The 45,651-nt window shown below is 54.5% G+C and carries 33 protein-coding genes; 24 read left to right on the top strand and 9 right to left on the bottom strand.

Going from position 1 to position 45,651, the window contains the following annotated elements:
- Nucleotides 1-296 precede the first annotated feature (296 nt).
- Genes Q4G72_RS17680 through Q4G72_RS17660 form a run of 5 tightly spaced genes read left to right on the top strand, consistent with a single transcriptional unit; the run spans nucleotide 297 to nucleotide 5,669 of the window.
- Nucleotides 297-2,363 (top strand): BatA domain-containing protein, encoded by a 2,067-nt coding sequence (locus Q4G72_RS17680; protein WP_303312762.1) that lies wholly within the window; start codon nucleotides 297-299, stop codon nucleotides 2,361-2,363.
- A gap of 50 nt (nucleotides 2,364-2,413) precedes the next feature.
- A complete protein-coding gene (locus Q4G72_RS17675) occupies nucleotides 2,414-2,947 on the top strand; it encodes a DUF4199 domain-containing protein (protein WP_368409017.1) in 534 nt (177 codons plus the stop codon).
- A 41-nt stretch (nucleotides 2,948-2,988) separates the two neighbouring features.
- Nucleotides 2,989-3,516: a DUF4199 domain-containing protein gene (locus tag Q4G72_RS17670; protein WP_303312760.1), complete on the top strand. Its 528-nt coding sequence runs from the start codon at nucleotides 2,989-2,991 to the stop codon at nucleotides 3,514-3,516.
- Between the two features lie 4 nt (nucleotides 3,517-3,520).
- Entirely contained in the window at nucleotides 3,521-4,495 is a 975-nt protein-coding gene (locus tag Q4G72_RS17665) for a glycosyltransferase family 2 protein (RefSeq protein ID WP_303312759.1), read from the top strand.
- Nucleotides 4,496-4,538: 43 nt separating this feature from the next.
- Nucleotides 4,539-5,669, top strand: coding sequence for a glycosyltransferase (locus tag Q4G72_RS17660; protein WP_303312758.1), 1,131 nt, complete (start codon nucleotides 4,539-4,541; stop codon nucleotides 5,667-5,669).
- 20 nt (nucleotides 5,670-5,689) lie between these two features.
- Here Q4G72_RS17660 and Q4G72_RS17655 read toward each other — a convergent pair whose 3' ends face one another.
- Nucleotides 5,690-6,778, bottom strand: a complete 1,089-nt coding sequence (locus Q4G72_RS17655; protein WP_303312757.1) for a glycosyltransferase family 9 protein — start codon at nucleotides 6,776-6,778, stop codon at nucleotides 5,690-5,692.
- A 71-nt stretch (nucleotides 6,779-6,849) separates the two neighbouring features.
- Nucleotides 6,850-8,214 carry an adenylosuccinate lyase gene (gene purB / locus Q4G72_RS17650; RefSeq protein WP_303312756.1) on the bottom strand — a complete coding sequence of 455 codons (1,365 nt, stop codon included), beginning with the start codon at nucleotides 8,212-8,214 and terminating at the stop codon, nucleotides 6,850-6,852.
- A 157-nt stretch (nucleotides 8,215-8,371) separates the two neighbouring features.
- On the opposite strand from purB, the gene Q4G72_RS17645 reads away from it, so the two are divergent.
- Nucleotides 8,372-10,501, top strand: coding sequence for a transglycosylase domain-containing protein (locus Q4G72_RS17645; protein WP_303312755.1), 2,130 nt, complete (start codon nucleotides 8,372-8,374; stop codon nucleotides 10,499-10,501).
- A 73-nt stretch (nucleotides 10,502-10,574) separates the two neighbouring features.
- Here Q4G72_RS17645 and Q4G72_RS17640 read toward each other — a convergent pair whose 3' ends face one another.
- From Q4G72_RS17640 to hemG, 3 genes are read right to left on the bottom strand one after another with little or no spacing between them, the layout of a single operon-like run.
- Nucleotides 10,575-11,543 carry a TerC family protein gene (locus tag Q4G72_RS17640; protein WP_303312754.1) on the bottom strand — a complete coding sequence of 323 codons (969 nt, stop codon included), beginning with the start codon at nucleotides 11,541-11,543 and terminating at the stop codon, nucleotides 10,575-10,577.
- A gap of 56 nt (nucleotides 11,544-11,599) precedes the next feature.
- Nucleotides 11,600-12,394 (bottom strand): polyprenol monophosphomannose synthase, encoded by a 795-nt coding sequence (locus Q4G72_RS17635; protein ID WP_303312753.1) that lies wholly within the window; start codon nucleotides 12,392-12,394, stop codon nucleotides 11,600-11,602.
- A gap of 19 nt (nucleotides 12,395-12,413) precedes the next feature.
- Nucleotides 12,414-13,751 carry a protoporphyrinogen oxidase gene (gene hemG, locus Q4G72_RS17630; protein ID WP_303312752.1) on the bottom strand — a complete coding sequence of 446 codons (1,338 nt, stop codon included), beginning with the start codon at nucleotides 13,749-13,751 and terminating at the stop codon, nucleotides 12,414-12,416.
- Nucleotides 13,752-13,824: 73 nt separating this feature from the next.
- On the opposite strand from hemG, the gene Q4G72_RS17625 reads away from it, so the two are divergent.
- Nucleotides 13,825-14,361, top strand: coding sequence for a D-glycero-alpha-D-manno-heptose-1,7-bisphosphate 7-phosphatase (locus Q4G72_RS17625; protein WP_303312751.1), 537 nt, complete (start codon nucleotides 13,825-13,827; stop codon nucleotides 14,359-14,361).
- Nucleotides 14,362-14,794: 433 nt separating this feature from the next.
- Here the strand turns inward: Q4G72_RS17625 and Q4G72_RS17620 are convergent, their stop codons facing one another.
- Both Q4G72_RS17620 and Q4G72_RS17615 read right to left on the bottom strand, forming a co-directional pair.
- Nucleotides 14,795-14,947 (bottom strand): hypothetical protein, encoded by a 153-nt coding sequence (locus Q4G72_RS17620; RefSeq protein WP_303312750.1) that lies wholly within the window; start codon nucleotides 14,945-14,947, stop codon nucleotides 14,795-14,797.
- A 90-nt stretch (nucleotides 14,948-15,037) separates the two neighbouring features.
- Nucleotides 15,038-16,438: a type III PLP-dependent enzyme domain-containing protein gene (locus tag Q4G72_RS17615; RefSeq protein WP_303312749.1), complete on the bottom strand. Its 1,401-nt coding sequence runs from the start codon at nucleotides 16,436-16,438 to the stop codon at nucleotides 15,038-15,040.
- 303 nt (nucleotides 16,439-16,741) lie between these two features.
- On the opposite strand from Q4G72_RS17615, the gene Q4G72_RS17610 reads away from it, so the two are divergent.
- Nucleotides 16,742-17,716 (top strand): arginase, encoded by a 975-nt coding sequence (locus Q4G72_RS17610; protein ID WP_303312748.1) that lies wholly within the window; start codon nucleotides 16,742-16,744, stop codon nucleotides 17,714-17,716.
- Between the two features lie 102 nt (nucleotides 17,717-17,818).
- On the opposite strand, the gene Q4G72_RS17605 is transcribed toward Q4G72_RS17610, so the two are convergent.
- Nucleotides 17,819-18,670 carry a hypothetical protein gene (locus Q4G72_RS17605; protein ID WP_303312747.1) on the bottom strand — a complete coding sequence of 284 codons (852 nt, stop codon included), beginning with the start codon at nucleotides 18,668-18,670 and terminating at the stop codon, nucleotides 17,819-17,821.
- Between the two features lie 409 nt (nucleotides 18,671-19,079).
- On the opposite strand from Q4G72_RS17605, the gene argS reads away from it, so the two are divergent.
- The 14 genes from argS (at nucleotide 19,080) to Q4G72_RS17535 (ending at nucleotide 40,470) form a co-directional block, all read left to right on the top strand.
- Nucleotides 19,080-20,873 (top strand): arginine--tRNA ligase, encoded by a 1,794-nt coding sequence (gene argS / locus Q4G72_RS17600; protein ID WP_303312746.1) that lies wholly within the window; start codon nucleotides 19,080-19,082, stop codon nucleotides 20,871-20,873.
- A gap of 71 nt (nucleotides 20,874-20,944) precedes the next feature.
- Nucleotides 20,945-21,526, top strand: a complete 582-nt coding sequence (locus Q4G72_RS17595; RefSeq protein WP_303312745.1) for an LOG family protein — start codon at nucleotides 20,945-20,947, stop codon at nucleotides 21,524-21,526.
- Between the two features lie 120 nt (nucleotides 21,527-21,646).
- A complete protein-coding gene (locus Q4G72_RS17590) occupies nucleotides 21,647-22,237 on the top strand; it encodes a glutathione peroxidase (protein WP_303312744.1) in 591 nt (196 codons plus the stop codon).
- A 108-nt stretch (nucleotides 22,238-22,345) separates the two neighbouring features.
- Nucleotides 22,346-23,266, top strand: coding sequence for a 1,4-dihydroxy-2-naphthoate polyprenyltransferase (locus tag Q4G72_RS17585; RefSeq protein WP_303312743.1), 921 nt, complete (start codon nucleotides 22,346-22,348; stop codon nucleotides 23,264-23,266).
- A gap of 434 nt (nucleotides 23,267-23,700) precedes the next feature.
- Nucleotides 23,701-25,566, top strand: coding sequence for a cellulase family glycosylhydrolase (locus Q4G72_RS17580; protein WP_303312742.1), 1,866 nt, complete (start codon nucleotides 23,701-23,703; stop codon nucleotides 25,564-25,566).
- A 70-nt stretch (nucleotides 25,567-25,636) separates the two neighbouring features.
- Nucleotides 25,637-27,577, top strand: coding sequence for a 7TM diverse intracellular signaling domain-containing protein (locus Q4G72_RS17575; RefSeq protein ID WP_303312741.1), 1,941 nt, complete (start codon nucleotides 25,637-25,639; stop codon nucleotides 27,575-27,577).
- A gap of 286 nt (nucleotides 27,578-27,863) precedes the next feature.
- Nucleotides 27,864-30,335 (top strand): beta-glucosidase family protein, encoded by a 2,472-nt coding sequence (locus Q4G72_RS17570; protein WP_303312740.1) that lies wholly within the window; start codon nucleotides 27,864-27,866, stop codon nucleotides 30,333-30,335.
- Between the two features lie 73 nt (nucleotides 30,336-30,408).
- Nucleotides 30,409-33,543 (top strand): SusC/RagA family TonB-linked outer membrane protein, encoded by a 3,135-nt coding sequence (locus tag Q4G72_RS17565; protein ID WP_303312739.1) that lies wholly within the window; start codon nucleotides 30,409-30,411, stop codon nucleotides 33,541-33,543.
- A gap of 59 nt (nucleotides 33,544-33,602) precedes the next feature.
- The gene (locus tag Q4G72_RS17560) at nucleotides 33,603-35,096 is read left to right on the top strand and encodes a RagB/SusD family nutrient uptake outer membrane protein (RefSeq protein WP_303312738.1); all 1,494 of its coding nucleotides are present in this window, start codon (nucleotides 33,603-33,605) and stop codon (nucleotides 35,094-35,096) included.
- A 19-nt stretch (nucleotides 35,097-35,115) separates the two neighbouring features.
- A complete protein-coding gene (locus tag Q4G72_RS17555; RefSeq protein ID WP_303312737.1) occupies nucleotides 35,116-36,387 on the top strand; it encodes a PKD domain-containing protein in 1,272 nt (423 codons plus the stop codon).
- Nucleotides 36,388-36,413: 26 nt separating this feature from the next.
- Nucleotides 36,414-37,289, top strand: coding sequence for a glycoside hydrolase family 16 protein (locus Q4G72_RS17550; RefSeq protein WP_303312736.1), 876 nt, complete (start codon nucleotides 36,414-36,416; stop codon nucleotides 37,287-37,289).
- Nucleotides 37,290-37,302: 13 nt separating this feature from the next.
- Entirely contained in the window at nucleotides 37,303-38,115 is an 813-nt protein-coding gene (locus tag Q4G72_RS17545) for a sugar-binding protein (RefSeq protein WP_303312735.1), read from the top strand.
- 8 nt (nucleotides 38,116-38,123) lie between these two features.
- Nucleotides 38,124-39,017, top strand: a complete 894-nt coding sequence (locus Q4G72_RS17540) for a glycoside hydrolase family 16 protein (RefSeq protein WP_303312734.1) — start codon at nucleotides 38,124-38,126, stop codon at nucleotides 39,015-39,017.
- A gap of 196 nt (nucleotides 39,018-39,213) precedes the next feature.
- Entirely contained in the window at nucleotides 39,214-40,470 is a 1,257-nt protein-coding gene (locus Q4G72_RS17535) for a sugar MFS transporter (protein WP_303312733.1), read from the top strand.
- A gap of 806 nt (nucleotides 40,471-41,276) precedes the next feature.
- Here the strand turns inward: Q4G72_RS17535 and Q4G72_RS17530 are convergent.
- Nucleotides 41,277-42,854, bottom strand: a complete 1,578-nt coding sequence (locus Q4G72_RS17530; protein ID WP_303312763.1) for a DEAD/DEAH box helicase — start codon at nucleotides 42,852-42,854, stop codon at nucleotides 41,277-41,279.
- Between the two features lie 256 nt (nucleotides 42,855-43,110).
- Here Q4G72_RS17530 and Q4G72_RS17525 point away from each other — a divergent pair, with 256 nt between their 5' ends.
- Nucleotides 43,111-43,851: a class I SAM-dependent methyltransferase gene (locus Q4G72_RS17525; RefSeq protein WP_303312732.1), complete on the top strand. Its 741-nt coding sequence runs from the start codon at nucleotides 43,111-43,113 to the stop codon at nucleotides 43,849-43,851.
- Nucleotides 43,852-43,921: 70 nt separating this feature from the next.
- On the top strand, nucleotides 43,922-45,073 hold the full coding sequence (locus Q4G72_RS17520; RefSeq protein WP_303312731.1) for a CaiB/BaiF CoA transferase family protein: 1,152 nt from the start codon (nucleotides 43,922-43,924) through the stop codon (nucleotides 45,071-45,073).
- The last annotated feature ends 578 nt before the right edge of the window (nucleotides 45,074-45,651 follow it).

Genomic DNA, 45,651 nt, shown 5'->3' with positions numbered 1-45,651 from the left:
CGCCGCCAACCCTATCTTGTAAGGCCTCCCGCGACTTCGTGCTGCGGGAGGCCTTCTTGCTTGTACACAAAGTTGAAAAGGGTAAGCTGCTTCTGAGGAAATTATCTTGACTGATTTATAGAATATGCGCATAAATCCTCATGTAGTATTTGTTACTATATGAGGATTTATGCTTATAGTATCTTTTGTTGACTATTATTATAGAAGAATGAGGATGCTGTTTTGTATACCCTGAAGCTCCTCTTGCAGCAGTAGACTTATTTTTGTGTCTATCTTCCCAACTAATTACTTTCTACATGGCATTTGTGTATCCTTGGTTTTTAGTGGGGATGCTTTCATTAGCAATACCAGTTGCGATTCATCTATTTGAGTTGCGGCGAGTTCAGCGTATTGCTTTCACAAATGTCAGCTTTATAAGAGAAGTAAAGCTTATATCTGCTCGGCAACGTAAAGTGAGGCATTTGCTAGTCCTGCTTACTCGCCTTGGCTTCTTATTCTTTCTAGTATTATTATTCTGTCAACCATTCCTGCCAGCGGCCAACAGACAAACCAAGGATAACAACTCTATTGCTGTTTTAGTGGATACTTCACCTAGTATGCAAGGTCATACAGAGCGTGATATATCGTTATTAGATAGAGCTGTAGACCTTAGCAGTGATCTGTCCTTAGTTGTGCCTCGTGGTACCCAATTTTATTTACCTTCTCTTCAATCTCAACTCTTAGATGCAGTAGCTTTTAGGAAGCAGTTAGAGAGCCTCTCCATTTCGGGGCATAATACAGGATTAACATCTGCTATAAGTAAATCCCGAAGCAATGTATTACCAGCTAAGCAACTTTTCCTATTCTCTGATTTTCAAAAGTCAGCTTTCCCAGCTAATTTTCTTTCTACTATAGATTCAACTAAAGAGGCGTTTTTGGTGCCAATCCACCGTTCAGCTTCTGCTAATGTTTATGTAGATAGTGTTGTATTAGATGATCCTTTCATTCGTACAGGCGTTGATATTCCACTGAAAATACGGTTACGAAATGGAGGCAATGCAACAGCGAACAATGCCCAGGTAAAAGTCTTTGTTGGGCAACAATTGGTTAGTACGTATCAAGCGGATTTGCCGGCGGGTGGGATATCCACGAGTTTGGTGAGAGTTCGGCTGGCTTTAAATAGCATTCATTTATGCCGGATTGAAGTAGAAGATGAGCCTATTACATTCGACAATACATATTACTTCACTTTACAGCCTTCAGCCAAGATTCATATTACTGATATTGTGGCGGGTACCTCTCCAACCCAACAAGTGTATGGAAATGAGCCTTTATTTGATTATTCTCTAAATACTCCTGATAGAGTTAATTACTCTGGCATTGCTGAGAGTAATTTAGTAGTGGTGCAGGAGTTAAAGCAGGTTTCAAGTGGACTTATAGAGGCCTTAAAACGCCACGTTTCGCAAGGGGGAAGTGTATTGGTTGTACCCTCAGCAGAAAGTAATACAAGAGAGGCTTATAGCCGATTATTACGTGAGTTAGGTGTAGGAGCGGTGCAATGGAATCCTGTGCCTGTTGGGGTGCCCGTATTACGGGAGGTGGCGCCGCCTAACCAGCACAACCCATTTTTCCGGGAAGTATTTGCAAAGCAAAACAAGGTAGGGAGTATGCCCAAGGCGGCACCGGTGTTGCGCTGGGCTCGCTCGGGCCAGGATATATTGAAAATGCGGGATGGAGATGGGTATCTGGGGGAGTTTCCGAGCGGGCCAGGCAAAGTATATCTGCTGGCAGCACCCTTACGTGGTGGCTTTTCTGATTTTAGCAGCCATGCTTTGTTTGTGCCTGTAATGTATCGGTTGGCGATGGAAAGTTACCGAACTGGTCAGCTTCCAGCTTATCAGCTCACGCAGGGGAGCGTGGCACTCTCTGTGCCAGTAAACTCTACTAAAAACCTGGCAGATAAAGCCGTATTTAAACTGCAGCAAGACAGTAATATTTTCATTCCAGTCCAACGGATACAAGCTGGTAAGATAGTTTTAACTGTTCCTACAGGGTTAACTACTCCAGGTTTTTATGTGCTTACTCAGAAGGAGAAACCTATTACCACTCTAGCATTTAATCAGGCTAAGCGCGAGTCGGAACTGGCGAGCTATTCTGTGGAGGAATTGCGCCAGCTTATTGGTGCAACGCATCCTAACGTGCATTTATACGAGGTAAGGGAAGGGGACTCGGTAGCAGCTCAGTATAAAGCGGAACGTATAGGCAAGCCCTTGTGGCAGTATTGCCTGGTAGCGGCGTTGGCTTGCCTTTTAGCCGAAGTTGTGTTACTGCGCTTCCGGCGCAAAGTAAAAGTGGCTACTGCTGTTGCAGTCCCAGTGGCATAAGGACTGGTTTTGCGGAAAAGCCTCTATCTTTCCGCTTTTAGTTTTTGCCCGTGTCAACTACGCATTCTTTTTCCCAGCGCATTCTACGTACGGCCCTGCTTTTTGGCATTGGGGTGGGGGTGCTTTCCTTGCTTTGGCTGGTGTTCCTCTATCTGGGTGGGGATAACCCATACGGCCCTAAACGCCTGATGTCGACGGTGCTGCTTCCTTTTGCCGCCGTTTTATGTCAATGGTATATCCGGCGCTATTTTATGCCTACAGGTCCTGGTTTAGGGCGCTCTGTGCTCACCGGTCTTCTCACAGTCATATTTGCTTCTGTTATTTCCGCTGGTGGGCTTTATGGTTTCGCCCGCGCTGCTGACCCGGAGCTGATTGAAAAGAATGGCAATGAATTGCGCGCCATATTACAAGCAGGAAAAGGTACTTACCTGAAGCAGCGAGATGGTGCCAAGCGCTTTCAGCTGGAAGAAGCTGCCTTGCGGCATACCCCGCAAGCGGATGAGCTGGCAATGGATGAGTTTTATAAAAAATTGATTCTAGGAGTATTGTTTGTATTGCCGGGAGCTATTTTCTTCCGGAAATAAGTGCGCATTCCTGTCTTTCTCCCTTCACCCCCAATCATCTTATGGAAAACACTGCTACTTCTGTTACACCTTCCTCAGTTGGTATCCGCTATGGCGTATTAACGGGCTTGGTGTCCATTATTTACTCCTTTATTCTGCTGGCTACCCAACAGGAAGGAAATACCACCTTAAGCCTGTTGGCCTTTCTAATCTGGATTGGCGGTATTTGGATGGCCCATAAATACTTTAAAGCTCACAACGAAGGCTTTATGTCCTATGGACAGGGTATAACCATTGGGGTTTTGCTTTCACTCGTGTCCGGCATATTGGGTGCTACTTTCCGCTATATCTACATGGAGTTTATTGACCCGGCTGCCATGCAACGTGGTATGGAAATGGCCCGCACCAAGCTGGAAGAGAAAGGAAATCTGAGCGATGAGCAAATTGATCAGGCTGTTGCTATGTCCCAGAAGTTCAGCGCTGGTCCAGTTGGCTTGGTCATAGCTATTGTAAGTGCCGTTGTAATTGGCTTGATCCTTTCGTTGATTATTTCGGCCATCACCAAAAATACCCGTCCCGAGTTTGAGTAAGCGTTTGCCGCAACATTTTCCCGTTGAGCTGTCTATCGTAATTCCGCTGCTTAACGAAGCCGAGTCATTGCCGGAACTCACGCGGTGGATCCACCGCGTGCTTTCTTTGCATGGGCTTACCTATGAGGTTCTACTGATTGATGATGGCTCTACGGATGCATCCTGGGAGGTAATCGAGGATCTGTCGCAGGAGGATATTCATTTGCGCGGTATTCGCTTTAACCGCAACTACGGGAAGTCGGCGGCGCTGAATGTGGGCTTTAAAGCGGCTGTAGGCCGGGTAGTTTGCACAATGGACGCCGACCTGCAGGACTCGCCGGAAGAGCTGCCGGACCTCTACCAGATGATTACCCATGATGGGTATGACCTGGTGAGCGGCTGGAAGAAAAAGCGCTTCGACCCGATTAGCAAAACCATTCCTACGAAGCTCTTCAACGGCGTTACCCGCTGGATTTCGGGCATTCAACTGCACGACTTCAACTGCGGGCTCAAGGCCTACAATTACCGGGTCGTGAAGTCTATTGAAGTATACGGGGAGATGCACCGCTACATTCCCGTTATTGCCAAATGGGCTGGTTTCCGGCGGATTGGCGAGAAGGTAGTGCAGCACCAGGAGCGCAAGTATGGTACCACCAAATTTGGCCTGGAGCGGTTCGTTTACGGCTTTCTGGATTTACTGAGCATCACGTTTGTGAGTCGGTTCCGGAAACGACCCATGCATTTCTTCGGCACGGTGGGCATGCTCTCTTTTCTGACGGGTATACTCATTACGTTATGGCTGATAGGGGAGAAGGTGTACCTGGCGGCCCAAAATCTAAAAGCCCGGGACGTAACCGACCAGCCTTTGTTCTTCCTGGCTTTAGCAGCAGTTATTGTGGGTGTACAGGTGTTTGTGGGTGGTTTTCTGGCCGAAATGGTGCAATTGAACGGCCCGCGCAAGAACCAGTATCTGGTGCGGGATAAGCTTAATCTGGAATAGCTCATAGAGGCCAGCATCCGTCATTTCGCTAAGCATATTGCTTATGAAAGTTGTTATCATTGGTCCGGCATATCCATTGCGGGGTGGTTTGGCCACCTACAATGAGCGGCTGGCACGGGCTTTCCGGGAAGCCGGCGACGAAGTGCGACTGGTGACGTTTTCATTGCAGTATCCCGACTTTCTGTTTCCGGGGCAAACTCAGTTTAGCACCGAGCCTGGCCCGGCCGATCTGGATATAGAAGTCAGTATTAACTCTGTAAACCCCCTTTCCTGGCTGAAGGTGGGGGAGAAGCTGCGCCGGGAAAAGCCGGATCTGGTGATTTTTCGGTTCTGGCTGCCCTTTATGGGGCCCGCGCTGGGGTTCATAGCCCGCCGCATCCGCCGCAACCGCCACACGCGTATTGTGGCCATCACTGACAATGTAATTCCGCACGAAAAACGGCCCGGCGACCGGCCACTCACGCGGTATTTTCTTTCGGCCTGCCATGGTTTTGTAACCATGTCACGAGCGGTGCTGGCCGATTTGCGTCTGCTGCATTTTAAACAGCCGGCCCGCTACCAACCGCATCCGCTCTATGACAACTTTGGTCCCCTGAAATCAAAAACTGATGCACTGCGTGCATTGGGGCTGGATGACCAGTTTGGCTATCTGCTGTTTTTTGGTTTTATCCGAGCCTACAAAGGGCTGGATATATTGCTGGAGGCTTTTGCTGATGAGCGACTAGCGCGCTTACCCGTGAAGCTGATAGTGGCCGGCGAATTCTATGAAGACGCCGCCCCTTATGAGGTACTCATTCAGAAATACCACCTGGAAAGCCGCCTCGTGCGCGCCACCGACTTCATCCCGAACGAGAAAGTAGTCTACTATTTCTGTGCAGCCGATATGGTGGTACAACCCTATAAAAACGCTACGCAAAGCGGTGTTTCTCAGATAGCCTACCACTTTGAGCGGCCCATGTTAGTAACCGACGTAGGCGGACTGGCCGAACTGATTCCGAATGGGGAAGTAGGCTATGTAGTAAAACCTACGCCCAAGGCCATTGCCGATGCTTTGGTAGATTTCTACGAGCATCAGCGCGAGGCAGAGTTTACCACCGGCGTATGGGAGCGGAAAAAGCAGTTTTCCTGGAGCGAAATGGTGCAGGCCCTGAAAGACGTAGCGCAGCCCAAGTAGTACGAAGTAAAAACTGGCCGTTATAGGCTTTTCTGCACGGCAGCAAACACCTTATCCGCCGGTAAATCTTCCATGCAGCTGGTGCCCAGCTTACACGTTCCCCGGTAGAAACAAACGCACTGGCGGTCAGGCTGCACTAGCTGGCCACGACCGTAGAGGTCGAATTCGCAGGGGTTGAAGATGTTGTTCATGAGCACTGTCGGCTTCTGCAGGGCTATGCTGATGTGCATAGCCATAGTCACCTGCGTTACTATGAGGTCCATCTGGTGCATCAGGTTGATGAACTGCTCCAGTGGGAATGTGCCCAGGTAAGTAGCGCCGGTAGTAGCCCGTAAGCGCTGGTTACGCTCATCCTCAGCGGTGCCGCCCAGCAGTATGGGTGCGTATCCGGCCTGCTGTAACTGGGTGATTAACTCAATCCATTTTTCATCTGACCACAGGCGCGTGGTCCACCGGTCGCCGCAGCCGGTATTCAGGCCGATGCGCGGCTTGCCCGTCGGCAGCGCCGACCAATCGTAGCCTTTGTCCTGGTGGTTGTCGAATACATATTCCTCGCCCCGAAACTCATAGCCACACAGCTCAAAGATTTCCTGCACATAAGGCTTTTCATTCTGTTGGCTAAGCTCATCAAACACGCCCGTGAGGAACTTGTGGTTGGCCAGTGTATTGCTGGGCCAGGCCACGCCATTAGGGTGCAGTGTATAGCCAAACTTCTGCGTAGCCCGGATAGAATCGTGCAGGGCGCAGGCTTCTTTGTCTTTATCGAGGTTAAACAGAATATCAAACTCCCGCGCCTGTAGATGTAGGACGGAGGACAACTCTAGCTTCAGAACCTCGTCAATTTCGCCCTGCGGCAGAATAGCCGGCGTGAGCGTGAGCCAAGTGATTTTAGCCGCCGGATACTCCTGCCGGAGCCGCCGCAGTAAAGGCGTCGTCCGAATAACATCACCAATAGCTCCCAGCTTAATAATCAGGATGCGCTGTAGTACCGGCACATATACAGGACAATCAGCGCATTGATAGCCATGCTCTTTATTCGGGCGGCAGGGAATATCACCGCGAAAATGGCGGCAGTCTGGATGAACGGAGATGCCGTTAAGCTCAGGCATTGGGAGAATATTTGGGAGCCAGATGGTAGCCCCACTTAGTCAAAGGGAGGAAAGCAAGCTTTTACGAAGAGCTAGATGCCCACGTAATTCATCGGCGTAATAGCGCGCAACTCCGCTTTCACGGCATCACTCACGTTTAGCGTGCCGATAAACTCGCTGATGGTTTGCTGCGTGATGGGGCCGTGGGTGCGCGTGAGGGCCTTGAGGGCGTTGTAAGGGTCTGGGTAGTTTTCGCGGCGCAGAATGGTCTGGATAGCCTCGGCTACTACCGGCCAGTTGGCTTCCAGGTCTCGGCGGAGGGTTTCCTCATCCAGCGCCAGCTTATCGAGGCCGCGTTGCAGAGCCGTGAGAGCAATGAGCGTATGACCCAGCGGCACGCCCAGGTTACGGAGTACGGTAGAGTCGGTCAGGTCGCGCTGCAGGCGGCTGATGGGCAGTTTGGCCGCCAGGTGCTCCAGCACGGCGTTGGCCAAGCCAAGGTTGCCTTCGGCGTTTTCAAAATCGATGGGGTTTACCTTATGCGGCATGGCCGAAGAGCCTACCTCCCCCGCTTTGATAGTCTGGCGGAAATACCCCATCGAAATATACTGCCACACGTCGCGGGCCAGATCAATGAGGATGGTATTCAGGCGCTTCAACCCGTCGCAGAGAGCTGCCAGGTGGTCGTAGTGCTCAATCTGGGTGGTAGGGAAGGAGCGGTGCAGGCCCAGCCGGTCGTTCACGAAGTGCTGACCGAACTCGTGCCAGTCGATGCTGGGGTAGGCTACGTGGTGAGCATTGAAGTTGCCGGTAGCACCGCCGAATTTTGCCGCAAAGGGTATTTGCGCTAGTAGGTCTACCTGGGCATCGAGGCGGGCCACAAACACCTGAATTTCTTTGCCCAGGCGAGTAGGCGAGGCAGGCTGCCCATGGGTGCGGGCCAGCATGGGTATGGCCGCCCAGGTAGTGGCGCGGTCGGAGAGATGGTTGCGCACGTTGGCGTAAGCAGGTAGCAGCACTTTTACTACAGCATGCTGCAGGCTCAGCGGAATAGCCGTGTTATTAATGTCCTGGGAAGTGAGGCCAAAGTGAATAAACTCCACGAATTGCTCTAGCCCCAAAGCCATGAATTTATCCCGCAGAAAGTATTCCACGGCCTTCACGTCGTGGTTGGTGACTCGCTCATGAGCTTTTACTGCCTCCGCATCTTCTGCCGAAAAATCGAGGTAGATCTGGCGCAGGGCCCCAATAACTTCCTCTGATACTGTCTCCAACTGGGGCAGCGGTAGCTGGCGCAGGGCAATAAAATACTCCACTTCCACCAGCACCCGGTAGCGAATCAGGGCCAGCTCGGAAAAGAAGGCGGCCAGCGGCGCCGTTTGGCGACGGTAGCGCCCATCCAGCGGCGAAACGGCAGTAAGCGCAGAGAAAGAAGTGGTATCGGTTGAGGCAGACATGCGTATAGAGGAGTTGGACCGGTGGACCAAAGGTAAGGAATGCCCGCTCTGCCCGACAGGGCACGCGGCGGTTTTCACTACCTTTGTCCTCCGAGCGGCACTGGGTTCGGCATGAATCTAGCTATGCCCGGCCGCAACTTCTCTCCTCTGTTTGCGCGTGACTTCAACTACGAAAAAAAGAATAGGCATTGCTCTGGGTAGCCTGGTGGTGCTGTTGGCCTTGGCCTTGGCTATATTTCTGCTAAAGCGTCAGGAACTGTTGCAGTATGCGCTACGCCAGGTAAAAGCAAAGGTAGAAGCCAAATATCCCGTTACGCTAGCCTTAGGTCCGGCCCGTTTTGTGGATCTGAATACCGTGCGTATTGATGGGGTAAGTCTGGTGCCCACTGCCCGGCCCGATACGCTGCTGCAGGCCCGGCACATTAATGCTTCTATTAGTCTGAAGTCCCTGTTTGCGCGGCGCCCCGTGTTCAGCGGTCTGCAGATTGACAGCGCCCGTTTCACAGCCCGCAAAACCGCTACTACCGACAATTATTCTTTTCTATTCAAGAAACAGAAAACCGCCGTTAAGCGGGATACCACGCAGGGCGCCAACTATGGCCTGATGGTTAACCAATTGCTGGAAACAGTTTTCGACAATATTCCCGGGGAGGCCGACTTCCGCAGCTTCCTGGTTACTTACCGCAGCCCGGATCATTCCGCTACCATCACGATGCCGCGCTTCTCTATTGAAGATGGCGACATTCAGGGCCAGCTCACGGCCGATATCGACTCCGTGGTAAATCGGTTTGGCCTGCAGGGGCACGTAGAGCCCGGTGATTATTCGCTCACGGCCAATGTATATGGGCTGGATGGGCGCCCCGTGGTGATGCCTTATGTGCAGCGCCGCTATGGTGCCCGGGTACAGTTTGATACCGTACGGGTTAGCCTGACCGGAAAAGACCTGAACAATGATGAGCTGACTATCAAAGGCACGGCCTGGGCCCGCAACTTTGTGGTGCACCACCCCAAACTAGCCGACCACGATGTGCGCTTCCCCCGCGCGGGGATAGACTATGTAGCTACCTTGGGCCAGGCCTACGCTGCGCTGGAAAAAGGCACGAAAGTGACCTTGAACCAGATGGAAGTATTTCCGCAAATCAGCGTGCGCAAACTGCCGCGCAACAAGCGGGTGATAGGAGAAAGTAATGGGGTAAAGTCGCGGGATGAGATGCTGGCCGGCTTGCAGGTGAAAGCCCTGGTTGAATCTGGCGAAACGCCTGCCAACGACTTTTTCAATGCCTTGCCCGAAGGTATGTTCAGTACCCTGGAAGGTATGCAGGGCAAAGGAACGCTAACCTACCGCCTGAGCGCTGATCTGGATATGAATAAGCTGGATAGCCTCAAGTTTAATTCCTCGCTGAAAGGCAGGGATTTCCGCATTACGCGCTTTGGCCGCGAGGACCTGAGCAAGCTGAATACCCCCTTCTGGTACACGGCCTATAACGATAAGGGCGACTCCATTAAAACCTTCCAGGTAGGTCCGCCTAACCCCAAGTTCGTACCTTTCAACCAGGTGTCGCCGTACCTGAAATATGCCATTCTAACGGCAGAGGACCCCCGCTTCTTTACCCACAAAGGCTTTATGGAAAAAGCTTTTGTGAAGTCCATCATCCAAAATATTAAGGAGAAACGCTTTGCGAGGGGTGGTAGCACGCTTTCTATGCAGCTGGTGAAGAACGTATTTCTGACCCGGCAGAAGACTGTGACGCGCAAAGTAGAAGAAGCACTTATTGTCTGGTTGATTGAAAATACGCACATCGCCACCAAAGAGCGGATGATGGAGGTATACCTGAACATTATTGAATGGGGGCCGAAAATCTATGGGGTGAAAGAGGCCGCGCAATTTTACTTTGACAAGCAGCCCGCTAATCTGAGCTTGTCAGAAAGCCTGTATCTGGCCAGTATAATTCCGCGCCCTAAATTCTATCGGAACGGCTTTAACCAGTATGGGGAGATGATGAGCAGCGCGCGCTATTTCCACCGCCTCATTGCGCAGCTTATGACCCGGAAGGGCTACATCTCGCAGGGAGACTACGAAGGACTGGGGTATCATATTAACTTTAATGGGCCAGCGCGCAAGTACATTGTGCGGGCCGTACGGGACACTGTGCGCACTGTCTCGCCCGCCGACTCCGCGCAGTTTGAGCCGCTTAACCTGATTGATTTGCTGGGCGGCGGTCAGGATGAAGGCGTTAATACCAACGTGCCGGAAGGAACCGAGCCACCCGCGCCCCCCAAGCAATAGCCTTACCTGCATTCTAAAACTAAACGCCCCATTGCCAGCTGGCAGTGAGGCGTTTATATGAACTGGGTGCTTATTAGAGACTGGAGTCTTCTACTGAATCATCGGCGGAGGGAAGATGTAGTTCCTCTTTTGGCTTAGGCAGCAACAAAGACAAGACTACCGATAAGACCAGAATCAGGCCCACCACCCCGAGAGAAATACTCATGGGCAGCTCATAGAACTCTGAAAGTAGCAGCTTCACACCAATAAAGATCAGGATAAGCGACAGGCCATAGTGCAGGTAGTGAAACAGCCGCATCAGCCCTTCCAAGGCAAAATAAAGTGCCCGCAGACCCAGCAGTGCAAAGACGTTGGAGGTAAAAACAATAAATGTGTCGCGCGAAACAGCCAGGATAGCGGGGATGGAATCTGCCGCAAAAACCACGTCAGTGGTTTCTACCATGACCAGCACCACAAACAAGGGCGTAGCAAACAGCAGCTTTTCTTTCCGAACAAAAAAGTTGCCACCCTCCAGCTTACTGGTAATGGGAAGGTGGCGGCTCAGGAACTTCACTATCGGGTTAGCATCGGGGTCAATTTCCGGCTCGCCGGCAGAGGTGGCCATCTTCACGCCGGTATACACCAGAAAGGCGCCCAGCACATATAGGAGGAAGTGAAACTTGGCCAGGAGTGCGGCGCCAGCCAGAATAAATATAGCCCGCAGCACCAGCGCGCCAATAATACCCCAGAACAGGATTTTGTGCTGGTACTCCTGCGGTACTCGGAAATAGCTGAAAATGAGTAGAAAAACAAAAAGGTTATCTACGCTGAGCGACTTCTCAATGAGGTAGCCGGTCAGGAACTCCATAGCTGCCTGCTTGCCCATGGTACGCAGCACCAGGTAGTTGAATAGCAGCGAAAGCAAAATCCAGAAGGCACTCCAGCCCAGGGCCTCGCGCATTCTTACCACGTGTGCTTTGCGGTTGAATACGAGTAGGTCGAGCAGGAGCATTGCCAGCACAAAAGCGACAAAGGCAACCCAAAACAGGGGAGTATTTTCCATGCAACGACATCAGGAACCACACAAAAGACAACCCCTCGCATAAGGGGGTAAAGCCCCTACCGTGTTTCGGGCGAGGAAGTTGCGGCCGTAGCCGAAACCGGAAGGGCAGGGGGAGTGGGAAAACGGTCAAAGCGGCGGAACCAGCTGCTGACCTTCATCTGAATAACTCCCAGTAAGGCTTCTTTAAAGATACCTTTACTCATTTTAGAAGCGCCCCGGGTGCGGTCGGTGAAGATAATAGGCACCTCCCGAATGCGGAAACCATATTTGAAGGCCAGCCATTTCATCTCAATCTGGAAGGCATAGCCGATAAACCGGATACGGTCCAGAGGAATAACCCGGAGCACCTGTGCCGTGTAGCATTTAAAGCCTGCTGTGGCATCCATAATGGGCATGCCCGTGATGAAGCGCACATAGGCGGAGGCAAACCAGGACATCAGCACCCGGTTCATAGGCCAGTTGACCACGTTCACGCCGTGAATGTAGCGGCTGCCGATGGCCATATCCTGGTTTTCCAGAGTGCAGGCTTCGTACAGCCGAATCAGGTCTTCGGGGTTGTGTGAGAAGTCGGCATCCATCTCAAACAAGTAGGAATAGCCACGGCTCAGGCCCCACCTAAAGCCATGCAGATAAGCTGTGCCCAGGCCCTGCTTGCCGGCGCGCTCTTCCAGAAACAGGCGGCCGGGAAACTCGGTCTGCAGGTCGCGCACAATCTGAGCGGTGCCATCGGGAGAGCCGTCATCGATGATCAGAACATCGAATGGCTTGGGCAACGAAAACACTTTGCGAATGATGAGCTCAGCGTTTTCCCGCTCGTTGTAGGTCGGTATGATAACGAGCGAATCGTTCATATTGGTCAAATATAGCAGGTCAGCGCTTCTTGCCCGCCGAAATCTTTTCGGCGGTCTGCCGGGCATAGCGGATACAGTCCGGAACGGAAACGCCCGCCTGCCAATTAGACACCACATCTACCCCAAATGTTGCTAATCTGGCTGCCGCTTCGCGAGCCGGGAGAATGCGCGCATCAAACTGAGGAATGGCGTGTTCCCACACAAAGCGCCGCTGCCACTGCGGCTGCCCAGCCCGGATGCCATACAGCCGGCATAACTCCTGGTGCACATGGAGCAACATGGCGGCCTCTGGGTCAAGGGCCGCTTCCTGGGAAAGGGCACCACCCACAAAGGTGGTAAAGAGCACTTCATCGGCAGGGCAGCGGTCTGGAAACAGGGAACTGCTCCAAATACTACCGGCGGAATAGGCACCTTCTACTTTAGGATGCAGGGCCCCAAAACCGGCCAGCAGATGCTGCACATCGGCGCGGCGATAAGCCGTATGCACCGCACACATGGTAGGGTAATATACCGGGCGGATAGCCTCTGCCTCCCTGGGGAACAGGTTGGCCAATACCTGGGCTGTTGCTGCCGTAGGCAGAGCTATAACTACTCGGTCATAGGCGCGGTCGGAGAAGGCGCCGCTGGGCGTGTGCACGTGGAAGCGGCCATCGGCAGCGCGCGTGAGCTGGGTCACGGGCTGGTGCAGGAACAGATGACCAGCCAACTGTGCCGCCAGCGCATTGGGGAGAGTATGCAGGCCACCCCGTAGTGAGATGGTGCGGCGGCGCTGGCCGGTACCTGCCTTGGCTAAACCCCGCAGTACGGAGCCGTGCTGCTGCTCCAGCTCGGCCAGTTTAGGAAAGGTGGCCTGTAGTAGAAGCTGGTCCGGGTCGCCGGCATAAATGCCGGATACGAATGGATTAACGGCGTAATCAACAATTTCCTGGTTGAAGCGTCGGCGAAAAAATGCGGCAATGGTTTCCGTAGGGTTTACCGGCCTTGCCGGCCGGAACAGTTCCCGCAGGATAGCCAGCTTAGCCTGAAGGCTGAAAAACCCGGACAGAAGCAGGCCCTGCGGTGAGCCGGGAAGCTTGCGGTAGCGGCCTCCGCGCAGTACATAGCGGTTAGCGCTGGTAGCAGTGGGTTCCTGTATTTGGGAAATTAGGTTGAGGTCCTGCAGCAGTTGCTCCAGCTCAGTTGAGAGCAGAAGGGAGTTAGGGCCCAGCTCTACCAGATACGGACCTTCACGACGGGTGCGCATGGTACCGCCGGGGTCATCATTGGCCTCAAACAAATCAAAAGAAACACCCGCCCGGTGCAGATAGTAGGCGGTGGTGAGGCCGGTGATGCCGCCACCCAGAATGGCAATGCGCATAAACAAAGAGACAGACGCAGAAGGAGGCCGCAAATTACATTCATACCCCGCAGGAATCAGTAGTTTTGGCCCGATGAATGAGCTGAAAACTTCTCCTACTATCCTTAACAAAGCCGTGTTCCTGGACCGCGACGGAGTCCTGAATGAAGAAATAGGCCACTACGTGTGGCACCCAGAGGAATTTGTGGTGTTGGAAGGCGTGCCCGAGGCCTTGGCGCGGCTAAAAGCGGCGGGCTATTATTTGGTAGTCGTCACCAACCAGGCAGGTATTGCCAAAGGCCTGTACACGGCCGACGATGTACATGCCTGTCATCAAAAGCTGCAGGAAGCGTGCGGTAACCTGATAGACGCGTTTTACTTTGCCTCGGCGCACCCGTCGGTATCGGAGTCGTTGATGCGCAAGCCGGATTCTCTGATGCTGGAAAAGGCTATGGCCCGGTTTAAACTGGACCCGGATCAGTGCTGGATGGTGGGGGATAGACTGCGCGATATGGAAGCCGGTGCCCGCGTAGGGGTGCTGGGTATTATGATAGGCAGTACCGAGCAGGTAGAATACACTCGTTCTGCCCCCAACTTATTAGCGGCTACTGACCTCATTTTGGCATTATAGGATTTAGTCCTATAAAAATAGATCCTGATACAAAAGAGAAGCCGCCTTCCTGGTTACGGAAAGGCGGCTTCTCTTTTGAAGGGTTTTAAGCAACTATTGCTGCTCAGAGGGAGGAAGCTGGCTGGTAGCGGCCACGGGCGAGGCTACCTGCGTGGCAGGCTTAACTTCTGAATAAGCGGGGCATTTGGTCTTGCATGACGCCAACCCTACTAAACCTACAACTGTCAATAGCAAAACTTTATTCATGCCTGAGTGCAAAAAAAAGGTGTGCGGATAAATGAATGATATGTGTGAAAAGCGCGTCCTAATGCAAAGAAACGCAAGATTTTGAAGCTTAGTATGTAGCCGATTACGTATCTAAAAAAGTCAATAAAAAAGCCGGTTTCCTGAATACACAGGAAACCGGCCAAAAATTCCAGCTTCAGAAAAAAAACTACTGGTGACTGATTGGGGTAGCGTTGCTGGCCATAATGGGAGAAGAAACCCGATTGGCAGATTTCGTGCTGCTATACGTAGGGCACTTGCTCTTATTGCAGCTACCCAGAGTAAGTGTGGCTACCGAAGCCAGCAGAAGTAATTTTTTCATAACGAAAGGCAGAAGAAGAAAAGAGGAGAAAACGAAGATATCAAAAGTACGGCTTCGCGGCGGCCGTACCAAAAGCCGCCGCAGAATTCCCTACGAAGTATAGCCCAGAATGCGCATCATCGACTCGCCGCTTTGCTCCTCGGCAAACACGTAATCGGTGAGCGTGCCGTCCTCGGCGCGGTCCAGAATCACCATTTTAGGCGCCGGAATCAGGCAGTGCTTTACGCCGCCGTAGCCGGAAAGGCTTTCCTGGTAAGCCCCCGTGTGGAAGAAGCCCACATACAGTGGCTTTTGGTCCACAGGCTTGCGCTCCGGCAGGAATACCTGGTAAATGTGCTTTTCCGCGTTGTAGTAATCCTGCGAGTCGCAGGTGAGGCCGCCCAGCTGAATCTTCTTGTATTTCTTTTCCCAGCCATTCACGGCCAGCATAATAAAGCGCTGGTTCAGCGCCCAGGTGTCGGGCAGGTTGGTGATAAACGAGCCGTCAATCATGTACCACAGCTCCTTGTCGTTCTGCAGCTTCTCATCCAGAATGGAGTAAATAACCGCACCCGATTCACCCACGGTGAAAATGCCAAACTCCGTGAAGATATCCGGCTCCGGCACACCTTCTTCCTGACAGATGCGCTGCACCGTACGCAGCACTTCCTCAATCATATAAGGATAGTCGTACTCCGGCTGCACCGATGTTTGAATGGGCAGGCCGCCGCCAATATCGATGGTCGTGAGCGTGGGGCACACTTTGCGCAGCTCCGTGTACTTGTGCACAAAGCGGCTCAGCTCGGACCAGTAATAGGAGGTATCCTTGATGCCGGTGTTAATGAAGTAGTGCAGCATGGTGAGCTCAAAGCGCGGGTCGTCTTTGATCTTCTGCTCATACAGCGGAATGGCATCGGCGTACCGAATACCCAGGCGCGAGGTGTAGAACTGGAAGCGCGGCTCCTCATCAGAAGCCAGGCGCATACCCACGTTGCACTTTTCGCGCACGTTGTCGTGGTAGTAGTCAGCCTCATTGGGCGAGTCCAGAATGGGCATACAGTTCACAAAACCATCATTGATGAGGTCGGTGATTTCCCGCTTGTATTCTTCTGTTTTGAAGCCGTTGCAGATAATATAAGTATCCTTCGAAACCTTGCCCTTCTTGTGCATGGCCCGAATGATGCTGATATCAAACCAGGAAGAGGTTTCGATGTGCACATCGTTCTTCAGCGCTTCTTCTACCACAAAGCTGAAGTGCGAGGCCTTGGTGCAGTAAGCATAGGAATAGCGGCCGGTATAGCCGGTTTTCTCAATGCCTTGCGCAAACCACTGCTTGGCGCGCTGAATCTGGCTGCTGATTTTAGGCAGATACGTGAGACGCAACGGCGTGCCGTGCTTCTCAATCAGGGCCATCAGATCAATATCGTGGAAGCGCAGCTCGTTGCTTTCCACATGAAAATCGGGGGTGGGCCAGTCAAATGTCTGGCTGATGAGGTCGTGATAGGTATCCATTCAGGGAATTAGGTTTTTCTGGGTTCGTAGCGGTTTTTCGTGGTTGGACGGCTGGAAAAGCGTGCATTATTCCCAAAATCAGCCTAAAAAGTTGGCTGAAATGAAAATTGACCCACGAAAAACCAAAACCAACAACGAAAACCCCGAACTTAGTGCTCGCAAAGATACCCCGCCCGCGGGGTTTTGGTTGTGCTTTGTTCGTTGGTTGCGCCGGAAGGTCCGGGCGCGTCAAGCCTGAGTGGCCCGCAGCTGCTCAATCGGCAAGCATTAAAACCACCCTAACCTCTTTCCTGCCCATGTAATATGCGACGCATAAAGCTTCTGGAAGTACGCTCCGAACTCGGAGCTGGTACCCGTGGCGCTAGCCTGGGGGTAGATGCCCTCAAAGTGGCCTGCCTCAACAAAGGGTCCGATTACTTTCGTCGGTTCAACTCCGTGGCCATCCCGGATCTGAACCACGTGCTCTTCGACAAAAATCATTTTCCGAAGGCCAAGCACATTGATTCCATTTATACCGTGCAAAAAGGCATTGCCAACACGGTAGAGCAAACCCTGCGCTTCGGGGAGTTTCCGCTGGTACTGGCCGGCGACCATAGCAACGCCTCGGCCACCATTGCGGGTATTAAAGCGGCGTATCCGCACAAAACCCTGGGCGTGGTTTGGATTGATGCCCATGCCGACATTCACTCGCCCTACACCACGCCCTCCGGCAACATGCACGGCATGCCGCTGGCCATCAGCCTGGGCGATGATAACATGGAGTGCCAGCGCAATGTCATTGAGCCGGAAACCGAGTTTTTCTGGAAGCGTCTCAAAGACCTAGGCGAGCCCGGCCCCAAAATTACCCCCGACCACTTAGTATATGTGGTGGTGCGCGACACGGAGCACGAGGAAAATGCCATTATTGAGCGCCTGGGCATCAAAAACTACAAGCTGGACGAAGTAAAGGCCAAAGGCACCCGCCGCATTGCCCGCGAAATTTATGAGCGGCTGCGCTTCTGCGACATGGTCTACATCAGCTTCGATGTTGATTCCCTGGACTCCCGTTTCAGCAAAGGCACCGGCACGCCGGTAGAGGAGGGCCTGAACGTGGAAGAAGCCATTAGCCTGTGCCGCGCCCTGCTGGAAAACGACCGGGTCATCTGCTTCGAGATGGTGGAAATCAACCCCACGCTGGACAGTGAGAATACCATGGCCACCAATGCCTTCGATATTCTGGAAGCAGCTACGGATGCTATTCAGAACCGACTGCGCATGGAGGAAGTGACGAGCAGGTAACTATATTGGATAAAGCTTCCGGCTCCAGTCAACAGTTCCCTCCTAAATAAGGACTGGTTGGCTGGAGCCGGAAGCTGATTTTAAATGTTGATCCGCGAATAATTAACGGACTGTATAATGCACAATGTTAGAGGAGTCTCTGCTGAGTGCTGGCCAAGTACCGCCTATGTAATGCTTGCCCGTATATGAGTTTACTTCAAATGCATTGATGCCTGTCCATAGATAGGGTGAGGATATTGCCGATAGATTATCTCCATAGGCAACTACATCTATGCCAGGAGGATACGTTGTAGCCATTTTCTCTCTTAATTCTTTTACCGCTAGCGTATCAATAAAAGCATATTCCCCCGAATTAGTAGTTCCTGAAATCGTTACAAGGTTACTATTGAGCCTAGACTCTAATGCTTCACCTCGAATCCAATACCAGTCCATTCGATATTGGTGTGGATTGCCGAAATTATGCTGTATAAAAAAGATTCGATGTTGACGAGGTAAGCCAGGACTCGACGGCTTGGTCATTCGTCCGCTAATAAACAGGGTATCGTTACGTTCTACTATGGCAAGATTAGTTACACTGGCGCTAGCCATTCGAGCAAGGGTAACCTTAGGAAGAACGGTATGGGCCGCGTCCACAGGCTGGTCGTACAACAGAAATTCAGCGTAGTCTTTTTTTGCAAAGTAAAATAGCTGCTTGCCTTTGTATGCTGACTGCGTATAGCTACCAGCAGCATTACTTACAGTAGGATTGTCTTTTGTAAGATCAGTGTATACCCGGATATCAACCCCACTATTATCGGTTTCCGGGCGGCCATATTCGTCTAGTAATTGCACGGTTCCTTTCACGGGGAATTTTACGAATTTATCGTTCTCCTCCTTGTTACAGGCAGCCAAAGAAATGCTGCCTGTAACAAGGAGGAGAAGCCGTAGGTCCAATAGGGGAGCGAGAAATTTCATATCAGTTAAATAAAGTTCAAATCTATTGATTCTAAACATAGCATAATTCCATACGCACAAGCTGGTTTAGTAAGGGAGCCAACAGTAGATAGCTACTCTTTGGGGGCTGAGGGCGCTACAAGATTTCCGTTATCAGGGTTATCAGGAAAAGAGGAGGGCTGTATTTTTTGAGTTGCTTCTGGTAGAGCTTTCTACCTTTGTAGCATTGGTCAGTAGAAGGCGCTCTTCTCAAAAGGCAAGTATCCAAACTCTGTTATGGTGCGCTGCCGCACCGACACTAGTACTTGGTTGTTGGCTTCGAAAGAGTGGTTAGCTGCTGCCCGGTCAGAAACGGAGCATTGCGCTGCGTTTTGCTTTTAATACTATCGTAAAGGCTCTGAAATGGGCTTTTTTAAGACTTCCGCACCCCGTGCAACAACTCGAACAGTCGATTAAAGCCGCCCTCAGCACCGCCATTCAGCAAGCCTTTGGGGCTTCGGTAGCTCCGGATCAACTTACCATTCAGCCTACCCGCAAGGAATTTGCCGGCTCGTTCACGCTGGTCACCTTCCCCCTGACCAAAACACTGGGCAAAGGCCCCGAGCAGATTGGGCAGGCGCTGGGCGAGTGGCTGGTGGCCAACGAGCCCAAAGTGAAAGGCTTTAACGTGGTGAAGGGCTTTCTGAACCTGGAAATTGCCGATGCCCAGTGGCTGGCCCTGTTCGAGCAGCTTCGCCGGCAGCCCGATGGTGCGCCGGTACCCACTGGCGGCCCGCAGGACGTGGTGGTGGAGTATTCCTCGCCCAACACCAACAAGCCCCTGCACCTGGGCCACCTGCGCAACAACTTCTTGGGCTACTCCGTGGCTGAGATTTTGAAGGCCACCGGCGCCACCGTCACCAAAGCCAACCTGGTAAACGACCGGGGTATTCACATCTGCAAGTCGATGCTGGCCTACCAGCGCTTCGGGCACGGCGAAACCCCACAGGACTCCGGCATCAAAGGTGACCACCTGGCGGGCAAGTACTACGTGCTGTTCGAGAAGCACTACCGCGAGGAAATAAAGCAGCTGGAAGCCGAGGGCGTAGCCACCGACGTAGCCAAGCGCACCGCCCCGCTCATGACCGATGCCCAGCAGATGCTGCAGCAGTGGGAGCAGGGCGAGGAGGAGGTTATCCGCCTCTGGAAGCAGATGAACGGCTGGGTGTACGAAGGCTTTGACGAAACCTACAAGAACATCGGCGTCGATTTCGACCAGTATTACTACGAGTCCGAAACCTACCTGCTGGGCAAAGAGCGGGTAGAAGAAGGCCTGCAGAAAGGCGTGTTCTTCAAGAAGGAAGACGGCTCCGTGTGGGTTGACCTGAAAGAGGAAGGCCTCGACGAAAAGCTCCTGCTCCGCGCCGACGGTACCTCCGTGTACATCACCCAGGACCTGGGCACCGCCGAGCTGAAGTACCAGGACTACCACTATGACCTCTCGGTGTACGTTATTGCCGACGAGCAGAACTACCACATGCAGGTGCTGAAGGCCGTGTTACACAAGCTGGGCAAGCCCTACGCCGAGGCCATCCATCACCTGAGCTACGGCATGGTAGATCTGCCCTCGGGCAAGATGAAGAGCCGTGAAGGCACCGTGGTAGACGCCGACGAGCTGGTGCGCGAAGTAGTGGAGGCCGCCAAAGCCGCCACGCTGGAAAAAGGCAAAACCGAAGGCCTGACCGAAGAGCAGGCCGAGCAGCTCTACCACATGCTGGGCCTGGGCGCCCTGAAGTACTACCTGCTGAAGGTAGACCCCAAGAAGCGCATGCTCTTCAACCCCGAGGAGTCCGTGAGCCTGGAGGGGCACACGGGTCCGTTCATTCAGTATTCGCACGCTCGTATTTCGGCCATCCGCCGCAAGGCCCTGGAGCAGGGCGTTTCGGAAAGCACCGATCTGAGCACGCTCACCACCCTGCACGAAACCGAGCAGGAGATGGTGCAGGAGCTGGGCCGCTACGCCGCCGTGGTGGCCGAGGCCGCCCGCAACTTCTCGCCAGCCGTGGTGGCGCAATACGCCTATGATATTGCCAAAGCCTACAACCGCTTCTACACCGAGGTGCCCATTTTTGTGGAGTCAGACCCGGTGAAGAAAGCCTTCCGCGTGGCGCTGTCGGCGCAAACGGCCCGCACCATTAAGGCCAGTATGGGCCTGCTGGGCATTGCGGTGCCCGAGCGTATGTAACAAATAGAAAACTCCCCTTCTGACCAGCAGGGGAGTTTTTATTTCCTCCTGTTCTTCAAAAAACGACTGATATGAAAAGCGTTGCCGTGTACTGTGGGGCAAGCTCCGGGTTCAATGAAATTTACCGCCAGCAAGCCGACCTAATGGGCCAGGAGCTGGTTCGGCGCGGCCTCACGCTGGTGTACGGTGGTGGCCGGGTAGGCCTGATGGGTGCCGTAGCCGACAGCGTTATCCGGAATGGCGGTAAGTCCATCGGGGTTATTCCCGACTTTCTGGCCGATAAAGAGCTGGCACATATGGGCCTTACCGAGCTGCACGTGGTGAAAAGCATGCACGAGCGGAAGCTGCTGATGGCCGATCTGGCCGAAGGATTCATTGCCATGCCAGGCGGCTTCGGCACCCTGGAAGAGCTGTTTGAAGTGCTGACCTGGGGCCAACTGGGTTTGCACCAAAAGCCCAGCGGTGTGTTCAACGTAAATGGCTTCTACAGCCACCAGCTGCAGGCCCTGGACCGCATGGTAGATGAAGGCTTTCTGCGCCCCGAAAACCGCGCCCAGCTGCAGCAGGATGATACGCCCGCCGGCCTTATCGATAAGATGCTGGCCTATCAGCCCACCAACCTGGAAAAGTGGCTTACGGTGCCACGCACCTGAGTGCTTAAATGCTGGGAAGAAACCCTGTTCTTTCCCTGGAAAAAACAATAACTTGCTGTTGCTAGTTGACCGGGAGAACAATTCCTATTCACGTAGACCTGTACCGAATATCTTACCCGTATGAAAGCTTTTTTCTTAGTTGTGCTGGGCGGGATGGCCGCCTGTGGCTTTTCTTCTTCTACTGCGACTAAACCCTCCACTACAGCCTCTGCTACCATGACCGAAGCTACCGCGCAAGGCACCGTGTATGATTACACCGTGAAGGATATCAATGGCAAAGATGTCAGCCTGAGTCAGTACAAAGGCAAAAAGCTGCTCATCGTGAATACCGCTTCCGAGTGTGGCTACACGCCCCAGTACAAAGAGCTGGAAGAGCTGAACAAGAAATACGGCGACCGGGTAACCGTGCTGGGCTTTCCCGCTAACAACTTTGGTGGCCAGGAACCAGGGACTAACCAGGAAATTGCCACTTTCTGTGAGAAAAACTATGGCGTCACCTTTCCACTATTCTCTAAGGTTTCGGTGAAAGGCGACGATACAGAGCCACTATTTAAGTATCTCTCGGATAAGTCAAAAAATGGCGCTGTGAGTGATGCCCCTTCCTGGAATTTCTGCAAATACCTGGTAGACGAGCAGGGGCACGTGCTTAAATTCTACCCTTCTAAAGTAAAGCCCATGAGCGACGAGCTGGTGGCTGATATTCTGAAGTAAATACCGTTTTCTGCCTGAACAAATGGTTGTCAGTTGTCCGTCCGGTGGGAAGGGCAGCTGACAACCTGTTTACAAGCATCGGCAACTACCGTCAAACGTCTTATTCCTTTGAATACTTCTGCTTCCCTCAACCCGGCCCAGGCCTGGGTTTCAGCTTTTCGGCCGCGCACCTTGCCCCTGGCACTGGCCAGTATTTTTATGGGAAGCTTTCTGGCAAAATCAGTAGGTAATTTTAGCTGGCTGGTACTAGCGCTGGCTGCCCTCACTACCATTCTGCTCCAGATACTAAGCAACCTGGCCAACGACTACGGCGACTCCCAGAATGGCGCCGACAGTGTGCACCGCGAAGGCCCGCAACGAGCCGTGCAAAGCGGAGCTATAACGCCGCAGCAAATGAAGCATGGCATGGCAGTATTTGGCGTGGCCTCGTTGGTTTCGGGTGTGGCGCTGCTTTGGGTGGCCCTGGGCACCGGGGGCGCCTGGGTGTTCCTGGCTTTTTTTGTAATGGGGCTTTCGGCTATTTGGGCGGCCGTCAACTATACCGTTGGTGCCAAACCCTACGGCTATGCCGGCCTCGGCGACGTGTCCGTATTCATATTCTTTGGACTGGTGGGCGTGTGTGGCACCTACTATCTGCATACCCGCACCCTACCTTTTACCGTACTACTGCCTGCCACTGCCTTGGGCTGCTTTGCTACTGCAGTACTCAACGTGAATAATATCCGCGACATCCGCTCCGATGAGTTAGCGGGCAAAATTACCATGCCCGTACGGTTGGGGCCAGTGCGGGCGCGGCGCTACCACTGGTTGCTGCTGATTTTAGGCTTCGGCTGCGCGATACTGTACGTCACTTTAACCTATCACTCTCCCTGGCAGTGGCTTTTCCTGCTTTCTTTACCGCTGTTCATCTTTAATGCCCGGCAGGTTTGGCTACGGCAAGAGTCTATGCAGCTGGATCCGCTCCTGAAGCAAATGGCCATGACCACACTGGCCTTTACCCTGCTATTTGGGCTAGGGCAGGTGCTATAAAATAACCCGGATTATAAAATCAGGATGTAGGAAAAAAACAATGCAGCGCTCCGGCTTGCCGCATTGTTTTTTATAAGTGTAGCTACCTGGCCACCAGCGCAAAAATAATTCAGGAAGCAGGCCGAAATGAATGGTTTCGGTTGTGGTGTAAGTGTATAGTGAGCCATGGTGAGGTAAGCGCAAATGCCATTTTAGTAGCCTGGGAGCAGATTTTTGCTTGTTTTTTCCGCACACGGCTTGTTAATTTGATCTGCTGCCCTTACCCGGTGGCTGTCTGGTTATCCTTCCAATCTTGCATAGCGGAAGGGTGCCGGCGGCAGCAGCCATCCTGGTAGCGGATACTCCCCTTATTTCCGGATTTCTCCTGGCCACAGACTCATAAAGAAGTCTGCTCAGGCTAGGTTTGCCCTTGCCAGGCAAAGCACAGTTCAGGTATGACCACTGGCTTTTGTTTATCGAATACCCTAAAGGGCTTCTGCCAAGGGGTGGGCCGCATCACGTTCATTGGCCTGCTGAGCCTGCTGGCCAATGGCGCCAATGCTCAGCAACTGTTGCGGGCACAGGGGCCCGACATTGTGAATGCTCAGAACCAGAAAGTGGTGCTGCGCGGCGTAAACCTGGGCGGGTGGCTCCTGCAGGAAAGCTACATCCTGGGTACTGATTCCCTGAACTCCCAGGGCCGCATTCAGGCGGCCTTGCTGCGCAACCTGTCGCCTAAACAGGTGCAGAAGTTCTACCGCCGCTATCGGGCGCGCTTTGTAACAAAAGCGGATGTGGATTTCCTGGCAGATCAGGGCTTCAACTGCGTGCGCCTGCCACTGCATTATGACTTGTTTCTGACTCCCGGCCAGCGCCTTACTCGCTTCCGGGCGCTGCAGGACCCCGCCAGCATTACTGCCTACACCGATTCTTTGGCTGCCTGGTATGACCGGGGCCAACTCTTTACCGGCCGAAAGCTGGAGGGTTTCGGCTACATTGATGATGTGCTGCGCTGGTGCGGCGCCCGCGGCCTTTATGTAGTCCTGGACCTGCACGCAGCTCCCGGCGGCCAGGGTACGGACCGGAACATCAACGATAACCTGGTGCCGCTGGACCTCTGGAAACGAAAAGACCAGCGCGGCCGAATGGTGTACCAGGATGCTACTGTGCGCCTTTGGGAGCAATTGGCGGCCCGGTACCGCACTGATACCCGTGTGGCCATGTACGACCTGATTAATGAGCCACACAATCTGAATCCTGCCAATGGCCTGAGTGCTGATAATCAGGAGTTGCGAGCCTTGTACATCCGTCTGCTGCAAGCTGTCCGAGGCCAGCAGGACAAGCACCTGGTGCTGCTGGAAGGTAATGGCTATGGCAATGAATACACCAACCTGACCCCCGATAAGCTACCCGCTGAGCTGCGTCCCAACCTGGTGTATAATGCGCACCGCTACTGGTGCTCCAACAGTCCCAGCGCTACTGACCCTAACCCGAACCAAATCAACCTGCTGCATAACCTGGCGGCTTTCCGTGACCAACATCAGGTACCGGTGTGGGTAGGAGAAACCGGCGAAAATTCCAACGACTGGTTTATTACCGCTGTGCAGGGACTAAATGCGGAAAACATTGGGTGGTGTCACTGGAATCTGAAACGAGTAGATGCTACCAGCGGCCTGTTGCAGGCATTACCCTACGGCAGCATTCTAACGGCAAGCGGGCGTAACCAGCTTTTGCAGAATGTTGAGTTTAAGAATTGCCTGATAAACAAAGATGTAGTAGCGGCTCTCACGCAACCCGCTGACACCCGCCTTCCTTTTACGCCCCTGCAAATTCCCGGCACCATTCAGGCCACGGCGTATGATATGGGCAGAGCGGGCATTGCGTATCAGGATACCTATGCGGCCCGCGTAGATTACCGCAATACGGCTCCCGTAAATCAGGGCGGCGCCTACCGGAACGACGGCGTGGATATTGAGCGCACACCCGATCAGCAATCCAGTGGTTTTGTGGTGAGCGAGCTACAGGTGGGAGAGTGGCTACGCTACACGGTAACTGTAGCCGCGGCGGGCACTTACACACTGCAGGTGCGGCTGAAACCTGCTACGACCGCGGGGCGCCTTACTTTCCGGATAGATGACGCTCCCATAGTAACAGCTTCGGTACCGCCAGCCAGCAGCACTCCCATCTGGACAACTATTTCGCTGACTACTACGCCACTGTCGGCTGGGACGCATACGTTACAGATTGGGGTGGAGCAACCGGTAGAGCAGCTTAGTTGGCTGCGGTTTATACCTGGTAGCTCCGCTACGGCAGTAGAGTAAGCACGTCAGGCGTTTTAGTATCTTGGAAGTCCTTATGCACGGCTGTCTACCTTATCCTACTTCCCACATATTGCGCCGCTTTTTGGGTGGCTGGCTGAGCTTGATTCTGGTGCTGGTTTGGGCTCCGGAAAGTCAGGTTGCAGCACAAACTCACGCCCTACAGGTGCACCCCGGGCTGGAAGAGTTATTTGTTGATCCGGCTTCCTATGGCTTGCTGGAAGACACCACCGGCCGGCTTACGCTGGCCCAAGTGCAGCAGCCGGCCTATGCCGCCCGCTTTGTGCCCGGTGATAAGGCCGTTACCAACATGGAGCACCCCAATTCAGCCTACTGGCTGAAGCTGCAGGTAAAGGCTAAGGGTGCTGTGCGCCGGCATTGGTACCTGGAGTTGTTTGACTCCCATCTGAATGACATAGCATTTTTTCCTTCCGCCGATGCCGCAGAGGGCGTGTATACCGGCGCCGACCGGCCGCTGGCTACCCGGAAGCTGGCATACAAAAACTTTCTGTTTTATCTGCCGCTGAAGCCCAATGAGACCCAAACCTTCTATCTACGGCTGAAGTCAACTTCCAAAACCAGCTTTCTTAGCCGCCTGCGGACGGAGCAGTCATTAGCCGAGCACTTTCAGGCAGAATATGGCCTTTTGGGCGCTTTCTATGGAGTGCTCCTGATTATGGTAATTTATAATCTGTGCCTCTACCTGTTTATTGGCGAGCAGACCTACCTGCGCTATGTACTATATGTGCTGAGCTGTAGTCTGTTGTTTCTCTCTGAAGATGGACTGGGCTTTCAATATTTATGGCCAAATCAGCCTTACTTAAATCAGGTAGTTATTCTGGGTTCACCTATTCTGCTGCTGCTCACTTTTAGTTATTACGCCCGGCAGTTTCTGGATGCTCCCCAGCGCCTACCGCGCTATGATAAGTGGCTGCGCGTGGTGGTGCTCAGTAGTGTGGGGGTATTGTTGCTGGATGCCGTCTGGCTGCATTCGGGGTGGGGTTTCTGGTTTTATCTGCTGCCATACGGCATGCTGTACTACGCTGCCTTTCGGATATGGCGCAGTGGCATGCGGGCAGCCCGCTTTTTCCTGCTGGCCCATGCTTTGGTAGCGCTTAGTGTAGGCTTTCTGATTTTGCGCAAGCTGGGCATTAATACCTTCACTACTACGGCCACGGTATATAGTATGAATGCCGCCTTCGTGATAGAAGTGGTAGTGCTTTCATACGCGCTGGGAGAAAAGATCAAAGCCATTAAAGATGCCACCATCAGGGCGCAGGCTAAACTGGTAAAACAGCTGCATAAAAAGCATTTGGCCCAGGACCGACTAGTAGAGCAGCTACGGCAGAATCAGGAACTGAAAGACCAATTAAACACGGAACTGGAAGGGGAGGTAGCCCGCCGTACCGAAGAGCTGCGCCAGCAGAGTGACACCATCAGCGCGCAGAACCGTGAACTGCTGCAGGCTAACGGGTTACTGGCCTTGCAGGCGGCGGCTATTGAGAAGCTGAATACGGATCTGCAGCGCGACTTATATCAAAGCCAGACAGCCCGGGTACTTTCCAAAGAGGTGGACTTTGGCGAGTTCAGCCGCATCTATCCCGACAAGGATGCCTGTTTGGTATACCTGGCTGATTTAAAATGGGCGCACGGATACCACTGCCGCAAATGCGGGCACGAGAAATATTGCGACGGCCGGGAGCCACATTCGCGCCGGTGCACGCGCTGCCGTTATGTAGAGTCGGCTACGGCTTACACGCTGTTTCAGAAGTGTAAGTTCTCTATTGTTAAGGCTCTATATGCAGTCTTTCTGATCCATACGCACAAAGGAAACTACTCTTCCCAGGAGCTATCCAGAGTGCTGGATTTACGGCAGGCCACCTGCTGGAGCTTTCAGCAGAAGGTACTGGAAGCTATGCAGCGCCGCCGGCAAGCTCCGGAGTTCCATCAGCATGAAGGCTGGACACATGTGTTGCTGGATGATTCCGTGCCAGTAGAAGCGGAGCAAGAGTAAGTGCAAAAATGACATAACCCTGACTGCTTAGGACGGTACCGGAAAAAACAATCAAAAAAGGCGGACAATTTTTGCCTTTTTTTGATTGTTTTTTAGCCGTCTTGCCTCCTCTTACGAAACCTTGCTGACGCGCAGGTAGCGCCAAAAATAGGAAGTGGGCTTGTGAGGTAAGCGTATGTAATTATTGTGATGTAAACTAAAAAACGCGGTTTTTGGCTTGTTTAGGAGGTTTTAGGGCTTGCATTTGCCAAACAAGCTCCGATATATTTGGTCATCCCACCTACCTATGAAGCCCAACTTGACTCTCCCCCAGTCTGTGCTTCGGGGCAGCCGTCGGCAATTGGCCGGCAACTGCTCCTCTTGGCACGTATCTCCCCGGCACCTGCTCGTACTTGCATTAGCAACCGGCGTGCTTGCGGGCTGCCAGCGCCCGATGTTGCCTGCTACAGCCACCACATCTTCCAGTGCTACTGCCGTAGCTGCTCCAGTTGCTTCGCAGTGGAGCCCCCGGGTGCAACAGCTCCTGAGCCAGATGACGCTGGAGGAGAAGATTGGGCAGATGACCCAACTCACCAATACCGTTATTAATACAACAGGAGTGCAGCGGGATGTAGTGCTGGACTCGGCCAAAGTCACGGCTCTGATCCGACAGTTTCATATAGGATCTTTTCTGAACGGCGAGGCAGTGCCGGCCCAACAATGGCTGGCCTATTCTGCCGCGCTGCAGCGCATTGCCATGCGCGAATCCCGCCTGCATATCCCCATTATCTATGGCATTGATCATATCCATGGGGCCAGCTACGTTGCCGGCACAGCTATTTTCCCGCATAACCTCAACCTGGGGGCTTCCTTTAACCCGGAACTGGCCCGCCAAACGGCCCGCGCCACCGTGCTGGAATCAGCCGATCTGGGGCATCATTGGATTTTTGCGCCTGTACTGGACTTAGGTGTGAATGCCTACTGGCCGCGTCTCTATGAAACCTATGGAGAGGACCCCCTGGTGGCCTCTACTATGGGTGTGGCCTTTGTGCGGGAACTGCAGGAAAACAAGGAAATTCTGCCTTACAAAGTGGCCGCCTGCGGTAAGCACTTTCTGGGTTATTCTGACCCTCGCAATGGCTGGGACCGGACCAATGCTATAATTTCAGATCAGCGGATTCAGGAGTTTTTCCGCCCATCTTTTCAGGCAGCTATGGACGCTGGGCTGAAAACCATCATGATTAACTCAGGCGAAATCAACGGAGAGCCGGTGCACGCCTCCAAAGCTATTCTCACGGACTTATTGCGCACCCAGATGGGCTTTAAAGGCGTAGCCGTAACCGACTGGGAAGATATCATCCGGCTGGTACGCATTCAAAAAGTTGCGGCTACCGAGAAGGAAGCCACCTTTATGGCCGTAGATGCAGGGGTAGATATGGCCATGACGCCTTACACTACCGATTTTTGCCGCTACGTGAAGGAGCTGGTGCAGGAAGGACGCCTATCAGAAGATCGAATCAACCTTTCGGCTGGCCGGGTACTCCAGCTGAAAGATGAGCTGGGTTTGTTTGAGAACCCCATGCCCCGTGCCGACCGCCTCAACCGCATCGGCGACCCAACCCTCAAACAGCAGGCTGTGGCTGCTGCTACGGAAACGTTTGTGTTGCTCAAAAACGAAAAGAATACCTTACCCCTGAGCAAGGCGACTAAGAAGCGCCTGTTGGTAATTGGCCCCTCCGCTGATTCCCGGGCCAACCTGGCCGGGGGCTGGACGCTGGCCTGGCAAGGGCGCCCAGAGAATGAATATCCGCGCGAGGTGCAAACGATTGCAGGAGCCTTACAGCGCGAATACCCGAATGCAAAGGTGGAAATGGTGCCGTACCGCAATGCCAAAGGCCAGCTGCAACTGGCGGGCATTGCGGCCGCGGCCCGCCGTGCCGATGCAATAGTAGTAGCCATTGGCGAAAGGCCTTATACTGAGGGCTTGGGCAATACCAGCGACCTGACCTTGCCCGAGGACCAACTGCAACTGGTGCAAACGGCGCAGGCCAGCGGCCGTCCTACAATTCTGGTAGTGATTGGCGGGCGACCGAGCATTATCCGCACGGTGGCGGAAAAGTCGCAGGCCATTATTTGGGGCGGGCTACCTGGTTTTGGTGGGGGAGAGGCGCTGGCCGCGTTGCTTAGCGGCCACGCCAATTTCAGCGGTAAGCTACCCTTTACCTACCCCCAATTTGCCGGCCATATTTCCAACTACCACCACGATAATAATGAGAATAGTCTGGAGCTAAGTGACTTTGGCGCGGGCTTCGAAAACCGCGGTGTCAAATTCAAGCCAGCGATGCTCACTGAGTTTGGGCAGGGCCTGAGCTATACCACTTACCAATACAGCCACCTACAACTTTCCGACACCGTAGTGAATAGCTCCGGTACAGTGAGGGCTACCGTACGCGTAACCAACACCGGCAAGCAGGCCGGGCAGGAAGCCGTATTGTGGTTCCTGACCGATGAGGTAGGCCGCATTACCCGACCCGTGCGCCTGCTTAAGCACTTTGACAAGCAAGCCTTTACACCGGGCCAAAGCCGGGAGATGACCTTCGTTATCAACCCGCAACAACACCTGAGCTATCCCGATGCGCAGGGCCGCCCTCAACTGGAAAATGGCTACTTCACCCTGCGGGTAGGTGACCAGACAACCCGCTTCCGGTATGCGGAGGCTGCTGCCAAGGCTTCCGCCCCAACTAATACGCCTACTAAGGCTGGTTCCACTTCTGAATAACACCTCGGTGCCGATCAGTTCTGGTCGGCTTGCTCGTGTCCTTTATTCCCTTACTTATCCCAACCCCACTTACATGTCTCAACCCTCTACTACTTATTTGCTACTCCGGCGAGCCACCCTGGTGGCTGCCTGCGGGTGGCCAGCCCTGGTTTTGCCGGCCCAGGCAGCGCTGCCCTTCAGCGTAGGGCTACCTGCTCTGGCGTATACTGCGGCGGCTGATGTTACCGTGGCCGGGCGCGTAACCCAGCCCAACGGCGACGGACTACCCGGCGTGACGGTGGTGGTGAAAGGTACTACCCGTGGTACCACCACCGATGCTAATGGCTATTATTCCATAACTGCGCCCGAAGGAAGTACCCTGGTGATGAGCTATGTTGGCTTTCAGCGCCGGGAAGTGCCCGTTACGGGCGCCAGCACCAGCCTGAACGTATCGCTGCAGGAAGACACACAGGCACTAAGTGAAGTGGTAGTAGTGGGCTATGGTACGCAGGAGCGGGCCACTGTAACCGGCGCCGTTTCTTCTATTTCCGGGAGAGACATTGCCACGCAGCCAGTTGCAGATCCTACGCAGGCGCTGCAGGGCCGTGCGGCGGGGGTAACGGTAACTCAGAATTCCGGGGCTCCGGGTGGAGCAGGCGGCACCGCCGTGCGCGTGCGCGGCATCACCTCGGCCGGCAACAACTCGCCGCTGTATGTTATTGATGGGTACCCACTGCCTTCCAGCGACGCCGGCGGCAACAGCATTGAAAATCAGCTGAATGCCATTAACCCCAATGATATTGAGAGCATTGATGTGCTGAAAGATGCTTCGGCCACGGCTATTTATGGTTTGCGGGCAGCCAATGGAGTAGTAATTATCACTACTAAGCGCGGCAAAGCCGGTACTTCCAATGTGAATCTGGATGTGTACCGTGGTGTTCAGGAAGTATGGCGCAAGCTGGACCTGCTGAACGCTGAAGAGTATGCCGTAATAAACAACGAGAGCCGGCTGGCAAAAGGCGACGCCACTCTGCCTGCGCTGCGCAACCCCTCGGCCCTGGGTGAAGGCACCGACTGGCAGGACCAGGTGTTCCGTCGGGCGGTTATTCAGAGCTACAACCTGTCGGCTTCGGGCGGCAGCGAGAAGGCGCGCTATGCCGTAGCGGGTGGGTATTTCCAACAGGACGGTACCCTGAACGGCTCCCACTTCGACCGGTTTACCCTGCGGGCCAACGGCGACGTGCAGCTGAACCGGGTGTTGAAAATTGGAAACAGCCTTTCCCTCACCCACCTCACGGACCGGCAGGTAGACACTGGTGGCAGCGAGTTTGGCGTACTCAGCAATGTGCTGCAGGCTCCGCCCACTATTCCCGTATACAACGAGGACGGTACCTGGTATGAGCCCACCGCTACGGCCGACAACTACGTGGAACCCAACCCCGTGCTACAGTCTTTGATTACCAAATCGAAGTTTGTGCGCAACCGGGTACTCACCACGTTCTTCGCCGAGCTGGAGCCGCTGAAAGGCCTGCGCTTCCGCACAAACGTGGGTGCCGACCTGGTATTCGATAACTACAATGCCTTTACGCCCTCTATGGGCCCCAACTCGCCCCGCTACTCGGTAGCAGGTGCCTCAGCCTTCAACAACTATAACCCCAGCTACCTGATTGAAAACACGCTGACTTATGACCGCCTGTTTTCAGATAAGCACCAGGTAACGCTGCTGCTGGGCCAGTCGGCCCAGGAGTTTAACTACAGCACCTTGTCGGCGGGGCGCTCCGGCTACCTCAACAACGTGCTGCAGCAAATCAACAATGGCCCCATTAATGCGGCCCTTGGCAATGGCGGCACCAGCAGCCAGAACCGCCTGGCCAGCTACTTTGGTCGCGCCAACTATGACTATGCCGGCAAGTACCTGTTTTCAGCTACGCTGCGTCGTGATGGTTCTTCAGCCTTCGCGCTGGGTGAGAAGTTTGGCTGGTTTCCCGGCGTATCGGCGGGCTGGCGGCTTTCGGAAGAGAATTTCGTGAAAGACATCCGTACCATCAGCAACCTGAAATTACGCGCCGGCTGGGGACGGGTAGGTAACCCGCTGAATGCTGGTCAGTTTGCTTACCTGGCGGGAATAAACTCGGGTATTACCTATGTGTTTGGTCCCGATGGAACCGTAGTGGCAGGTGCTGCCCCTACGCGTCAGCAGAATACGCAGCTGAAATGGGAAAACAACGAGCAGACTAACGTGGGCATCGACCTGGGCCTGTGGGATAACCGCATCGAAACCAGCGTGGACCTGTACAGCCGCAAGTCGCCGAACCTGATCAGCTCCGTGCCCCCTTCTCTGGTATCAGGAACGTACGAATCGGTGCCGACCAACGCCATTTCGGCCGTGAACAAGGGCATTGATGTGTCTATTACCACCCGCAACTTCAACGGCGGCGAAACCGGCCTGAGCTGGACCAGCTCCCTGGTTTTCTCCACCTACAAAAGTGATATTGAGGATCTGGGCGTGGCTGTGCCTTTCAATGGCCTCAACAACCGCCTGGGCTCCCCCATTGTGCGCTACGATAAAGGCCAGCCCTTTGGCGCTTTCTACGGCTATGTGGCCGACGGCCTGTTCCAGACTCAGGAAGATGTTACCAGCCACGCCACCCAGACGGGTGCCGCCCCCGGCGACATCCGTTTCAAGGACCTGAACGGCGACAAAAAGATTAATGATGCGGACCGTACGTTCATTGGCAACCCGAACCCTGATTTTACCTACGGCCTGAACAACACGCTGACCTGGAAAGGCTTCGATCTGAACCTGTTTATTCAGGGCGCACAGGGTAACGATATCTACAACCTGAACCGCTTCTACACCGAAGGAGGCTTGTATAGCAACGGCAACTCCAGCACCCGCGTGCTGGCCCGCTGGACCGGCCCGGGCACCAGCAACGATGTGCCCCGCGCCATTGCCGGCGACCCCAACCAGAACCTGCGCGTGAGCAGCTACTTCGTGGAAGACGGCTCTTACCTGCGCATCAAAACCCTGACGCTGGGCTACAACCTGCCTAAGAGCCTACTAGGCCGCATCTACTCGCAGCAGATGCGGGTGTATGTGTCAGGACAGAATCTACTCACCCTCACCAAGTACACGGGCTTCGACCCAGAGCTGGGGCAGGGTGGGGTAGACCGGGGCATCTACCCCCAGTCGCGCGTGCTGCTGGCCGGCCTGAACATTGGTTTCTAACCTTTCTCATCTGCGCGCTTGCTTAGGCAAGAGGCGCACTCCCCTCTAAAATCACACTAATGAATACTTCCAAAAACGTACTTGGCGCGCTGCTGCTGGCAGGAATGCTGGCCGGCTGCGGTGAGAGCTTCCTGGATGAGTCGCCGCGTGACTCGGTTACGACAGAGAATTTTTATGCCAACGAGACCGACGCCATACTGGCCGTAAATGCCGTGTATGCTGAGTTAAGCCGGGGCGGCCAGTATAATTACGCCCTCTGGGGCATCGGCGACATTATGTCCGACAACTCCTTCACCGGTGGTGGGGGCGGTGGCGACGGTGCCGAGCAACAACAGCTTGATAACTTCAACATTCCGACCAGCAACCCGCTGACTTCCCGCCTGTGGGGTGGCTGCTACGTGGGCATTGGGCGCGCCAACCTGGTACTGCAAAAAGTGCCTGGCATTGCGAACATGAACGAGGGCATCCGGAAGCGGTGCCTGGGCGAAGCGCAGTTCCTGCGCGCCAAGTACTATTTTGACCTGGTGCGTGCTTATGGTGATGTACCGCTGGTAACGGTACCGCCTTCCAGCCCCGCCGACGTGGCCATTCCGCGTACCCCCGCCGAGCAGGTGTGGACGCAGATTGAAAAAGACCTGACCGATGCTATCGGCAACCTGCCCGAAAGCTACAGTGGTGCGGACCTGGGCCGTGCTACCAAGTGGGCCGCTACCGGTTTGCTGGCGAAAGTGCACCTCACCCGTGGCAACAAGACAGCGGCCGCCCAGCGTGCGCTGGAAGTCATAAATGGCAGCGGTAAAAGCCTGTGGGCTAACTATGGCGACAACTTTAAAGTAGCCAATGAGAACGGCAAGGAGTCGCTGTTCGAGGTGCAGTACATCAACGGGAAGAACGAGTACACCTTTGATGGGCTGGGCTTTGTGGGAAATGAGTTCTTCGGACCCCGTGGTATGGGCCTAGTGCCTCAGGGCGGCTATGGCTTCAATATTCCTGAAAAAGAGTTTGTCGACGGCTATGAGGAAGGCGACAAGCGCCGCGACGTAACCATCTGGAAGCCCGGCGACGCGTATCCGGCGGGTAGCTCGGTGGCTGCCCAGCCCGCGCAGCTGGTAGGCTCGCCCTTCGGCTACAATGTGAAAAAGTGGTTTGTGGGTAAAACCAACACCAACGTATGGGATTCGCCACTCAACATTCCGGTGCTGCGCCTGGCAGAGGTGTACCTCATTTATGCCGAAGCAGTGGGACCTACGGCCGATGGCTTTAAGTACCTGAACATGGTGCGCCGCCGCGCTTTTGGGGAGAACATCAATGAAGCTTCCACGCATGACCTGAACGCGGGCAACACCTCCAATTTTGATGATGCTGTGATTCGGGAACGTCGCTACGAGCTGGCCTTCGAAAACGACCGGTGGTTTGACCTGAAGCGTACCGGCAAGCTGCTGACCACGCCCGCGCTGCAGGCTAAGGGTATTAAGCCTTTCAACGTACTGCTGCCCATTCCGCAGGCCGAGCGTGACGCCAACCCAAACCTTACTCAAAACCCCGGCTACTAGGCCGTATTTCCTTTAACTGATGACTACTACAACTTATCATAGCACGACGTGGCGGCGCCTGCTGGCGCTGCTCGTAGCGGGCCCGCTGCTGCTGGCTTCCTGCGAAAAGGAAGACTATAAATTGGAGGGTGCCGTGCCTACTGCCGACTTCTCGGCCCAGGTGAACACCACGGCATATCCTTCGGTAGTTACTTTCACTAACAACAGCAAAGACGCCTTCCTGTATCAGTGGGACTTTGGGGATGGTTCGCCGCTGGCTTCGGGCCAGAATGTGACGCACACCTACAAGCGCCCCGGTACCTACAAAGTCCAGCTGATTACGGCCGGCCGAGGCGGTACGGGCGTCTCGCCCCAGAAAGAAGTGGTAATTCCCTCCGCCTCCGATAATACGGCCTTCGTGGGCCTCACCAACAGCACCACCACCGGCAACCGCGCCTGGGTGCTGTCGGATAAGGCGGGCGCCATAACCAAGCTGGCGGCCAATGGTACTACGGTATTATCTTCCTCAGCAGCCGGCAGCCTGCCCGCATGCCAGGCCGATGATGAAGTAACCTTCACCAGCACCTTCACTTACAGCTATAATGCTGGCGACGGCACGTACGTGAATGGGGCCTGCGGCACGGCTAAAACCACTACCTCGGACTTCATTTTCCGGCCCGATGGCACCACCGGCGGCCAGATTGTGCTGCAGCGCAAAGGCGCTTTTATTGGCGTAGCCGACTCTGTTAAGAACAAGACCTACGACATCCTGGAAGCCACTGCCACCACGCTAAAGCTGCGTGGCGAAAACCCGGATGGTACCTTCACGGTGCTCACTTACAAGCCCCAGCTCTCGGCTCTGGACCGCGTGAAGCAACTGCTCACGGGCGGCAGCTCCAAAACCTGGCTCCTGCAGAATGATGTGGACGCGCCCATTATTGTGGGTACTGAAGGCAACCCCGCCGAGTACTTCCCCGGCGTGAAAGCTGGCGAGTTGCCCACCTGCCAGTCTGATGACGAATATACCTTCTCGGATGCCAACGTCTTTACCTACAATGCCAAAGACCAGACGTTTGTAGCCGGTGATTATACCTGCCAGGCGCCGCGCTCGGGCACGTCTACTTTCTCCTTCGGCCCTGCCGATGGTGCCGGTATTGCGCAGTTTGAGTTCAGCAAACCAGGTACTTTTATTGGGGTGACCGATGCGCCGGATCTGACGTATCGTATTATCTCCATTGATGAGACTCATCTGGTACTGCGGGCTGGTAAGCCCAGCGGCACCGTGTTCCAAATGAAGCTGGTAGCGAAATAGTGGGCTACTATCTTTCCAAAGTATCTATGACAGTACCATTCAAGATTACCCTACGGAGACTATGCATCGGGGCCAGCTTTTCGCTGGCCCTGACAGCCCTGGCCTGCACGGAGGAAAAGGCCAAAGTAGTGCCCAAGCCCACGCCCAAGCCTGCCGAAGTAAACGCCGAAGCCCGGGACTACGCGCAGTATACCGAGCTGGTATGGAGCGACGAGTTTGAGGCCGGTGTTCTGGACCAATCCAGGTGGACGTATGAGCTGGGCGGTGGCGGCTGGGGCAACCGTGAGCTACAGGCCTACACCAACTCCAACGAAAACACTTATCTCACCGGCGGAAACCTGGTTATTGAAGCGAAGCAGCAGCAGAACGGCGGCAACCCCTATACCTCCGCGCGCTTGATTACCAAAGGCAAGCAGAGCTTCACGTTTGGGCGTATAGATGTGCGCGCCAAGCTGCCGAAAGGCAAAGGCGTGTGGCCGGCTATCTGGATGCTGGGTTCCAATATAGACCAGGTAAGCTGGCCGGCCTGCGGAGAAATAGACATTATGGAGCTGCGCGGCAGCCAGCCCGGCAAGGTGCTTTCCACCATGCACTTTGGCACCAGCACGGCAGACCACCGCTACAAGTCGAGTCCGGAGCAGGTACTGGCATCGGGTACCTACGCCGATGATTTTCACATCTATAGCGTGGTGCGCAGCAAAGACCAGATTCGGGTTTTTCTTGATGGCAAACAGTTCTTCACATTTACGCCGGCCGATGGCTCGCCATATCCGTTCAATAATCCATTCTTCATGATTCTGAACCTGGCTATAGGGGGGGATTTTGATGGCAACCCCGATGCCAGCACGCAGTTTCCGCAGCGGATGACGGTGGATTACGTTCGTTTTTATCAGTACAAATAAATCAGACAAACCAGTGCGCAACCGTAGATGGATGGGTGGAAGACAAAAGCTCGATGGGCGGCGGAGCGGCCTCGTCGTGCTGGCTTGGGGAGCGGCCATTGCCATGTGCTGCACGGCGGCGGCTCCCCTCAGTCCGGGGCGCCCCGAGTACCAGGCGCCCCGGGCTGCCCGGGCACCCGTAGTGGATGGCCGCTCCACGGACGCCTGCTGGTCGGCCGCGCCCTGGCGCCCGCTAGACCAGCGCTGGGTAGGCCCTCCGGCTACCCCTGCCGATTTCACGGGCCGTTACAAAGCCGTCTGGACGCCACAGCGCCTGTACATTCTGGCCGAAATAACCGACGATGTGGTGCGGGATACGCATCCCGATCCGCTCGTTACCTGGTGGGATGATGACTGCCTGGAAATCTTCGTGGATCCGGACAATTCCGGCGGCAATCATCAATACAACTACAATGCCTGGGCTTACCACGTGGCCCTGAACGGACATGTGGTGGATATGGGTACTGACCAGAAGGGCCACCTCTACGACAGCCACGTGCAAAGCCGCCACACCCGGCGCGGCCGCGTAACCACCTGGGAAACCGCCGTGGCCCTGTATCCTGATAGCTACGACGAGAAGAACCCGACGGCCAACAAGCCCCAAATCATTCGACCCAACAAGGCCATTGGGTTTGCGCTGGCTTACTGCGACAACGATGCCAGCAAGGAACGGGAAAATTTCTTCGGAAGCGTGCCAGTGGCCGGTACCGATAAAAACCGGGGCTGGATTGACGCGTCTATTTTTGGAACGCTACTGCCGGTAGAGCCGGTGAAGCGCAAGCCATAATCTACTGTATGCCTACTTTCTCCTTGCCTGACGGGTTTCCGCGCTTTGTTATATTGGCTTCCGGACTCCTGCTGGGGGCCTGCACCTCGGCCCGTACGCCCCAAACGCCAGATACGCCGACAAACGCTGACGCTGCCAAGCCACGCTATACCTTTAAGGAACTGGCCTGGCAGGATGAGTTTAATAAGCCCGGCCTGCCCGACTCTACTAAGTGGACCTATGACGTAGGCGGCAAGGGCTGGGGCAACCATGAGCTGCAGTACTATACCAAAGCCCGCCTGCAAAATGCCCGCGTAGAAAACGGTAACCTCATTATTGAGGCCCGGCGCGAGGCCCTCTTTCCCGGTAATCCGTACACCTCCACGCGGCTGGTATCGCGCGGTGGGGCCGGCAAAGGCGGCAGCCAGACATATGGTCGTTTTGAGATACGTGCCCAGCTGCCCGCCGCCCGCGGCATCTGGCCCGCTATCTGGATGCTGCCCGACGACTGGAAATACGGCGACAAAAGCTGGCCCGATAACGGGGAAATTGACATTATGGAGTACGTAGGCTACCGCCCCGGCGTAGTGCAGGCCTCTACGCACTGCCACAAATACTATTTCCGCACCAACAACCAGAAAACCGACTCCATCCAGGTAGAAGATGCCACCACGGCCTTTCATGTGTATGCCCTGGAGTGGACGCCCGAAACCATCACGGCCTTTGTCGACGACAAGCCCTACTTCACCAGCACCAATGAGCATTCGGGCTGGGAAGCCTGGCCCTGGGACCACCCGTTTCATTTGCTGCTGAATGTGGCTGTGGGTGGAGATTGGGGCGGAAAAATGGGCATTGATGAAACCGCTTTTCCCCAGCGCATGCTGGTCGATTATGTGCGGTTCTATCGTCTCCAATCCAAATAATTCTTCACGCGGGCGAATCGCCTGTAACAGGCTAATTGCCTGATTCAGCTTCCGTTCAGGCGTTGTTTTGCAGCGTTTGTTCGGTTCCGGGGCCGGCCCAGTTTGTAAGGGGAGTGGGTCGGCCCTTCCGGAATCATATATTCGCATTGGGACCATACCGGAGCCCCGCCGTTCTACCACTTCGTTTCCTCCAATTATGGCAGTGCCTTCTTCCATTTCATCCGCTACGGCGGCGCCCACTACTGGCGAGCAGCCGCGCTATACTTCCGCGCTGGCCTCGCTGACGGTGTTGTTCTTCATGATGGGTTTTATCACCTGTCTGAACGACATTCTAATTCCTTATCTAAAGGCCATCTTCCAGCTGAGCTATACGCAGGCTAACCTGATTAACCTCTGTTTTTTCGGGGCTTACTTCGTGATGGGCATTCCTGCTGGCAAAGTGGTGCAGCGAATCGGCTATAAGGGTGGTATGCTTCTGGGTTTTGTGGTAGCTGCGCTAGGCTGCTTCCTGTTTTACCCCGCTGCTGACAGCCGCTCCTATGGTTTATTTCTGGGCGCCTTGTTCGTGCTGGCTACAGGGGTAGTGTTGCTGCAGGTTGCCGGCAACCCCTACGTAGCTATTCTGGGGCCTGCAAAGTCGGCTCCAGCTCGCCTTACCCTCACGCAGGCATTCAACTCACTGGGTACCACGGTAGCTCCTTTGCTAGGCGCGGCCCTGATTCTGTCCAATCTGCCCGATCTGGATACTGCTACTTCGGCAGCAGCCATTGACGTACGGGCCGTACAGGTGCCTTATCTGGTCATTGGTGGGGTGCTTATTCTCATTAGCCTGCTTCTGGGAATGCTTAAACTGCCGCGCATTGAGCATGCACCGGATACCGATGCTACCCGTTCCAAGCCGTGGCACTACCGCCATCTGGTACTGGGGATGGTGGGTATTTTTGTATATGTAGGAGGAGAAGTCGCTATTGGCTCGCACATAGTTTCTTACCTGCACCTGCCTGATGTGATGAACCTGGCGCCTAAAGCGGCTGGGTCCATGGTGGCGTATTATTGGGGAGGAGCCATGATAGGCCGCTTTTTGGGGGCTTATCTGCTCAATAAGATTAATCCTGGCCGCCTGCTGGCATTCAATTCGTTGGGTGCTGTGGTACTGGTGCTGATTTCTATGAGCACGCACGGCGAAATTGCCATGTGGAGCCTGCTGGCCGTGGGCCTGATGAACTCCATTATGTTTGCCACCATCTTCACACTTGCTGTAGAAGGTCTGGGCCGCCACACCGAGGAAGCCTCCGGGTTGCTGAATGTAGCCATTGTAGGTGGTGCCCTGGTGCCGCTCCTGTTCGGAGCTGTTGCTGATGCCAGCACCCTACGCATGGCCCTGATTCTGCCAGTGCTCTGCTACCTCTACATCATGTGGTATGGTCTGAAAGGCCACGTACGCACGGCATAACGTTGTGTAAAAATCAAAGAGAAGCCCGCCGTGCAGCTGCAGCGGCGGGCTTCTCTTTAATAAGGCTTTGCTAATACTTCTTATAGGCACTTTATTGTCTGCAAATTGGCCATTCCCCATTGGGAAGCCGGCATACTTTGTCGAGATGCTCCACTTCAGATATGGCTTATCAGTATTGAAGCCAGGCATTAAGCGCGAAATTTCAGGGTGCATCTGTACAGTAACATGAAGTATGGGCAAGCACTTACTACAATAGCTCTAAAGCGGGCTTTGACGAATTCAGTAGCACTTAGTGAAGTAGGAGAGTAGCCCTGCCATAGGCATAAGAATAAGCTAAAGGTGGATGATCAAACTTATACATACCTGTTTCTGTGCAATTTTTGTATTTATCCTTAGTTTGCAGTGCCTGTTATTAAAAGACTAGATGTTTCTGCCTGAAATCAAGGTTGATAACATTGAAAACAGTCCTTTCCCCTCGCTGTCTTTCTTACTTTTGGCATTTATGTATACAATGCACAATCGATTGTGCATTCACTAGTTAATTATTTGCACAATCGATTGTTCTAATTTAATTTCCTGCATTCTTCACTTATTATAGAACACTTTCTACTAGGGCATTTCAGTACTAAAGATCAACTCTGTCCTGCTAAACCGACTGCCGTAGGAAGGTTGTTATCATTCCCAGGCCTGCTGTCGGCAATTAGTTGCCCTGTATCCCGGTAGTCTCATACTGGACTGGGGTAGGTTATTATCCGGCAACAAAAAGCCCCGATACATATGTGTCGGGGCTTTTTGTTATTACTGGACTACTCTGCGGTAGGCGTTGCTGGTGTGGTCTGCGCTGCTTCAGCTGTGGGGCCTTCCGGGCGGTTGCTGCGGTTCCGGTTGCGGCCGCCGCGCTTGCGGCGTCCCTGGCCTTCGCCTTTCTCGCCATCAGCGCGGGGCTCCCGCACTTCACCTTCCGGCCGTGGCTCCCGCGGAGCGCGGGGCGGACGGGCTTCGCCCTCGGGGCGTGGCTCGCGCGGTGGGCGCTGGTAGGGCTGAGCAGGAGCTTGGCCGGCGTCCAGTGCTGCCAGGGCTGCGTTGGCCTTGGCAATGCGCTCTTGGTGCTTGGGGTCTTTGGGGTCGTGGGCGTCGCGGCGGTTACCGTCGCGGCCACCGCTGCCTTCGGTGCGCGGCCCCCGGTCACGGCCTCCGCCACCACCTGAGCGGCTGCCACCGCCGGAACGGCCACCACCCCGCTCGGGGCGGCCACCAATCTTGCCGTGCAGGCCGGCAAAGCGCTTAGGGTCAAACTCAGGAGCTGCGCCCAGGCCCAGCTCTTCGGTAATGTTCTTTTTCTCCAGTTCGCGCTCAATCAGCTTCTCAATCTTCACTACCCGGTCCTGGTCCTGGTCGGAAATGAAGGTGATGGCCGTGCCTTTGGTAGCGGCGCGAGCTGTGCGGCCAATGCGGTGCACATAATCCTCGGCGGCGCGGGGAATATCGTAGTTCACCACGTGGCTGAGGGAGTCAATATCAATACCGCGGCTCAAAACATCGGTGGCCACCAGAATGGGAAACGCCTTGTTTTTGAAGTCGCGCATGATCTGCTCCCGCTCTTCCTGGGTACGGTCGGAACTGATGCCCTGGGCCACGTAGCCCAGCTTGTTAATGGAGCGCACAATGCCACTAACGGCCGCTTTCTGCGAGGTGAACAGCACCATGCTCTGCACGTTCTGAGTTTTCAGAATGTGCTCCAGAATGTAGATTTTCTGGCGGTCGAAGGCCATGTACAGCTGCTGGTCGATGCCGGCGGCAGGCTTGGATACGGCCAGGCGAATTTCCTCGGGCTCGTTGAGAATTTGCTTCGAGAAGTCCCGGATTTTGTTGGGCATGGTAGCCGAGAACAGCAGCGTCTGCCGCTTCTTGGGCAACTGGCGCACAATGTTCAGGATATCATCCGAAAAGCCCATGTCCATCATCTTGTCCGCCTCGTCCAGCACCAGGTACTTGAGGTCCTCGAACTTCACATAGCCCATTTGCATGTGGGCAATGAGACGACCGGGGGTGGCAATGATGATGTCTGCACCGGAGGTGAGGGCGCGCTTCTGCTGCTCCCAGCCCTCGCTCTTGCCACCGCCATAAATGGCTATGGAGCTGGCTTCTACAAAGTAGCCGAAGCCGGTTACCTGCTCATCAATCTGGGTAGCCAGCTCGCGGGTGGGCACCAGAATAAGGGTGGACGTAGTGCCGTGCTTGGCGTGCGAAATCCGGTCGAGGAGGGGAATAAGGTAGGCGGCTGTTTTGCCGGTGCCGGTTTGAGCACAGGCAATCAGGTCTTTACCGTCGATGATTTTGGGAATGGCCTGCTCCTGAATAGGGGTGGCCTGCAGGTAGTTCATGGCATCCACCCCGGCCAGCAGGTCGTCGTGGAGGTTAAATTCGTGAAACGTCAAGGTTCAGCGAGTTAAAATGATACATGGCTGACCTTGGTTTCCTGGTCAGCAAAACGGCTGTGATGAGGTAAAGATACGGCATTTTAGCCGGGCCCGCCGTTTTGGTTTCCGGCTGAGGCATGCTGGCAAGGGCCTGTGCTGTCCGCCAGCAAGCTCAACCATAGTAATTCATAAGACACCCATTATTTCTTTCTTTACGGCCATGCCCATCCTCGACCGATTCTCCACTCAGGCAGCGCTGTATGCCACCTTCCGCATCGAATACCCTGCGGAGCTTTACGAGTGGCTGCTGGCCCGCGTGTCCGGCCGCGGCCGCGCCTGGGACTGCGCCACCGGCAACGGCCAGGTGGCTGTGGTGCTGGCCCAACACTTTGCCCGGGTAGATGCCACCGACATCAGCCGGGCCCAATTGGCGCAGGCGCCGCTACGGCCCAACATCACCTACCAGCTGGCCCAGGCCGAGCATACGCCTTTCCCCGACCATAGCTTTGATCTGGTAACGGTGGGGCAGGCCGTGCATTGGTTTGAGCCGGATGCTTTCAACCAGGAAGTGCAGCGCGTGCTGAAGCCGGGCGGCGTTATTGCCGAGTGGGGCTACGGCCTGGTGCAGGTGAGCCCGCAACTGGACCCCATCATTCAAACCTTTTATGCCGAAACCCTACATGCCTACTGGGATGCTAACCGCTGGCACATTGACGATGAGTATGCCCGCCTGCCATTCCCATTTTCCGAGGTAGAAACGGCCCGCTTTACGGAAACCCGAAACTGGACCGCCGTCCATTTCCTGAATTACCTCCGCACCTGGTCCAGTGTGGCCAACTACAAGCGCCAGCATCAGGCAGATGCGGTGCTACTGATTGCCGACCAACTGACGCGGCTCTGGGGCGAAGGAGAGCGGGAAGTGCGGTTTCCGGTATTTCTGCGCCTAGGCCGGGTGCAGTAGCAGTAGCGTTATTATTCACTTTAGTCCGCTTAAGCCGCTTATTTAGCAGCTAGTTCCATCCTTTTCCGCTATGTCTGCTGCCTTACCTGCTGATTTGCCGCTGCACGGCCTCTTCGTTCTGGAATTGGCCTCGGTGCTGGCCGGCCCGCAGGTGGGGCAGTTTTTTGCCGAATTAGGGGCCGAGGTCCTGAAAGTGGAAGCTCCCGCCGGCGACGTGACCCGCACCTGGAAAACCGGCGCGGAAGCCGCAGATACTAATGTGTCGGCATATTTCAGCTGTGCCAACTGGGGCAAGCAGTCCGTAGTTCTGAACCTGACTACCCCGGCCGGGCAGGCCGCCGTGCACCAACTGGCCACCCGCGCCGATGTAGTACTGACCAGCTACAAGCCTGGCGACGCTGAAAAGCTGCGGGTAGACTACGCTACCCTGCGCCAATTGAATCCACGCTTACTGTATGGCCACATCACTGGCTACGGGCCTCTGGTAAGCCGTGCTGGCTACGATGCCGTGCTACAGGCTGAAACCGGCTTCATGCACCTGAATGCAGCCGGTCCCGGCCACGATGCCCAAAAAATGCCCGTAGCGCTGATTGATCTGCTCACGGCGCATCAGCTTAAGGAAGGACTACTCACGGCCCTGTACCGCCGTGAGAAAACCGGGCAAGGTGCTCTGGTGCAGGTCTCGTTGCTGGAAAGCGCGCTGGCTTCTCTGGCAAACCAGGCCGCTACCTGGCTGATAACGGGGCAGGACCCGCAGCCGCTGGGCTCTGGCCACCCCAGCATTGTGCCCTATGGCACCGTGTACACGGCGCAGGATGGCGTGCGCCTGCTGTTGGCCGTGGGCGCCGATCGGCAATTTCAGGAGCTATGTACTGTGCTGGAGCGCCCGGAATGGGCTGCCGATGCCCGCTTTGCCACCAACCCAGCCCGTGTAGCCTACCGCCCGGAACTGGAGCAACGACTACGGGAACGGATAGCCGCTCTCAGTGGTCTGCAGCTTCTGCAGGAGCTGGAGAAACGGGCGGTTCCGGCTGGGGCAGTACGTACAGTAGGAGAGGCCCTGAAGCAAGAGTCGGCGCAACGCATGCTGCTTCCCCCTACTTCCGGATTCCCACACCCAGGGTTACGAACGGTAGCATTCCAAAGCCCCGCATGGCCAATGGCTGTGGAGCTTTCCCAGCCACCTCCTTTGGTTCGGCCAGAAGAACAGAAAGTGAGCTAATTATAACCCTGGGGTATTTTTTGGGTGGATGCTGATGGCTACTAAAGCTCGGCAGGGGCTGCCCTGTGCCCACATTATCTTGAAACTCGACAATTGACTAATAATTATTTATATTTTATATAAAAATAATACATATTATATTAGGGTAGGGATTCACCATCGGCGGGCGCTTCTTTCTTAGAAAACGCTTCCTGTAGTCCTCTCTATCACTATATAACGCCTTCATACTTCAATGAGCCACGCTACCTGAAAACACGGTCATAGGTCTGACATACAGTAAGAGGGCTGTATAAAGAAGAAAACGGCGCTAACTTTTTATTAGGCCAGCGCCCCGAGCAGATGGATGCCAGGCTGGAGTTGCCAGCAGAAAGCCCCGGAAAATTCAGGAAGGTAAAGGGGTGATAGGATAGGATGAATAGGTGGTTAATATTTCAAGGCAGGCAGATAATGAAAAACCGTTTCTCGCTTCTATTATTTCTGATAACACTTATCCACTGGGTGCCCTTGCGCGGTCAGGCGCCGGTGACGGGGTTTACGTCGACGACCTTGTCGACGGGCTGGGATGAGGCCGTGGGGCT

The organism is Hymenobacter sp. BT730, assembly GCF_030542105.1.
GTDB lineage: Bacteria > Bacteroidota > Bacteroidia > Cytophagales > Hymenobacteraceae > Hymenobacter.
The sequence above is the reverse complement of the archived record's forward strand: the minus strand, read 5'-3'. Positions and strand labels throughout refer to the sequence as shown.

Excerpts from the sequence above, each read along its gene's own strand:
- Q4G72_RS17605 (WP_303312747.1), bottom strand. The coding sequence starts at position 18,670 with ATGAAATTTCTCGCTCCCCTATTGGACCTACGGCTTCTCCTCCTTGTT.
- Q4G72_RS17670 (WP_303312760.1), top strand. The coding sequence starts at position 2,989 with ATGGAAAACACTGCTACTTCTGTTACACCTTCCTCAGTTGGTATCCGC.
- Q4G72_RS17640 (WP_303312754.1), bottom strand. The coding sequence starts at position 11,543 with ATGGAAAATACTCCCCTGTTTTGGGTTGCCTTTGTCGCTTTTGTGCTG.
- Q4G72_RS17555 (WP_303312737.1), top strand. The coding sequence starts at position 35,116 with ATGACTACTACAACTTATCATAGCACGACGTGGCGGCGCCTGCTGGCG.
- Q4G72_RS17660 (WP_303312758.1), top strand. The coding sequence starts at position 4,539 with ATGAAAGTTGTTATCATTGGTCCGGCATATCCATTGCGGGGTGGTTTG.
- Q4G72_RS17550 (WP_303312736.1), top strand. The coding sequence starts at position 36,414 with ATGACAGTACCATTCAAGATTACCCTACGGAGACTATGCATCGGGGCC.
- Q4G72_RS17625 (WP_303312751.1), top strand. The coding sequence starts at position 13,825 with ATGAATGAGCTGAAAACTTCTCCTACTATCCTTAACAAAGCCGTGTTC.
- Q4G72_RS17540 (WP_303312734.1), top strand. The coding sequence starts at position 38,124 with ATGCCTACTTTCTCCTTGCCTGACGGGTTTCCGCGCTTTGTTATATTG.
- purB (WP_303312756.1), bottom strand. The coding sequence starts at position 8,214 with ATGTCTGCCTCAACCGATACCACTTCTTTCTCTGCGCTTACTGCCGTT.
- Q4G72_RS17615 (WP_303312749.1), bottom strand. The coding sequence starts at position 16,438 with ATGGATACCTATCACGACCTCATCAGCCAGACATTTGACTGGCCCACC.
- Q4G72_RS17680 (WP_303312762.1), top strand. The coding sequence starts at position 297 with ATGGCATTTGTGTATCCTTGGTTTTTAGTGGGGATGCTTTCATTAGCA.
- Q4G72_RS17580 (WP_303312742.1), top strand. The coding sequence starts at position 23,701 with ATGACCACTGGCTTTTGTTTATCGAATACCCTAAAGGGCTTCTGCCAA.
- Q4G72_RS17525 (WP_303312732.1), top strand. The coding sequence starts at position 43,111 with ATGCCCATCCTCGACCGATTCTCCACTCAGGCAGCGCTGTATGCCACC.
- Q4G72_RS17610 (WP_303312748.1), top strand. The coding sequence starts at position 16,742 with ATGCGACGCATAAAGCTTCTGGAAGTACGCTCCGAACTCGGAGCTGGT.
- Q4G72_RS17530 (WP_303312763.1), bottom strand. The coding sequence starts at position 42,854 with ATGAACTACCTGCAGGCCACCCCTATTCAGGAGCAGGCCATTCCCAAA.
- Q4G72_RS17635 (WP_303312753.1), bottom strand. The coding sequence starts at position 12,394 with ATGAACGATTCGCTCGTTATCATACCGACCTACAACGAGCGGGAAAAC.
- hemG (WP_303312752.1), bottom strand. The coding sequence starts at position 13,751 with ATGCGCATTGCCATTCTGGGTGGCGGCATCACCGGCCTCACCACCGCC.
- Q4G72_RS17655 (WP_303312757.1), bottom strand. The coding sequence starts at position 6,778 with ATGCCTGAGCTTAACGGCATCTCCGTTCATCCAGACTGCCGCCATTTT.
- Q4G72_RS17520 (WP_303312731.1), top strand. The coding sequence starts at position 43,922 with ATGTCTGCTGCCTTACCTGCTGATTTGCCGCTGCACGGCCTCTTCGTT.
- Q4G72_RS17565 (WP_303312739.1), top strand. The coding sequence starts at position 30,409 with ATGTCTCAACCCTCTACTACTTATTTGCTACTCCGGCGAGCCACCCTG.
- Q4G72_RS17590 (WP_303312744.1), top strand. The coding sequence starts at position 21,647 with ATGAAAGCTTTTTTCTTAGTTGTGCTGGGCGGGATGGCCGCCTGTGGC.
- Q4G72_RS17570 (WP_303312740.1), top strand. The coding sequence starts at position 27,864 with ATGAAGCCCAACTTGACTCTCCCCCAGTCTGTGCTTCGGGGCAGCCGT.
- Q4G72_RS17620 (WP_303312750.1), bottom strand. The coding sequence starts at position 14,947 with ATGAAAAAATTACTTCTGCTGGCTTCGGTAGCCACACTTACTCTGGGT.
- Q4G72_RS17535 (WP_303312733.1), top strand. The coding sequence starts at position 39,214 with ATGGCAGTGCCTTCTTCCATTTCATCCGCTACGGCGGCGCCCACTACT.
- Q4G72_RS17560 (WP_303312738.1), top strand. The coding sequence starts at position 33,603 with ATGAATACTTCCAAAAACGTACTTGGCGCGCTGCTGCTGGCAGGAATG.
- Q4G72_RS17595 (WP_303312745.1), top strand. The coding sequence starts at position 20,945 with ATGAAAAGCGTTGCCGTGTACTGTGGGGCAAGCTCCGGGTTCAATGAA.